The 54,754-nt window shown below is 59.4% G+C and carries 63 protein-coding genes and 1 pseudogene (1 of these 64 cut by a window edge); 53 read left to right on the forward strand and 11 right to left on the reverse strand.

Annotation, left to right across the window (positions count from 1 at the left end):
- The first annotated feature begins 568 nt into the window (after positions 1–568).
- A complete protein-coding gene (locus ACMWKK_RS14760) occupies positions 569–883 on the forward strand; it encodes a DUF736 domain-containing protein (RefSeq protein WP_041111066.1) in 315 nt (104 codons plus the stop codon).
- A gap of 351 nt (positions 884–1,234) precedes the next feature.
- Here ACMWKK_RS14760 and ACMWKK_RS14765 read toward each other — a convergent pair whose 3' ends face one another.
- Positions 1,235–1,528 carry a helix-turn-helix domain-containing protein gene (locus ACMWKK_RS14765; protein WP_041111064.1) on the reverse strand — a complete coding sequence of 98 codons (294 nt, stop codon included), beginning with the start codon at positions 1,526–1,528 and terminating at the stop codon, positions 1,235–1,237.
- A 215-nt stretch (positions 1,529–1,743) separates the two neighbouring features.
- On the opposite strand from ACMWKK_RS14765, the gene ACMWKK_RS14770 reads away from it, so the two are divergent.
- From ACMWKK_RS14770 to ACMWKK_RS14785, 4 genes and pseudogenes are all read left to right on the forward strand, one after another.
- The gene (locus ACMWKK_RS14770; protein ID WP_041111062.1) at positions 1,744–2,091 is read left to right on the forward strand and encodes a DUF2958 domain-containing protein; all 348 of its coding nucleotides are present in this window, start codon (positions 1,744–1,746) and stop codon (positions 2,089–2,091) included.
- Positions 2,092–2,400: 309 nt separating this feature from the next.
- Positions 2,401–3,173: pseudogene (locus tag ACMWKK_RS14775) on the forward strand (DUF2285 domain-containing protein).
- Positions 3,174–3,256: 83 nt separating this feature from the next.
- Entirely contained in the window at positions 3,257–3,538 is a 282-nt protein-coding gene (locus tag ACMWKK_RS14780) for a helix-turn-helix transcriptional regulator (protein WP_003107109.1), read from the forward strand.
- Positions 3,539–3,564: 26 nt separating this feature from the next.
- Positions 3,565–4,422, forward strand: coding sequence for a replication initiator protein A (locus ACMWKK_RS14785; RefSeq protein WP_041111057.1), 858 nt, complete (start codon positions 3,565–3,567; stop codon positions 4,420–4,422).
- Between the two features lie 162 nt (positions 4,423–4,584).
- Here ACMWKK_RS14785 and ACMWKK_RS14790 read toward each other — a convergent pair whose 3' ends face one another.
- Entirely contained in the window at positions 4,585–4,713 is a 129-nt protein-coding gene (locus ACMWKK_RS14790) for a hypothetical protein (RefSeq protein ID WP_257789741.1), read from the reverse strand.
- Between ACMWKK_RS14790 and parA the strand changes: the two genes are divergently transcribed.
- From parA to ACMWKK_RS14815, 5 genes are all read left to right on the forward strand, one after another.
- Complete coding sequence (parA, locus tag ACMWKK_RS14795) at positions 4,712–5,350, forward strand: ParA family partition ATPase (RefSeq protein WP_041111085.1); 639 nt, start codon at positions 4,712–4,714, stop codon at positions 5,348–5,350. The genes ACMWKK_RS14790 and parA overlap by 2 nt on opposite strands.
- Positions 5,347–5,610, forward strand: a complete 264-nt coding sequence (locus ACMWKK_RS14800) for a hypothetical protein (protein WP_041111083.1) — start codon at positions 5,347–5,349, stop codon at positions 5,608–5,610. Before parA ends, ACMWKK_RS14800 begins: the two co-directional genes overlap by 4 nt.
- Positions 5,607–6,152 carry a DUF2840 domain-containing protein gene (locus ACMWKK_RS14805; RefSeq protein ID WP_041111055.1) on the forward strand — a complete coding sequence of 182 codons (546 nt, stop codon included), beginning with the start codon at positions 5,607–5,609 and terminating at the stop codon, positions 6,150–6,152. Before ACMWKK_RS14800 ends, ACMWKK_RS14805 begins: the two co-directional genes overlap by 4 nt.
- Entirely contained in the window at positions 6,149–6,748 is a 600-nt protein-coding gene (locus tag ACMWKK_RS14810) for a S26 family signal peptidase (protein WP_041111053.1), read from the forward strand. The genes ACMWKK_RS14805 and ACMWKK_RS14810 overlap by 4 nt, the downstream gene beginning before the upstream one ends.
- A gap of 448 nt (positions 6,749–7,196) precedes the next feature.
- On the forward strand, positions 7,197–9,191 hold the full coding sequence (locus tag ACMWKK_RS14815; protein WP_022960609.1) for a relaxase/mobilization nuclease domain-containing protein: 1,995 nt from the start codon (positions 7,197–7,199) through the stop codon (positions 9,189–9,191).
- 83 nt (positions 9,192–9,274) lie between these two features.
- On the opposite strand, the gene ACMWKK_RS14820 is transcribed toward ACMWKK_RS14815, so the two are convergent.
- From ACMWKK_RS14820 to ACMWKK_RS14845, 6 genes are all read right to left on the reverse strand, one after another.
- Positions 9,275–9,793 (reverse strand): flavin reductase family protein, encoded by a 519-nt coding sequence (locus ACMWKK_RS14820; RefSeq protein ID WP_004350836.1) that lies wholly within the window; start codon positions 9,791–9,793, stop codon positions 9,275–9,277.
- 3 nt (positions 9,794–9,796) lie between these two features.
- The gene (locus tag ACMWKK_RS14825; protein ID WP_004350834.1) at positions 9,797–10,684 is read right to left on the reverse strand and encodes a sugar phosphate isomerase/epimerase family protein; all 888 of its coding nucleotides are present in this window, start codon (positions 10,682–10,684) and stop codon (positions 9,797–9,799) included.
- Positions 10,668–11,480, reverse strand: coding sequence for a TIGR03571 family LLM class oxidoreductase (locus ACMWKK_RS14830; protein WP_306303116.1), 813 nt, complete (start codon positions 11,478–11,480; stop codon positions 10,668–10,670). The genes ACMWKK_RS14825 and ACMWKK_RS14830 overlap by 17 nt, the downstream gene beginning before the upstream one ends.
- A 68-nt stretch (positions 11,481–11,548) precedes the next feature.
- The gene (locus ACMWKK_RS14835) at positions 11,549–12,826 is read right to left on the reverse strand and encodes an ISL3 family transposase (RefSeq protein ID WP_022960607.1); all 1,278 of its coding nucleotides are present in this window, start codon (positions 12,824–12,826) and stop codon (positions 11,549–11,551) included.
- 12 nt (positions 12,827–12,838) lie between these two features.
- Positions 12,839–13,873, reverse strand: coding sequence for a permease (locus ACMWKK_RS14840; protein ID WP_009586987.1), 1,035 nt, complete (start codon positions 13,871–13,873; stop codon positions 12,839–12,841).
- 63 nt (positions 13,874–13,936) lie between these two features.
- Positions 13,937–14,542, reverse strand: coding sequence for a TetR/AcrR family transcriptional regulator (locus tag ACMWKK_RS14845; RefSeq protein ID WP_023047514.1), 606 nt, complete (start codon positions 14,540–14,542; stop codon positions 13,937–13,939).
- A 141-nt stretch (positions 14,543–14,683) separates the two neighbouring features.
- Here ACMWKK_RS14845 and ACMWKK_RS14850 point away from each other — a divergent pair, with 141 nt between their 5' ends.
- The 22 genes from ACMWKK_RS14850 (at position 14,684) to ACMWKK_RS14955 (ending at position 36,488) form a co-directional block, all read left to right on the forward strand.
- Complete coding sequence (locus tag ACMWKK_RS14850; protein WP_406542851.1) at positions 14,684–15,886, forward strand: efflux RND transporter periplasmic adaptor subunit; 1,203 nt, start codon at positions 14,684–14,686, stop codon at positions 15,884–15,886.
- 19 nt (positions 15,887–15,905) lie between these two features.
- Positions 15,906–19,073: an efflux RND transporter permease subunit gene (locus ACMWKK_RS14855; protein ID WP_022960604.1), complete on the forward strand. Its 3,168-nt coding sequence runs from the start codon at positions 15,906–15,908 to the stop codon at positions 19,071–19,073.
- A gap of 64 nt (positions 19,074–19,137) precedes the next feature.
- Positions 19,138–20,667 (forward strand): efflux transporter outer membrane subunit, encoded by a 1,530-nt coding sequence (locus tag ACMWKK_RS14860; RefSeq protein WP_022960603.1) that lies wholly within the window; start codon positions 19,138–19,140, stop codon positions 20,665–20,667.
- Between the two features lie 14 nt (positions 20,668–20,681).
- A complete protein-coding gene (locus ACMWKK_RS14865) occupies positions 20,682–21,626 on the forward strand; it encodes a LysR family transcriptional regulator (protein ID WP_004350822.1) in 945 nt (314 codons plus the stop codon).
- Between the two features lie 2 nt (positions 21,627–21,628).
- Positions 21,629–21,883 carry an EexN family lipoprotein gene (locus ACMWKK_RS14870; protein ID WP_024718240.1) on the forward strand — a complete coding sequence of 85 codons (255 nt, stop codon included), beginning with the start codon at positions 21,629–21,631 and terminating at the stop codon, positions 21,881–21,883.
- A 236-nt stretch (positions 21,884–22,119) separates the two neighbouring features.
- Positions 22,120–24,117, forward strand: a complete 1,998-nt coding sequence (locus ACMWKK_RS14875) for a conjugal transfer protein TraG (RefSeq protein ID WP_008294936.1) — start codon at positions 22,120–22,122, stop codon at positions 24,115–24,117.
- Positions 24,114–24,602, forward strand: coding sequence for a ribbon-helix-helix protein, CopG family (locus ACMWKK_RS14880; RefSeq protein ID WP_008294937.1), 489 nt, complete (start codon positions 24,114–24,116; stop codon positions 24,600–24,602). Before ACMWKK_RS14875 ends, ACMWKK_RS14880 begins: the two co-directional genes overlap by 4 nt.
- On the forward strand, positions 24,599–25,669 hold the full coding sequence (gene trbB / locus ACMWKK_RS14885; protein ID WP_022960601.1) for a P-type conjugative transfer ATPase TrbB: 1,071 nt from the start codon (positions 24,599–24,601) through the stop codon (positions 25,667–25,669). The genes ACMWKK_RS14880 and trbB overlap by 4 nt, the downstream gene beginning before the upstream one ends.
- Positions 25,666–26,052 (forward strand): TrbC/VirB2 family protein, encoded by a 387-nt coding sequence (locus tag ACMWKK_RS14890; RefSeq protein ID WP_022960600.1) that lies wholly within the window; start codon positions 25,666–25,668, stop codon positions 26,050–26,052. The genes trbB and ACMWKK_RS14890 overlap by 4 nt, the downstream gene beginning before the upstream one ends.
- Positions 26,049–26,318 (forward strand): VirB3 family type IV secretion system protein, encoded by a 270-nt coding sequence (locus ACMWKK_RS14895; protein ID WP_003462917.1) that lies wholly within the window; start codon positions 26,049–26,051, stop codon positions 26,316–26,318. Before ACMWKK_RS14890 ends, ACMWKK_RS14895 begins: the two co-directional genes overlap by 4 nt.
- 12 nt (positions 26,319–26,330) lie before the next feature.
- Positions 26,331–28,781 (forward strand): conjugal transfer protein TrbE, encoded by a 2,451-nt coding sequence (gene trbE, locus ACMWKK_RS14900; protein WP_009398083.1) that lies wholly within the window; start codon positions 26,331–26,333, stop codon positions 28,779–28,781.
- Entirely contained in the window at positions 28,778–29,521 is a 744-nt protein-coding gene (gene trbJ / locus ACMWKK_RS14905) for a P-type conjugative transfer protein TrbJ (protein ID WP_009398081.1), read from the forward strand. The genes trbE and trbJ overlap by 4 nt, the downstream gene beginning before the upstream one ends.
- 12 nt (positions 29,522–29,533) lie before the next feature.
- A complete protein-coding gene (locus ACMWKK_RS14910; protein WP_009398080.1) occupies positions 29,534–29,848 on the forward strand; it encodes a hypothetical protein in 315 nt (104 codons plus the stop codon).
- Entirely contained in the window at positions 29,845–31,233 is a 1,389-nt protein-coding gene (trbL, locus tag ACMWKK_RS14915) for a P-type conjugative transfer protein TrbL (RefSeq protein WP_243351871.1), read from the forward strand. The genes ACMWKK_RS14910 and trbL overlap by 4 nt, the downstream gene beginning before the upstream one ends.
- 17 nt (positions 31,234–31,250) lie before the next feature.
- Positions 31,251–31,955 carry a conjugal transfer protein TrbF gene (gene trbF, locus ACMWKK_RS14920; RefSeq protein WP_243351870.1) on the forward strand — a complete coding sequence of 235 codons (705 nt, stop codon included), beginning with the start codon at positions 31,251–31,253 and terminating at the stop codon, positions 31,953–31,955.
- Positions 31,952–32,956, forward strand: coding sequence for a P-type conjugative transfer protein TrbG (gene trbG, locus ACMWKK_RS14925; protein ID WP_243351869.1), 1,005 nt, complete (start codon positions 31,952–31,954; stop codon positions 32,954–32,956). Before trbF ends, trbG begins: the two co-directional genes overlap by 4 nt.
- 2 nt (positions 32,957–32,958) lie before the next feature.
- Positions 32,959–34,236, forward strand: a complete 1,278-nt coding sequence (locus ACMWKK_RS14930) for a TrbI/VirB10 family protein (RefSeq protein ID WP_243351868.1) — start codon at positions 32,959–32,961, stop codon at positions 34,234–34,236.
- A complete protein-coding gene (locus tag ACMWKK_RS14935) occupies positions 34,233–34,478 on the forward strand; it encodes a DUF2274 domain-containing protein (protein WP_009398072.1) in 246 nt (81 codons plus the stop codon). Before ACMWKK_RS14930 ends, ACMWKK_RS14935 begins: the two co-directional genes overlap by 4 nt.
- 342 nt (positions 34,479–34,820) lie before the next feature.
- Complete coding sequence (locus tag ACMWKK_RS14940; protein WP_022648767.1) at positions 34,821–35,216, forward strand: phage holin family protein; 396 nt, start codon at positions 34,821–34,823, stop codon at positions 35,214–35,216.
- Positions 35,203–35,484, forward strand: a complete 282-nt coding sequence (locus tag ACMWKK_RS14945; RefSeq protein WP_022648766.1) for a phage holin family protein — start codon at positions 35,203–35,205, stop codon at positions 35,482–35,484. Before ACMWKK_RS14940 ends, ACMWKK_RS14945 begins: the two co-directional genes overlap by 14 nt.
- 96 nt (positions 35,485–35,580) lie before the next feature.
- Positions 35,581–36,021 (forward strand): lysozyme, encoded by a 441-nt coding sequence (locus tag ACMWKK_RS14950; RefSeq protein ID WP_406542837.1) that lies wholly within the window; start codon positions 35,581–35,583, stop codon positions 36,019–36,021.
- Entirely contained in the window at positions 36,018–36,488 is a 471-nt protein-coding gene (locus tag ACMWKK_RS14955) for a lysis protein (protein WP_077064562.1), read from the forward strand. The genes ACMWKK_RS14950 and ACMWKK_RS14955 overlap by 4 nt, the downstream gene beginning before the upstream one ends.
- Positions 36,489–36,515: 27 nt before the next feature.
- Here the strand turns inward: ACMWKK_RS14955 and ACMWKK_RS14960 are convergent, their stop codons facing one another.
- Entirely contained in the window at positions 36,516–36,698 is a 183-nt protein-coding gene (locus ACMWKK_RS14960) for a hypothetical protein (protein WP_406542838.1), read from the reverse strand.
- Positions 36,699–36,854: 156 nt separating this feature from the next.
- Positions 36,855–37,229 (reverse strand): hypothetical protein, encoded by a 375-nt coding sequence (locus ACMWKK_RS14965; RefSeq protein ID WP_406542839.1) that lies wholly within the window; start codon positions 37,227–37,229, stop codon positions 36,855–36,857.
- A gap of 165 nt (positions 37,230–37,394) precedes the next feature.
- Between ACMWKK_RS14965 and ACMWKK_RS14970 the strand changes: the two genes are divergently transcribed.
- Entirely contained in the window at positions 37,395–38,852 is a 1,458-nt protein-coding gene (locus ACMWKK_RS14970; RefSeq protein ID WP_406542840.1) for a glycosyltransferase family 2 protein, read from the forward strand.
- Between the two features lie 147 nt (positions 38,853–38,999).
- Here ACMWKK_RS14970 and ACMWKK_RS14975 read toward each other — a convergent pair whose 3' ends face one another.
- A complete protein-coding gene (locus ACMWKK_RS14975; RefSeq protein WP_131825688.1) occupies positions 39,000–39,218 on the reverse strand; it encodes a hypothetical protein in 219 nt (72 codons plus the stop codon).
- A gap of 165 nt (positions 39,219–39,383) precedes the next feature.
- Between ACMWKK_RS14975 and ACMWKK_RS14980 the strand changes: the two genes are divergently transcribed.
- From ACMWKK_RS14980 to ACMWKK_RS15075, 20 genes are all read left to right on the forward strand, one after another.
- A complete protein-coding gene (locus ACMWKK_RS14980) occupies positions 39,384–39,974 on the forward strand; it encodes a hypothetical protein (RefSeq protein WP_406542852.1) in 591 nt (196 codons plus the stop codon).
- Positions 39,974–40,324 (forward strand): HNH endonuclease, encoded by a 351-nt coding sequence (locus tag ACMWKK_RS14985; protein ID WP_406542841.1) that lies wholly within the window; start codon positions 39,974–39,976, stop codon positions 40,322–40,324. The genes ACMWKK_RS14980 and ACMWKK_RS14985 overlap by 1 nt, the downstream gene beginning before the upstream one ends.
- 157 nt (positions 40,325–40,481) lie before the next feature.
- Entirely contained in the window at positions 40,482–40,955 is a 474-nt protein-coding gene (locus tag ACMWKK_RS14990) for a phage terminase small subunit P27 family (RefSeq protein WP_077064161.1), read from the forward strand.
- Positions 40,955–42,691 (forward strand): terminase large subunit, encoded by a 1,737-nt coding sequence (locus ACMWKK_RS14995; protein WP_077064162.1) that lies wholly within the window; start codon positions 40,955–40,957, stop codon positions 42,689–42,691. The genes ACMWKK_RS14990 and ACMWKK_RS14995 overlap by 1 nt, the downstream gene beginning before the upstream one ends.
- Complete coding sequence (locus tag ACMWKK_RS15000; RefSeq protein WP_406542842.1) at positions 42,691–43,995, forward strand: phage portal protein; 1,305 nt, start codon at positions 42,691–42,693, stop codon at positions 43,993–43,995. The genes ACMWKK_RS14995 and ACMWKK_RS15000 overlap by 1 nt, the downstream gene beginning before the upstream one ends.
- A gap of 13 nt (positions 43,996–44,008) precedes the next feature.
- The gene (locus ACMWKK_RS15005) at positions 44,009–44,857 is read left to right on the forward strand and encodes a head maturation protease, ClpP-related (protein ID WP_077064164.1); all 849 of its coding nucleotides are present in this window, start codon (positions 44,009–44,011) and stop codon (positions 44,855–44,857) included.
- A 9-nt stretch (positions 44,858–44,866) separates the two neighbouring features.
- Positions 44,867–46,078: a phage major capsid protein gene (locus ACMWKK_RS15010; RefSeq protein ID WP_406542843.1), complete on the forward strand. Its 1,212-nt coding sequence runs from the start codon at positions 44,867–44,869 to the stop codon at positions 46,076–46,078.
- 41 nt (positions 46,079–46,119) lie between these two features.
- Positions 46,120–46,389 carry a hypothetical protein gene (locus ACMWKK_RS15015; RefSeq protein ID WP_167513839.1) on the forward strand — a complete coding sequence of 90 codons (270 nt, stop codon included), beginning with the start codon at positions 46,120–46,122 and terminating at the stop codon, positions 46,387–46,389.
- Positions 46,389–46,715: a head-tail connector protein gene (locus ACMWKK_RS15020; protein WP_077064166.1), complete on the forward strand. Its 327-nt coding sequence runs from the start codon at positions 46,389–46,391 to the stop codon at positions 46,713–46,715. Before ACMWKK_RS15015 ends, ACMWKK_RS15020 begins: the two co-directional genes overlap by 1 nt.
- Positions 46,712–47,056, forward strand: a complete 345-nt coding sequence (locus ACMWKK_RS15025; RefSeq protein ID WP_077064167.1) for a phage head closure protein — start codon at positions 46,712–46,714, stop codon at positions 47,054–47,056. Before ACMWKK_RS15020 ends, ACMWKK_RS15025 begins: the two co-directional genes overlap by 4 nt.
- Positions 47,037–47,426 (forward strand): hypothetical protein, encoded by a 390-nt coding sequence (locus ACMWKK_RS15030; protein ID WP_063666303.1) that lies wholly within the window; start codon positions 47,037–47,039, stop codon positions 47,424–47,426. Before ACMWKK_RS15025 ends, ACMWKK_RS15030 begins: the two co-directional genes overlap by 20 nt.
- Entirely contained in the window at positions 47,423–47,827 is a 405-nt protein-coding gene (locus tag ACMWKK_RS15035; protein WP_063923370.1) for an HK97-gp10 family putative phage morphogenesis protein, read from the forward strand. Before ACMWKK_RS15030 ends, ACMWKK_RS15035 begins: the two co-directional genes overlap by 4 nt.
- Positions 47,828–47,859: 32 nt before the next feature.
- Positions 47,860–48,312, forward strand: a complete 453-nt coding sequence (locus ACMWKK_RS15040) for a phage tail protein (protein ID WP_406542844.1) — start codon at positions 47,860–47,862, stop codon at positions 48,310–48,312.
- Positions 48,313–48,376: 64 nt separating this feature from the next.
- Positions 48,377–48,739: a phage tail protein gene (locus tag ACMWKK_RS15045; RefSeq protein ID WP_048959839.1), complete on the forward strand. Its 363-nt coding sequence runs from the start codon at positions 48,377–48,379 to the stop codon at positions 48,737–48,739.
- Positions 48,740–48,977: 238 nt separating this feature from the next.
- Positions 48,978–52,304, forward strand: a complete 3,327-nt coding sequence (locus ACMWKK_RS15050) for a phage tail tape measure protein (protein ID WP_406542845.1) — start codon at positions 48,978–48,980, stop codon at positions 52,302–52,304.
- Positions 52,304–52,642 (forward strand): phage tail protein, encoded by a 339-nt coding sequence (locus ACMWKK_RS15055; protein WP_048959837.1) that lies wholly within the window; start codon positions 52,304–52,306, stop codon positions 52,640–52,642. Before ACMWKK_RS15050 ends, ACMWKK_RS15055 begins: the two co-directional genes overlap by 1 nt.
- Positions 52,639–53,397, forward strand: a complete 759-nt coding sequence (locus ACMWKK_RS15060) for a phage minor tail protein L (RefSeq protein ID WP_077064169.1) — start codon at positions 52,639–52,641, stop codon at positions 53,395–53,397. Before ACMWKK_RS15055 ends, ACMWKK_RS15060 begins: the two co-directional genes overlap by 4 nt.
- Position 53,398: 1 nt before the next feature.
- Positions 53,399–54,109, forward strand: coding sequence for a C40 family peptidase (locus ACMWKK_RS15065; protein ID WP_077064170.1), 711 nt, complete (start codon positions 53,399–53,401; stop codon positions 54,107–54,109).
- Between the two features lie 29 nt (positions 54,110–54,138).
- Positions 54,139–54,552 carry a lipoprotein gene (locus ACMWKK_RS15070; RefSeq protein WP_047174732.1) on the forward strand — a complete coding sequence of 138 codons (414 nt, stop codon included), beginning with the start codon at positions 54,139–54,141 and terminating at the stop codon, positions 54,550–54,552.
- A gap of 58 nt (positions 54,553–54,610) precedes the next feature.
- Positions 54,611–54,754 carry the 5' portion of a tail assembly protein gene (locus ACMWKK_RS15075; RefSeq protein WP_406542846.1) on the forward strand. It continues 447 nt past the right edge of the window, so the window shows 144 of its 591 coding nt (coding positions 1–144); its start codon is at positions 54,611–54,613; the stop codon falls past the right edge of the window.

The following is a 54,754-nucleotide window of genomic DNA, read 5'->3' on the forward strand; positions in this document are numbered from 1 at the left end:
CCCCGGCCAGCACCCCGCCGCAATGGACGGGGCGCTGGCGAACACGCTGAGACTTGCTGCGGCAGGTTGTGCAGATGCGTGCCGTCCTCAACGCTGGCAGCTCCTGCTCACCACGTCACGAAGGGCGGTTCACGGACAACCCGTCCGGCATCGCTATGGAGCTTCCACACCACGCCTCAAAACCGGCGCCGCTAGGTGCGGCGGGGGCGTTCTCGCCAGTCGTCGAGCGGTTGACGTGGCCCGCGTCAGCGGGCGAATCGGCGAAGCCTTCATGCGGGGATGCCGAGCCGGCCACATCTCCTTTCGGAGCGGTTCGGCCCAAGGCGTCCTTGTCTCGTTGTGAATCCTGGTGGTGGCACGGCTGCGCCTCGGGCTTCATGGCTGCCACCGTGCGGCGAAAACAATTTCCCCTCTGCTGCGCAGATTCCTCGCGGGACAAATTCTTTTCGCCTCCCGGCTCTCCACTGCGTTGCGACCGCAAGCGGTGCAGCCAGCCCGTCCCCCGCCGGCCGGATCACAACAAGGACGCGATGGGCGCGAACCTTGTTCCACCAAAAGGAGTTTCATCATGGCCAACATCGGCAGCTTCACCGCAGACAAAGACGGCTTCACCGGCACGCTTCGCACCCTGACGCTCAACGTCAAGGTCAAGCTGGCTCCCAACGACAAGGGGGACAACGAGAAAGCCCCGGACTTCCGCCTCCAGGCGGCCGGCCACGACATCGGCGCGGCGTGGAAGAAGACCAGCGAGGCCGGGCGGGACTACATCTCCGTGACCCTCGACGATCCTTCGTTCCCGGCCACGGTCTATGCCCGCCTGATCGAAGGCGAGGACGGCACGCACGACCTGATCTGGTCGCGCAGCAAGCCCCAGGCGGCATGACCGCCGCAGCGCCCCGCCCATCGCGGCGGGGCGCTGTGCTGTTTGCTCGTCCCGAATGTGGCAGCGGCAGGTAGTGGCCCATAGCGGGCTGCCTCTCCATGCTGGGAAGCGGTGTCTGCGGTCGGGGCATGGCGTGTCGGCGCGATGCACCGCCGGGCTTTGCGGGCTGCGCCCCGTGCCGCCTTTGCCGTCACGGCCATTCGGCTCCAATCCCTCACGCCTTCGCGCCTGCGGCGCTGCGCGCTTCGCTTGCCTCCAAGGGATCGGCGCAAGACCCGTCCCCGCCGCGCTGCACTTGGCGCCCCTGAAACACCGCCGAACCGGCTTGTGCCGGATCGACCGGGCCGGCGCCTACGGCTGGGCCGCTGCTGCGAGCTGACTTTCGGCCTCGCTCATCAGCACCGCCGTGCTGCATTCGAGCGCGCTGGCAATCTTGAAGATGATCGCCAGCGTGGGTATGTGCTCGCCGCGCTCGATCTTGCCCATGTGGGAACGCTCGACGCCGGCCAGGTGCGCCAGCGATTCCTGCGCAATGCCACGCTCCATCCGCAGCGCACGCACCGCAGCGCCGAAGGCGTGAGCCAACTCGGCGTCATGGGTGGTGGTGCCGGCTGGTCGGCCGGGCTGGACGGATCGCTTCTGCATAGACAGAAGCGTCGATTCGCAGCACAATTAAAACCACGTTATCTTTAACTCATTCTTTGAAATCCCACTGTTTTGCGCTTCTACAGAAATCCGCATTTATGGGTTTCAACAAAGGCGCGAAGTAACGGAACCACAATCGTGTTTATGCACAAATCCGCCGATACGGCTTTGCGCTTTCACGCTTTGGCGGATTCGTGCAGCCGGAGGGGATCGCCATGAATCCACTCATCACCGAGGACGACCGCGCGCGCCTGCTGGCCCACGGCCAGGCCCGCACCGCTGGCGAAGCCATCGACCCGGTGCCCGTGGTGCGGCTGTTCATGCCGGACGCGCACGTGACTTGGCTGCTGGCCGCGCTCGATCCCGCCGACGGTGATACCGCCTGGGGCCTCATCGACTTGGGGATCGGTATGCCAGCGCAAGGCACCGTCAAGTTGTCCGAGCTGGCTGGCATCGTCGGGCCGCGCAAGCAGCCCGTGATGCGCGACCTCTATTTCCGCCCTACGCGCACGCTGTCGGAATACACCCGGCTGGCCGAGCGCGACTGGGCTATCCCGGACTGAATACGACCTACTGTGACTTTTTCAGTCTGGTGTCAGACCGGGCAGGTCTCAATCGGCATTCTTGCGGCGTAGCCACGCCAGTCTGATCCAAATAGACATGATGCCGGGCGCGGGCTGCGGCAGGCTGGCCTATACCGCGTCCCAAGGTCGGGACGCTGCCGCCGCAGCATTGAGACGAATACCGCAACGCATCGGAGCCAATCGGTCTTGACAGCCCCATCCACTTTTTTGACCCATGACATTCTGACGATGACGATGTAGCGCGGAGTTCTGCCGTGGCGGCGAGTCCTGTTCGCAGGAGGTTGCGTCATGGTCGATCCCCATCACGTCGCGCATTGGTATCCGACCGCTGCGTACCTGTATGTCCTATGGCTGGATGCGCTCGCGCTGGCCTGGGAGTACCTGCGCAGACATCCCGACTACCGGCTCGACTGGCTGCGCCGTCATCGCCGGCCACAGGTGGCACAGCAGGCAGCGCATCGCTGGGGCTTGCGCCTGCTGGAAGACCCGACCTTGGATGCGCGCGACGCGCATCCGGTCTGGCTGCCCGGCCATGCCGCCGTGGTGCAGCTCTATCCCGATGCCGACCCACCGCCCGATGCCACGGCTTTCGCGTTCTGGAGCCTTCCGGGTCATAAGCAACTGCTCCACGACGGCAAGGGGCTGACGCTGATCGCGCGCAGCCCAGACCATTGCCAGCGCTACGCACTGGCACCCGGCCTGGAAGATGGCAAGGCCGTGGTCTATGCCCGCCGCGGCGGCGCTGCCGTGCCTGCGCGCGGCCATGCGCCCGACGCGGCACTGGCTGCCGCCAAGCCCAGGCCAACACCTGCCGCGCTGCTGGAGTTGCACACCTTGCAGGCGCTTGACGCGACCCTGGCGGGTGCGTCCTTGCGCGAGGTGGGCGAAGGGTTGTTTGGCGTGGAAGCCGTGGCCGACTGGTACAGCGATGCGGGCTGCGCTCCAAGGTGCGCCGCCTGGCGCGTCGCGGCGATGCGCTGATGCGCGGCGGCTACCGCCAATTAGCACAGCTTCCGCCGCTTGAGAAGGGTCGTTCTGAAGACGACGCAAAACGACCCTGAGCAGGAAGGCCGCGTTTTCTGAGACTGCCTCCATCCGGTCGCGCTGTGTGGCCGGGCGCTTTCAACCGATGGAGGTTCACACCATGCGTCCCGCTCCCTTGCGGCCTGCCGCCACTGTCTCGACCGCTGCCGCGCAGCCCCAGCGTTATCTCACCAACGACGAAGCCGCCGAGTACCTGCGCCTGTCGCCGCGCACGCTGGAAAAGCAGCGCGTGATCGGTGGCGGCCCGCGCTTTCGCAAGTTCGGCAGGCGCGTCATGTACGCCGTGGCCGACCTCGATGCCTGGGCTGCCGACCGCAGCTTCGAGACGACCTCCGATCCCGAATACGCCGAGCACCACTCGGCCGACAGCCGTGCGCGCTGATCGGCGGCGCGCGGCAGGCCATCGCCATGTCCAGCCCTGCGCTGCCGTCCCGGCAGCGGCCGTTGCAAGAGCGCGAACAGCTCGACCTGTTCCGCGCCTTGCCGGGCGACATGGCGCCGCGCGACAGTCAGGACTTGATGGCCTATCCCTTCTTCTCGCTCGCCAAGTCCAAGCGGGTCAAACCCATCGACTTCCGCGCGGGCAACGTGACGATCCGCGTGGAAGGCACCGCCGAGCACGGCATCGCCACGATTTGGGATGCGGACATCCTCATTTGGGCGGCCTCGCAGATCGTGGAAGCGAAGGACGCGGGCCTGCGCCCGTCGCGGCTGATGCGGGTCACGCCCTACGAGATCCTGCGCTTCATCGGGCGCGGCAAGTCGCTGCGCGACTACCAGCGCCTCAAGGCCGCACTCGACCGGCTGCAATCGACCACGGTGGCCACGTCCATCCGCGAGACAACCGGGCGGCGTCTGCATCGGTTTTCGTGGATCAACGAATGGAAGGAACTGGCCGATGCCAGCGGCACGCCGCTGGGCATCGAACTGATCCTGCCGGACTGGTTCTATGCCGGCGTGCTCGACGCCGCCCTGGTGCTGACCATCGACCCGGCGTACTTCCGGCTGACCGGCGGCATCGAGCGGTGGCTGTACCGGCTCGTCCGCAAGCACGGCGGCAAGCAGGCATACGGCTGGCAGTTCGACTTCCGCTACCTGCACCAGAAATCCGGCAGCACCGCCAAGCCCTACGACTTCGCCTGCGACCTGCGCGCCCTGGTCGCGCGGCAGTCGCTGCCCGGCTACGTCCTGGGCATCGAGCGGATGCCGGACAACGGCATGGAGCTGCTGACGTTCCGGCCAGTGCCGCATACGGCACGGGGATAACTCCGGGAGAGCCTGTGAATGGTGTCGTGCTATCAGGCGTGCGGGGTATCGTGCTATCAGGCGTGGGACTATCGTGCTATCAGGCGTGCCGATCGGCCGCAAACCCGCGCCAGCATTGGGTTTGCGCGCCCTCTAACTTCCCTAACTTAATTTCTCTAACTTTTAGTAGGGCAACGCCGCTGCGGTGGACAACCACCACGCGGCCAGAAACGGCAGGTAATACCAGCCACCAGCCGACAGGTTTTGCAGACCGATCAAAGCAAGGCTTTCCAGCATGGAGGGCCACGCCATGATCGTCGCTCTGCTCAACCAGAAGGGCGGCGTCGGCAAGACCACGCTCGCCACACACATCGCCGGCGAACTGGCAATGCGTGGCCAGCACGTCATCCTGCTGGATGCCGACCCGCAGGGTTCATCGCTCGACTGGGCGCAGCGCAGAAGTCAGCAAGGCTTGCCACGGCTGTTCAGCGCCGTGGGCCTGGCACGCGAAACGCTGCATCAGGAAGCGCCAGAACTCGCCAGTCGGGCCGATCACGTCGTCATCGACGGGCCGCCGCGCATCGCCGCCTTGGCGCGTTCCGCGCTGCTGGCGGCCGAGCGCGTGCTGATCCCGGTGCAGCCCAGCCCCTATGACCTGTGGGCCAGCGCCGAGATGGTGGCGCTGATCCGAGAGGCGCAAGTCTTTCGGCCTGCGCTGCGCGCGGCCTTTGTCATCAATCGGCGCGTCAGCACCACCGTGATCGGGCGCGAGGCACGCCAGGCGCTCGCCGACCAGCCGCTACCTGCGCTGCGCGCGGAAGTGCATCAGCGCATTGTGTTCGCCGACAGCGTGGCCGCTGGCCGACTCGCCCGCGAAACGGCACCTGACAGCGCCGCCGCACGCGAAATCACCGCCCTGGTGGATGAACTGCTGCGGTGGCCGACATGACAGCGCAACCGTCACCACGCGCCAAGCGCGTCGGCATTGGCGCGCGTCCGCCCACGAATCCACACGCCGAGGCGTGGATTCGCCAGGGCGATGCCGATGCGCTGAACAAGGGCGACCTCTACACAGCCCGCCTGACCCTCGACATCACGCCCGCGCTGCGGGCGCGTATCAAGGTGTCGGCCTTCACGCAGGGCGTGACCGTGGCCGACTTGCTGCGCGGCCTGCTGGAGCGGGAGTTTCCCCCGGAGAAGATGCCATGAACGCATCCGCTTTACCTGCGGCGCACGCGGCCACGGCTGCGCCGCTGCGCGCGCCTTCGGTACTCGCTGGCCTCGTCGGCAGCGTGCCGCTGACGCGCGTTTCGCTGGCCTACATCGAACCGCAGTTCAAGCTCTACCTGCGCTTCGGCGAACCGGCACGCATGCTGCGGCTCGACCGCTGGCGGCGCTGCGCGGTGTTCCTGCCGGGCGCGATGTTCTGCCGCATTCGCTGGCAGGCCAACGACTACGGAACGATCCGCTGGCAGCTCATGGTGATGCAGGCTGGCACGCCGCTGGACGACGTGCAGCGCATCCCCGGCGTGCGGCCCGGCGCACGCCTGCTGCTGCACGCCGAAGGCGAGAACGCGGTGCGTGCCGTGCTCGAACGCATCGACGGCATCGGCGCGCAGGGCATCGCCGCCATCGACGTTTCGCCCGCGTACTGGCGCACGCTGGGCAACCGTCTGGCGGCCCGTCTGCCGCTGCCCGAATACACCGCCGAGCGGCACGCCGCTTGGCTGACCGGGAGGGCGCTGCCATGACGGTCCATTCCACTGTCGCACGCACGCCCGAAGCCGCGCCGCATCCTCGCTCGCGCCTGCGCGCTCGCATCGTGCTGGCTGGCCTGTCCGCCTGCGGCCTCGCTGCGCTGGCCTGGGCGGCGTTCGTGCAGCCGCTGCCGCGCCTGATCTACAACCCGTCCGACAGCGTGCCGGTCGGCTGGTATCGCGTGAAGCCGCTCGACCATCGGGCCACCTCGCTGCCACGTTCCTTGTCCGTGGGCAGCATCGTCTTGACCCTATTGCCTGCCGACGCTGCCGCGCTCGCTGCGCAGCGCGGCTACCTGCCGGCACACGTTCCGCTGCTCAAACGTGTGGGCGCGGTCGCGCCGCAACACGTCTGCATCGTCGCCGGTCAGGTACGCATCGACGGCGTGCCTACGGCCGCCGCGCTGCCTGCTGATCGGCTGGGCCGGCCGCTGCCATCCTGGCCGCATTGCCGCCCGCTGGCCGAGGGCGAGCTGTTCCTATTGAGCGTGACCAATCCGGCATCGTTCGACAGCCGCTATTTCGGGCCGGTCAGCGCATCCGTCCTGATCGGCGTCGCGCATCCGGTCTGGCTGGAGACACGCTCATGATGGCCGCCGATTCGCTGCACGTCACCGTGCATCTCATCGTGCCATCTGGCATGTCGTTCTGGATGCTGTTGCCATGTCGTCGCGCGTGCAGCGCGAACGCATCCGCGCCGCGCTTCGCGCAACATCCGGCGCAGCCGTCCAATGTGCAGGCGTCTTGCCTCGAACGCGCCCGGCCTGCGGCCATTGGCGCGCTCGCCGGCGCGCTAGCTGCAAGCAGCACAGCGCCGCCGGACCGCCGACACCCGGAGCGACAGCGAAGGGCAAAGGCGGAAGGCAAGACAAAAGGACGCGGCACCAGGCCGCGTAGAAAGCCTGTCTGCACATGGGGGTGGCGCGGCACGGAGCGGCTTCGCCACCGTGCCGCTTGGGGCGCGAGGCCCGCGCCAATGCAGGCATGTCCCCGTGCTTCGCACGACAGGACACGCCAGAGCTTGCAGGGAGCGCAGCCATGACCGCCCGCCGCGACGACGATTTCCGGGTGCGTCCGAGCGCCCCGAAGAACCGGGGCAAAGGCCAGGGCCAGAGCTTCGTTTCCAAGGTACTCAAGCAGGCGGGCAAGGCCAGCGGCGGCAAGTCCTCGATGCGCCATTCCGCAGCCGGCGGCAGCGGCGCACGCGCCGGCCAGCGGCCCGGCTCGCGCCTGGGGCGCGGCCATACGGCGGCGCGCTTCGCCGGGGCGAAGCTGACGTCCATGTCGCGGCGCGTGACCATCAAGACCCTACTGGTCAATCAACGCAACGCCAGCCCGCAGTCGCTCGCCAAGCACCTGCGCTACATCGAGCGCGACGGCGCCGGCCGCGATGGCGAACCGGGCCGGGCCTACGGGCCGCAGATTGACGATGCCGACCTCGATGCCTTCAAGGAGCGGGCCAACGACGACCGGCACCATTTCCGCTTCATCGTCTCGCCCGAGGACGGGGCCGAGCTGGACGACCTGCGCACCTACACCCGGCATCTTGTGAACCGCATGGAAGCCGATCTGGGGACGCGGCTGGATTGGGTGGCAGTCGATCACTGGAACACCGACAACCCGCACACCCACCTGATCGTGCGCGGGCGCGACGACACCGGCAAAGACCTCATCATCGCGGGCGACTACATCGCCCACGGCTTCCGCCATCGCGCCGCCGAACTGGCGACGGAATGGCTGGGGCCGCGCACCGAACTGGAGATCCAGCAGACCTTGCAGCGCGAGGTGGAACAGGAGCGGTGGACGAGCCTCGACCGCACATTGCAGCGTGAGGCCGGCGAGGATGGCCGGGTGCAGATCGAGCGCTTCAATGAGCCCCGCCTGCAACGCCAGCGGCTGCTGCTGATCGGCCGACTCCAACGCTTGCAGCGCCTGGGCCTGGCTGACGAGACGCAGCCCGGCACCTGGGCCGTGCATGCCGACGCGGAGAAGACCTTGCGCGCCTTGGGCGAGCGTGGTGACATCATCCGCACCATGCAGCGCGCCATGAGCGGCCAGCCGCGCGAGCAGGCGGTGTTTGAGCCCGGCGACGACGGCCGCACCATCGTCGGCCGCGTGGCCGGCAAGGGGCTGGCCGACGAGCTGCACGACCGCGGCTATCTGGTCATCGACGGCGTGGACGGCAAGGCCCACTACGTCGCTTTGAACGCCCGCGACGAGCTGGCGAACTATCCCACCGGAGCCGTGGTGGAGGTACGCGGTTCCAACGAGGTGCGGGCGGCCGACAAGAACATCGCCGCGCTGGCGAGCGATGGCCTGTACCGCGCCGATCATCACCTGGCGATCGAGCAAGGCCGAGCCAAGCCCGGCCGCGACCCGCAGGAGGTCGTCGCGGCCCATGTCCGCCGACTGGAAGCCCTGCGCCGGGCCGGCATCGTGGAACGTGTGGCTGATGGACTATGGAAGGTGCCGGACGACCTGGCCGAACGTGGCCGCCAGAACGACGCACAGCGCCTGGGCGGCGTGGCGGTGGAGCTGAAATCGCACTTGCCCATCGAGCGGCAGGCCCGCGTGATCGGCGCGACCTGGCTGGACCAGCAGTTGATCGGTGGCGGCAAGGGGCTGGGCGATCTGGGCTTTGGCGGCGAGACGAAGGAAGCCTTGCAGCAGCGCGCCGACTTCCTTGAAGAACAGGGGCTGGCCCAGCGGCGTGGGCAGCGGGTGATCCTCGCCCGGAACTTGCTGGGGACGCTGCGGAATCGGGAACTGGCAAAGGCCGCCAAGGATATTGCCGCCGAAATCGGCCTAGCGCATCGGCCCGTCACCGACGGGCAGCGCGTGGCTGGCATCTACCGGCGCAGCCTCATGCTCGCCAGCGGGCGCTACGCGATGCTAGACGACGGCATGGGGTTCAGTCTGGTGCCGTGGAAGCCGGTGATTGAACAGCGACTGGGGCAGCAACTTGCCGCGACGGTGAGCGGTGGCGGCGTGGCGTGGGAAATCGGACGGCAGCGGGGAATGGGCATTGGCTAATGCTCGAAGAGTCTCAGCCACATAACCCGGCAGGCTGTCTAGAGATATGCCGAGGCAGTTGTGAAATTCTTCGCTGCATATCTTCAACGGGTTGGATCTATGGCCCGGAAGCGGCCATCCAGATAGACGAGTGGATCGGCATATGCAGATGTGAGCACACGCTCGACACTGGCCAGCATTACCGAGTGGGTGCCGACTGCATGGTGTTCAATCAGCTCACAGAACAGCGAAGCCTGCGCCCCTTGCAGATAGGGCAACCCATTGACTTCATCAAATCGCCAGGCTTCATGATCGAAACGGTCGGTCCCCGTGGCGCTACGGCAGTGCACCGCAAGTACCTCCTGTTCTGCGCGGAGTACATTGATGCAGAATCGTCGAGCAGCCAGCAGCGGCCCATGGATACGGGTTTGCTGACCAATGCACACTAGAACCGTGGGCGGCTCCAGTGAGACTGATGTGAATGAACTGGCGATCATTACGTGTCCGTGGCCATCGGGAGCGATCGACGTGATTAGCGTCACCGTGGAGGCCACGCCGCGCATCGCCTGCCTCAATTGGGCAGCAATCAAAGGGTGTTGGGACATGTAGGTGTGCTCAATCATAGGTTACGGGTGCGTTTCACGCTTGGCCCAACCAGGGTGCTTTGTCAGCAAACCCAACATCTCGTCCATCGCGTCATAGGAGCGTTTGAGCGTGCTGTATGGATTCCCCCCGACCAATGTGCCGTCATAGCCGACGGGGCCGGTATAACCGAACGACTTGGCAAGTCCAAGAAGTGCGAAGTTGTCGAGTTCTCCTGCATCGAGCGCCTCGAAAGTGGCAATACGACTCCAGCCAAGTGGGCTGCGGGTTGCGCCGCTGAGAGTCAATTCCCGCATGAAGGGTGTTGACGCCATTAACGCTGGCGTCGGGTCTACTGCCTGATAGCCCTCCGTCGGGCTGCCTGCATTGGTTTCGTAGCCATACCAGTGATAGCTTGGAAACACGATGCCGAGATTCGGATGGTTCACGACCGAGCAGATCTGTGCCGCAATGGAGTAATGATCCATCCAGAAGCCCAGATGAAAATACAGCAGGATGTCAATTCCGCGCCGTGCGCAAATCTCAAGTGCCCGACCAAGGAAGTCCTGCAATACCTTGTCGTCCGGTGCCTTTCGATGATTTGAACCGTGGCCTGCCGTCCTGATTCCAAGATTGACAGCCTTCACGCCTTCCATCTCCTCAAGCATCCGCAAGAGTCCTGCGTTGATGGGATGCTGTGGGCCCTGATCCAGGTCGATCACCACATACACGCTAAAGACCTCCAAACCGAAACGATCTTTCACGGTGGATAGACGCTTTGCGGTTTCCCATCGGCTCCCTGACCAGACGGCATAGGTCAGGCCGTCATAACCGATGTCAGCCAGCATTTCGCATTGGACATCGAAGGCATAGGTACCAGCCGAAGAAGTAAAAGCGAGATCCCAGGCAAAAATTTTATGACCGTGCAGCATCCTGCGCCTCCTCCAAATGGGCAGTAGCGTGCGCCGGAAAGTGCGGTACGACATGCTCGCCAAGTTCCTGAACAATCTCATGCGCCGGACGTGTCGCGTATTTCAGGTTGAGGCCAATATGATTAACCCCAATATCGCGCAAGCGGCTGAAGTAGTCAGTAAAGAATCGGTGACCAGCCCGAAACCCGAGGAAGATGGGCGACGGGGGTTCATCGGGATTCTCCGACAGGTCAATATAGAAGGATTGCGTGAAGGGTTTGAATCTTGGTGTCAGCGACCGCCAATTCTTGATTGTCATGGCTTGCTGCGCGATATTTTGGGGATAGTAAAGCCAGCCATCCCCATGCTCGGCAATCCATTCGACCGACTGGCGTGAATGACCAGTCACCATCACGGGAATGTCTCTCAACGCCGGTTTCGGCAGCGTATCTGCACCCGACAAGTTCACTCGGGGCGTGGAGATTTCCGGGAAGTCCTCACGCCAGGCTTGACGCAACACAGTCAATGCTTCTTGGAACAACGTGGCTCGCGCATCCATTGTCTGACCGAAGGCCGGGAACTCTGTTGGCCGATCACCCGTGGCGATACCTAGCACCAGGCGCTGATTTGACAAGCGGTCGATCGAGGCTGCTGCTTTGGCCACAAGCAAGGGATGACGCAGAGTGGTGATGACGCTGCCAGTTGCGAGCGCGATGCGCGACGTCTGTGCCGTGACGTAGCCCATGAATGGCCACAGGTCATGGATGTGACCCACGTCGCCAAAAGACGGGACATTGAGAAATACGGGTATACGGATTTAATGGTTGGGGTATACGGATTTAATGGTTGATGGGGCACCTTCACCCCATCAATCTGATACCACCCTCAGATGGTTGATAGATCGACTCCGTAGTTGAGTTCCTCTGCGAAGTCCGGCAGTCCGTAACCGATGGTTTTCTTGTAGAAAGGAGAGACCTTCGCAGTCGGTGCCTTCTTCTTGTGCTTCGTGGTGTAGAGCATTCGTGCCCGCATCACCTCGAAGGAGTAACCGCGCCCTTCACGGTTCTTGTCCTTGGCCAGTCGGTTGATGGACTCCGTGTAAGCGTTGGTGACGGGCATGTCCGTCTCGAAGTAGGTCATGGTCTCTTCGCGCCAGTTTCCCACTGCCCTGACCAGATCGCTCCAGACTTCCTTTTGGCCCTTCGGGATGGTGGCTATCCACTCGTCCAGGGCGGCTTCTGCCTGGAGCCGTGTGGTGGCGTCCCAGATGCCGTAGAAGCGCTCCTTGTGCTCGTAGGCGGCCAGCAGTTGCGGGAACGCGCCTGTCCAGGTCTCCATGATGAGGCGCTCCCGGTCTGAGACTTCGTGAGCGCGTTTCAGCAGGATTTTCCGGTCTCCCTTGAGAGTCCGGCTCTGGGACGGTTTCGGCTCCTTTCTGAGGCCCTTGCGCACTCTCTCTAGGGCATCGTTGGCCATGCGCACCACATGGAACTTATCGACCACGATACGGGCCTGGGGCAGCACAGCCTTGACCGCTGCCCGGTAGGGGTTCCACATGTCCATGCTGACGATCTCGACCTTCTGCCGGTCTTTCAGCTTCATCAGGTAGTTGGTCACCACGTCCTGGCGGCGGGTGGCCAGCAGGTCGAGCAGGGTTCGCTCCTCAATGTTGGTCAGAATGCAGCGGTAGCGCTTGTTCAGGTATAGCTCGTCAATGCCCAGGATGCGGGGCGTCTCGAAGCGGTGCCAGCGCCCCAGGAACTCGGCGCGGGCGTTGAAGATGTCGCGCACCGTCTTCTCGTCCAGGCCGGTCTGTGCCGCCACAAAGGTGTAGGGGTGGTTGAAGGATTCCTTCTCCACGTACTCATGCAGCCGCAGTGTCATACGGAATCCGTCCACCATCTCCGGTAGCTGGGGCCTGAATGTTGTCTTGCAGGCCCGGCAGGTGTATCGGCGGCGGACCACCCAGAGAGTGACCCGCTTGCCGTGGATGGGCAGATCACGATAGGGAACGTCACGCTTGCCGAACCGCACGAACTCACCCTGCACGCCGCACCCCTCGCAGGCTACTGGTGTAGGTGCTTCAAGCCGAAAATGTATGTCTTCATTCTGCTCATCAGAATCCACCAACTGGTACCCAGGAAGGCTTAACGAATTAATCATCTCCCGCCTTGATCAGAAAAACAGGTAGGTGGCGTAACCGGCAATCATCGCCATAGCAAAAATGACTGCTAAAAACGCCGCTAAAAGCTTCAGCGTGAACAAAGAGCGCAACAGAATGAGCTCAGTCAGGCTGGCTCCGGCACTGCCGATGATAAACGCTAGCACCGTCCCGGCACCCACGCCTTTGGCCATCAGAGCCGCTGCCAGAGGTATGACGGCTTCAGCGCGAATATACAACGGCACGCCGATGACAGCGGCAACTGGAATGGCAAAGGGATTATCTGGGCCTGCATACTGCTCCAATAAGTCAGTGGGCATGAAACCATAGATCACGCTGCCAATCGCAATACCGATGAGCAGGTAAGGCAACACATCGATAAAGTCCGACCAAGCTTCCCGCCACACACCACTGTACTTCCCTTCTTTCTTAACCGTGACAGTGGGTTGACTGTCACAGCATTCGCTAGACGTAGAGACTGTTGTCTTCCTATCAGCCCCGCAAGAAGCCGTCTTCGGAGTGGTGTCGCAGCTGTTGGTGCCGCAACTCGATGCGGTCGATGTAGCACTGCACGGGCTTGCTGATGAACTACATCCACTGCTCTCTTGTGTCGCCGTCCGGCGCACATAACGCTCGAAGCCAAGCGTGTGAAGCAGCCATCCGGCACCTACCGCGACCACCAAAGCGGCGAGCACATAGATAGCAGTAAGTGTCCATCCAAACGTGGCAACCAGCAGGCCGACGACGATAGGATTCAGCAACGGAGATGAGAAAAGAAACACCATCATCGGCCCAAAACCGGCCCGTGCCCGAATCAACCCTTTCAACATGGGGATAGTCGAGCAACTACAGAAGGGCGTTATAGCTCCTAAACCAGCAGCAAGAAAATAGCCTCGCTTCCCACTGGAAGTCAGTAACGCTTCCACCTTGGATGGTGGGATGTGACGTTGAAGAACTCCGACCAGCAAGCTAATGCCAATGAATAAAACCGATAGCTCGATAGCGAGAAAGGCGAACATGCCTAGAGCGTCTTGGAGTTGAGATGACATTCAATATTACTCCTATATTTCTGGGTCAAAGAGTCCGGCCTGCCGGTCGGCACCTTTGGGTTGTTACGGCTGCGCGGGAGAGGTGTCCCGCCGCAAGCCCGCCACCAGTACAAGAAATCCCTGCACGGCTTTTTCGGAAGCGGCGCGTGGGTCGTCTGCGCTGGCGATCCACAGCGATGCGCCCAGCAGCGCCCCGTTTATCAGGCGGGCCGTCGCCAGGGGATCGACGGGGCGTATGACTGCCTCCTCGATCAACTTCTGGAGGCTGCGGCGCGTGTTCACGATGCACACGTTCTGGCAGAGCCACTGGGAGGGATCGCCCAGAACCGCTGGCCCGTCCAGCAGGACGATCCGCTGGACTTCGGGCTCGACGGCCATCTTGATGTAGCCAATGCACTCCTGAACGAAGCCGTCCCAGGTGGACTCCGCCTCCTCGACGATGACGGCCAGTCGGCCAGATATCTCTGCATCAATCTGGGCGATGACCGCCTCCAGCAGCCCTTTCTTTCCACCGAAGTGGTGATAGAGCGCTCCGCGCGTCAGTCCGGCTTGGGCCGTCAGCTCATCCATTGAACTGTCCGCATATCCCACGGTTGCGAACGCAGCGCGGGCGGCACTGATGAGCTTGGCCCGCGTTTCCTCAATCATCTCTGCACGCTTTTGTGCCATTAGGTCGTCCTCCGATTTTTCACATAAGAAGTGTATGTAAATGATTGACATACGTTGCGTATGAGTGGATGATAAATGGCATACGTCACGTATGTCAAATTTTATCAACCGGGTTTCGCCATCCCTTCGAGACTGAAAACAATGAGCACATTGCCTTACCTTGCGGTCCTGCCTTCCTGGCGCCGCGCCTTGCCGTTAGCTGCGGCGAGCTTGCTGGCGCTGTCCCTAGCTGGCTGCAATAGCGACGCCGCCGACGCGGTCGCCGCCCCTCCACCCACGGTCAGCGTGGCACCTGTGTCGGTGCGCAAGATCGTCCAATGGGATGAGTTCAATGGCCGCGTCGAGGCGGTGGAAGGCGTTGCGCTGCGGCCACGTGTGAGTGGCTACATCGACAGGGTCAATTACGAAGAGGGCCAGATCGTCAAACGTGGCGACGTGCTGTTCGAGATTGACGCTCGCAGTTACCGTGCTGCTCTGGCTCGCGCGGAAGCAGACTTGGCCCGCGCCCGCACGCAGGCCGCACTGGCACGTAGCGAAGCGGCCCGTGCTCAAAAGCTGGCTTCGTTGCAAGCAGCCTCCACCGAGGAGTTGGAGCAGCGCCACGCCGCCGCCGATCAGGCCCAAGCCAACGTGCAGTTCGCCCAAGCCGCAGTCGAGACCGCCAAGTTGGATCTGTCGTTCACCCAGGTACGTTCGCCCATCACAGGCCGCGCCGGACGTGCACTGGTCACGGCAGGCAACTTGGTGAGTGCTGACGGCCAGGCCAGCATCCTGACCACCGTAGTCTCGCTGAACCCGGTGCACGTGCATTTTGATGTCGACGAGCGTACCTATCTGCGCTACGCCCACATGGCTCGCAACGGAGAGCGCCCCGACCAGCGCAGCGAAAGTATCCCGGTGCAGGTGGGCCTGGTCGGCGAGAACGGCTATCCACACGCCGGAAACGTGGACTTCGTGGACAACCGTGTCGATGCGGCCACCGGCACCATCCGCGCACGCGCCACCCTGGTCAATCCCGACGGCCTGCTTACGCCGGGCCTCTATGCCCGAGTGCGCCTGCCGGGTAGCGGCAGTTTCGAGGCCATGCTGATCGACGACAAGGCCATCCTGACCGACCAGAGCCGCAAGTACGTGTATGTGATCGATGAGAACAACACCGCCCAGCGCCGCGACATCACGCTGGGACGCAAGGCCGAAGGCCTGCGCATCGTCGAGGAAGGTCTAAATCCCGGCGACCGCGTGATCGTCAACGGCATCCAGAAGGTTTCTGTCGGCATGCCAGTGACGGCCCAGGACATTGAAATGGCGCCTGCAGGCCGACAAATCGCCCAGGCGAGCGAATGAGCGCGGAGAGCCAGCCATCATGAACTTTGCCCGCTTTTTCGTGGACAGGCCGATTTTTGCGGCCGTGCTGTCCATCATCATTTTCGTGGTTGGGTTGATCGCGATCCCGCTCTTGCCCGTCAGCGAGTACCCGGAAGTCGTGCCACCCAGCGTACAGGTTCGCGCCACGTATCCTGGCGCAAATCCGCGCGAAATCGCCGACACGGTAGCCGCACCACTGGAGGCATCCATCACCGGCGTGGAAAACATGCTCTACATGAAGTCCGTGGCCGGTAGTGATGGCGTGTTGGTGCTGACCGTCACCTTCCGTCCTGGCACCGATCCCGACGACGCCCAGGTCAAGGTACAGAACCGTGTCGCCCAGGCAGAGCCGCGTCTTCCCGAAGCGGTGCGCCAGCAAGGTGTGGTGACCGTCAAACAGTCCCACAACGAAACGCTGGTCGTGCAGTTGCGCTCGCCGGGCGATCGCTATGACGCGCTGTACCTGCGCAACTATGCCGTGCTCCATGTACGCGACGAGTTGGCACGCATCCAGGGGGTGGGCGATGCCAAGATCTACGGCTCTGGCGACTACGCCATGCGCTTATGGCTGGACCCCGACAAAATTGCGGCGCTGGGTATGACCGCCGGCGATGTGGTCGAAGCCGTGCGCGAACAGAACGTCCAGGTCTCGGCCGGTCAACTAGGTGCGCCGCCCAACCCCTCGGGAAGCGACTTCCTCCTGTCCATCAATGCGCAGGGCCGGCTGGTGACGGAAGAAGAGTTCGGCGACGTCATCGTCAAGACCGGATCGCAGGGTCAGGTCACCCGGCTGCGAGATGTGGCGCGCGTGGAAATGGACGCATCCAGCTACTCGCTGATGTCGTTGCTCAACAACAAGCCTGCTGTCGCGATCTCTGTCCTTGAAGCCCCGGGCGCCAATGCCATCGAAATCTCGGATCAAGTCCGCGCGAAGATGGACGAGTTGGCCAAGCGCTTTCCCGAGGGAGTGGAATGGTCGGTGGAGTATGACTCAACTGTCTTCGTGCGTCAGTCGATCAAGGCGGTCGTCAACACTCTGCTGGAAGCCATCGGACTGGTGGTGCTGGTGGTGATCTTGTTCCTTCAGACTTGGCGTGCCTCCATCATCCCACTGCTAGCCGTGCCGGTGTCGGTGGTAGGCACCTTCGCCGTGCTGCTGATGCTGGGCTTTTCCATCAATACGCTCACGCTTTTTGGACTCGTGCTTGCCATCGGGATCGTGGTGGACGACGCGATCGTGGTGGTGGAAAACGTCGAGCGCAACATCGCCGAAGGGCTGGCGCCGCTGGCTGCGGCCCATCAGGCCATGCGCGAAGTCAGTGGCCCCATCGTCGCCATCTCGCTGGTGCTGTGCTCGGTATTCGTGCCTATGGCATTCCTGTCCGGCGTGACAGGGCAGTTCTACAAACAGTTCGCCGTCACCATTGCGATCTCCACGGTAATTTCGGCCATCAACTCGCTGACGCTGTCGCCTGCGCTGGCCGCGCGCCTGCTTCGCCCGCATGGTGCCGCGCCAGACCTGCCCACGCGGGTGCTGGATCGCAGTCTGGGCTGGATATTCCGGCCGTTCAACCGTTTCTTCCTGCGCAGCGCGGATGGCTATGGAAACAGCGTGTCGCGCATCCTCGGGCGGCGTGGTGCGGTGTTTCTCGTCTACATCGCGCTACTGGTGGCGACGGGAGCTGTGTTCAAGGCCGTCCCTGGCGGATTCATCCCCATGCAGGACAAGCTGTATCTCATCGGTGTCATCCAGCTACCCGAGGGTGCATCCCTGGAGCGCACGGAAGCGCTGGTCCGCCGTGTGAGCGACATCGCGCTCAAGACCGATGGCGTCTACAACGCCGTGCAGTTCCCGGGCATGAACGGCTTGCAGTCGACCAACACGTCCAATAGCGGCCTAGTGTATTTCGTACTCAAGCCCATCAATGAGCGCAAGCACACTGCAACCGAGATTGCGGAACAGTTGAACGAGCGCTTCGCTCAGGAGCAGGACGGTCTGGCCTTTGCCATCATGCCGCCCCCTGTCATGGGGCTGGGCGCGGGTTCCGGGTTCTCTCTTTACGTGCAGGATCGCAACCGTGAGGGCTATGCCGCATTGCAGACGGCGACCACCGAGCTGGCGACGGCCATCTCGCAAGAACCGGGATTCCAATATCCGATCAGTTCCTATCAGGCCAATGTGCCGCAGCTTGACGCCGTAGTGGACCGCACCAAGGCGAAGGCACAGGGCGTGGCCGTGACCGATCTTTTCGATACGCTGCAAGTGTACCTGGGTTCGGCGTATGTCAACGACTTCACGCGCTTTGGCCGCACCTTCCGGGTGATGGCTCAGGCGGACGCACCGTTCCGCAGTTCTGTCGAGGACGTGGTCAAACTGCGCACCCGCAACGCCAATGGCGACATGGTGCCCATCGGCAGCATGGTGGACGTGCGCAAGACATTCGGCCCCGATCCCGTCATCCGCTTCAACGGCTATCCATCTGCCGACCTGATTGGTGAGTCAGATCCGCGTCTGGTGTCGTCATCGCAGGCATTGCAGCAAGTGCAATCCATTGCAGACAAGGTGCTGCCGCCAGGCATGCAACTGGAGTGGACCGACCTCAGCTACCAGCAGGTCACGCAAAGCAATACCGCGCTGGTGGTGTTCCCGCTGGCGGTACTGTTGGTCTTCCTGGTGCTGGCGGCACTGTACGAAAGCTGGACGTTGCCGCTGGCCGTCATCCTGATCGTGCCCATGAGCCTGTTGTCGGCCATGACGGGCGTGTGGCTCGCGGGTGGTGACAGCAACATTTTCGTGCAGATTGGCTTGATAGTGCTGATTGGTCTGGCCTCCAAGAATGCCATTCTGATCGTGGAGTTCGCCCGTGAACTTGAGCGCAAGGGGCACAGCATCCTCGATGCCGCGCTGGAGGCATCACGCCTTCGTCTGCGCCCGATCATCATGACTTCCATCGCCTTCATCGCTGGCGTGGTGCCGCTGATGGTCGGTTCCGGCGCAGGCGCGGAGATTCGCCAGGTTATGGGAGTGACTGTGTTCGCCGGCATGCTCGGCGTGACCTTGTTCGGTTTATTCCTGACTCCTGTTTTCTACGTCGCGTTACGCAGGCTCGCGACGCGCAAGCCACGTCGCCAGGCAAATGTCGCCATGGAGGCCACCCATGTCTGACTCCACAAGGACTGATTCCGTCATGCTTCAAACGCCATCCCGCATCCGACCATGCCTACGTCGGATGCCACATCTGGTACTGCTCCCTTTGGTGGCGTTGACGCTGGCAGCTTGCGCAGTAGGGCCGAATTACAAGGCACCTGCCGCGCCCCAGGCAGTGACGTATGCCCGCCAAGACCCCGTTGCCGTGTCCCAGCTTGTACCGGAGGCCGATGCGCAATTCTGGCGGGAACTGGATGACCCGGTGCTGCACTCTTTGGTGGAGAATGCTCTTCACGCCAATCACGACATCCGCATAGCACTGTCGCGCTACGAGCAAGCCAGCGCACTGTCGCGCGAACGTCGCCAAGACTACTATCCGACGCTGGGCGCGTCCGGTGAAATCAGTACCCAGCGCGCCAGTGCTGCACAAGCACCGGATGCGTCCCGCTCCGACCGGGATAACGATCTGCATTCGGCTGGCCTATCCGTGATCTGGGAATTGGACTTCTTTGGCCGAGTGCGGCGCAGCGTGGAATCGCAGCGCGCCGAGACCGAGGCCAGCGCAGCCGACCTGGCGGGCGTACAAGTGGCTATGGTGGCCGAGTTGACCGACGCCTATTTCCGCTTGCGCGGCTTGCAAGTGCAATTACAGGTCGCGCGGGACAACGAAATCAACCAAGCCGATACGCTGCGGCTGATCGAGGTCTTGTTCGAGAACGGCCGGGGCACGTCGTTCGATGCCGACCGCGCCCGCACGCAATTGGCGCTGACACGCTCGCGCATTCCGCCGCTTGAAGCTGAGGCTGCTGTGGCCGCCCACCGCATTGCCGTGCTCACTGGCCGCACGCCTGCGGCGATGGCCGAAGTGCTGGATCACCCCGCAGCCTTGCCTGAGCTGCCCGCCCAGATCAACGCCGGTGCACCGGGCGATCTACTGCGTCGCCGTCCCGATGTGGCTGCGGCAGAACGTAGGCTGGCTGCGGCCACTGCGCGTATCGGCGTAGCCATGGCAGACCTGTTCCCTCGCTTTACGTTGGGAGGGCTGATCGGCACGCAGGCGTTGGGCTTTGGTTCGTTGTTCGAGCGTGATAGTGAAACGCGAATGATCTCGCTCGGTGTGGGTGGTTCCTTCCTAGACGTGGGCCGGGTGCGGTCGCGCATCGCGGCGGCCAATTCAGCCACTGCCGAAAACTTGGCGGTATACGAGCGCACGGTGCTGCGCGCCATGGAAGAAACCGAGAACGCGCTGGTACGCCTATCGCGCGCGCAGACCGAGTACGCCATGCTGGTACAGGCGACCGAGGCCAGCCGCCGGGCAGCCAAGACGGCTCGCCTGCAATTTGAGGGCGGCGCCATCCATGTTTTGGATGTGCTGGAGGCCGAACGTTCACGCTTGGAGTCCGAAGACTTGCTGGCACAAAGCGCCACCCGCAGGGCGACGGCGTTGGTGGCGGTCTACAAGACGCTGGCCGGCGGCTGGTCACACGCCTTGCCCGGACCGCAGGGCGAGGCAGTCGCGCAGCGCCACAAAAGCGGCGACAGGCCTGAACTGGATGAACTCGGTGAGATGAGCGGCTACAACGCTGCGACTCTCAAACGGCCTTTGTACTGACAACAGGAGGCGAAATGGAGATTCGACACTTACGCTGCTTTCTCGCTGTCGCCGAAGAACTACATTTCGCCCGCGCGGCGGAGAGGCTGCACATCGAGCAGTCACCGCTGTCGCGCACTATCAAGGAACTGGAGGAGAGCCTGGGCGAACAGTTGTTCATTCGTACCAGCCGCAGCACGCGGCTGACACGGGCGGGCAAGCTGTTTCTGGAGCATGTGCCGCGCATCTTCACCGCCTTGCAGCAGGCGCGCGATAGCGTGAATGCAGCCACCAACGGCTTCCACGGTCAGTTGCGTATCGCACTGTCCGACGGCATCACGCCCTCGCGCCTGCCGTCCTTGCTGGCGCTGTGTCGGCAGGAAGAACCCGAAGTCGAGATTCGCCTGTTCGAGGTACCCTTGTCGCAGCAGATCAAGGGACTGCATGACGACCTTTACGACGTGGGCTTTGCCCAGTCCGATGAAGTTGGAGAAGGCATCACTGCCGAAGCCGTTTGGAGCGATGCGCTGATGGTGGCGGTTCCTGCACGTCATCCGCTTTTGAAGCACAAGCGCATCCCGCTGGAAGAAGTGCTGCGCTATCCGCTGGTGTTGTGCGATCCGCACGTATGCGAAGGCCATGCTCGCCAAGTCGAGCGCGTACTGCGCCGGATAGATATGGAGCCGCTGATTGCCGAACGTGTGGCTTCGTGCGATTTGATGATGGCGTTAGTGTCGGCGGGCTTTGCGCTGGGCCTAGCCGGAGCGCCGCATATCGCAGGCAGCCGTGAGCCTGGGATTGTGGCTCGGCCGCTGGCGGGTCGCTCACCCATGCTGACCACTTATGTGCTGCACCGGGAAGGTGGATCCTCGGACGTGCTGTCACGCTTTATCGAGCGTGTGCAGGCCATCGAATCGCCGGACGGCATCAGAGCCACGCCCCCCCTTGAACCCGATTCCCAAGAGGAAGTCGAGTCATGACCATGAAGCAGATCGCCCCATTCCTGTTGGTCGCCGCGCTGTCCGCTTGCGGCCAGTCCGAAACACCGAAACAGGCAACCAATGTACCGACCGTGGAAGAGCTGGTCGCAGATCCTGCGCGCCTGAGGGAGCTGCGCCGCCAGTGCAAGACCGAACGCCCGACGATGGGAGACGTGCTGTGCAACCGGGTGGCCGAGGCGACGAACAAGCGCTTCTTTGGCTATGGAAACACGCCCTACACGCCGCCGAAGTTCTGATTGTTGGCTTTCTGCCGCGAATCTTGATTTTTCTTTCTCGACACGCCGCCGCGCGCTCACGCCTGCGGCGTTTTTACTGGTTTCGCCTCTGCATGACACCATGCTTTTTGCATCACCTTGCTGCCGATAACGGTCTTTGACCGGCACTGAACCGGCACCGATCCTGACGCCTGCGGCACGCCTTTGTGCCGCGTTTTCCACGGGGAATCAGCGCAGGAGAAATCGGAGGCCAGGGTATGCAAGCTCAGGGCGTGTTGTTCGGGCAGATCGCCGCCGTCTTCGGCATCGTGATCGCCGGTGTGTGGGGTGCCACGCAATGGACCGCCGCCGCCTTGGGCTACCAGCTACGCCTGGGCGCGCCCTGGTTCGACTTCCACGGCACGCCGGTCTATTACCCGTGGAAGCTGTTCGAGTGGTGGTTCTTCTTCGACGCCTACGCGCCGCAGGTGTTCGACACCGGCGGCATGATCGCGGCGAGCAGCGGCCTGCTGGCCGTGGTGGTCGCCATCGCCATGTCGGTGTGGCGCTCGCGCCAGGCGCGCAAAGTGACGACCTATGGCTCGGCCCGCTGGGCCGATGTCGCCGACATTCGCAAGGCCGGGCTGACGCAGCCCGCCGGCGTCTTTCTCGGCCAGCATGACGGCCACTACCTGCGGCACGAAGGGCCGGAACACGTCCTGACCTTTGCGCCCACGCGCTCGGGCAAGGGTGTGGGCCTGGTGGTGCCGACGCTGCTGTCCTGGCCGGCATCCGCCGTCATCCACGACATCAAGGGCGAGAACTGGCAGATCACCGCTGGCTGGCGCAGTCGATTTAGCCACTGCCTGCTGTTCAACCCGACCGATGCCAGTTCGGCGGCCTACAACCCGTTGCTGGAAGTGAGGCGCGGCGCGCACGAGGTGCGCGACGTGCAGAACATCGCCGATATCCTGGTCGATCCCGAAGGGGCGCTGGAGAAGCGCAACCACTGGGAGAAGACCAGTCATGCGCTGCTGGTCGGCGCGATCCTGCATGTGCTCTACGCGGGAGAGGACAAGACGCTGCGCGGCGTGGCGAACTTCCTCAGTGACCCGGCTTGCCCGTTCGAGCTGACGCTGCATCGGATGATGACCACGCGGCATCTTGGAGATGTACCGCATCCCGTTGTCGCGTCCGCCGCCCGCGAAGTGCTCAACAAGTCGGACAACGAGCGTTCCGGCGTGTTGAGCACCGCCATGTCGTTCCTCGGCCTGTACCGTGATCCGACCGTGGCCGCAGTCACGTCGCGCTGCGACTGGCGCATCGCCGATCTGATCGCGTCTGCATCCCCTGTGTCGTTGTATCTGGTGGTGCCGCCTTCGGACATCAGCCGCACCAAGCCGCTGATCCGGTTGATCCTCAACCAGATCGGGCGACGGCTCACCGAGTCGCTCGATGGCAGCGACGGCATTGAGCGCCGCCACAAGCTGTTGCTGATGCTCGACGAGTTCTCGGCTCTGGGGCGCCTGGACTTCTTCGAGACGGCGCTGGCCTTCATGGCCGGCTACGGCATCCGCAGTTTCCTGATCGCGCAGTCGCTCAACCAGATCGACAAGGCGTATGGGCAGAACCATTCGATTCTGGACAACTGCCATGTGCGCGTGACCTTCGCCACGAATGACGAACGCACGGCGAAACGGATCTCCGAAACGCTGGGCACGGCTACCGAACTGCGTGCGCAGCGGAACTACGCAGGCCATCGACTTGCGCCGTGGCTCGGCCACCTGATGGTGTCCCGCCAAGAGACGGCGCGGCCGCTACTGACGCCCGGCGAAGTCATGCAGCTTGCGCCAGACGAATCAGTGGTGATGGTGTCCAGCGTCGCGCCGATCAAGGCCAAGAAGTTGCGCTACTACGCTGATGCCAATTTCAAGCAGCGGGTACTGCCGCCGCCTGCGCTAACGGCAGGCCGCTATGCCGATGTGCCGCCTGCACGTCCCGATGACTGGAGCGGTTTGGCGATCCCGGCCGTGCCTGCGGCACAGGCCACGGCATCTGCCGATGACCTGGGTGGCTCCGACGACGGCGGCCCCCGCCGTCAGCCCGAGCTGTCCGAAACCGTCGCCTACGACCCCGAACCCGATTACACGCCCAGCGACTTGGCGCTGCTCGATGACGACGACATGCCCCCGCTGCTTCCCGGCCAGTTCGACCCCGCCCTGCAACGCACGGCGCGGCTGGCATCTCTCGACCCCAACGACGGAATCGACATATGAGCCAATACCGATTGAACCTGTTCATCCAGCACGAGCACGCCAAGCGTCTGGACGAGCTGGCCGCGAAGAAAGGCGTGTCAAAGTCCAGCATCGTCGCCGCTGCCTTGGCGTCCTGGCTGTCACCCGATGCCGGCGACCAGCGTGAGGCCGCCATCGCCAAACGACTGGATCGCCTGTCGCGGCAGGCCGAGCGCCTGGAGCGTGACCAGAACATCCAGATCGAGACGCTGGCGCTATTCGTCCGCTACTACCTGACCGTCAGCACGCCGGTGCCGGAGGCCCATCAGGATGCGGCTCGCGCGCAGGGCAAGGCGCGCTTCGAGCAGTTCGTCGAACAGTTAGGCCGCCACCTGCTGCGTGGCCGCAGCCTGGTACGGGACGTGGTGGAAGAACTGCATCCCCAGGATCGTGAGTTCGAGATGCGCATGGATGACGCGGCCGCGATGGCCGCCGCCCATGAACGCACTGCGGAGCGTGCGTCATGAGTGCCGTTCCTCAAATCCCGCCCGAACCGCGCTCATCCGCTGCAGCATCCCAGGATCGCCGCATCCAGATGCTGCGCACGGCGATGGGGCCGGTGATCGCCGCTGCGCTGGAAGACCCGGACGTGGTGGAAGTGATGCTCAACCCCGACCGGACATTGTGGGTGGATCGGCTGTCGTCTGGCCGTGCGCCGCTCGGCGTCGAACTGCCCGAAGCCGATGGCGAACGCATCATCCGCCTGGTCGCCGCCCATGTCGGTGCGGAGGTGCATCGCGGCCAACCGCTCTTGACCGCCGAACTGCCTGAAACCGGCGAACGCTTCGAGGGCATCCTGCCGCCCGCCGCACCCGGCCCGGCCTTTGCGCTGCGCAAGCGTGCCGTGAGCATCATCGGTCTGGATCGCTATGTGGCTGATGGCATCCTGACCACTGGGCAGGCCGAGTTTCTGCGTCATGCCGTGCGCGAGCGGCACAACATCCTGATCGCCGGAGGCACCAGCACCGGCAAGACCACGCTGGCCAATGCCTTGCTGGCCGAGATCGCCGCCACCGGCGACCGCGTGCTGGTGCTCGAAGACACCATCGAACTGCAATGCGCGGCCCGCGACCATGTGCCGCTGCGCACCCGCGCCGGCGTCGTGTCCATGACCGAGCTGGTGCGGGCCACGATGCGCCTGCGGCCCGACCGCGTGATCGTCGGCGAAGTGCGCGGCGGCGAAGCGCTGGATCTGGTGAAGGTCTGGGGCACCGGCCACCCCGGCGGCATCGCCACCATTCATGCCGGCTCCGCGTTGGGCGCGCTGCTGCGCCTGGAGCAACTGATCCTCGAAGTGGCGGTGAATCCGCCCCGCGCCCTGATCGCCGAGGCGGTCAATGTCGTGATCCACATCGCAGGCCGCGGCCGCAAGCGCCACGTCGAAACCATTTCCCGCGTCGTCGGTTTCGACGGCGCGGGCTACCGCCTGGCGGATGCGCTGGAAGCGACGCTTCCCGAGCTGCCGCCGGTTCCTCTTACAGCCGCTGCCGCTACGCCTTCCTCGATCCCTGAACAACCTGGAGAACTGCCATGACGCACGTTGATGCTTTCCGTCTTTCTGTAAACCCGCTTTCCCCGCTGCCCATGCTGGCGCGTTTGCATCGCCTGGCCCGACCCGCAGGACAAGGGTTGCTGCTCGCGGTGTTGATGCTGTTGCTGGCGGGCACGGCGCAGGCCGCCGGTTCCTCAATGCCGTGGGAAGGCCCGCTGCAATCCATTCTCGAATCCATCCAGGGGCCGGTAGCCCGCATCGTCGCGGTGATCATCATCATCGCCACCGGCCTGGCGTTGGCCTTCGGCGATACCAGTGGCGGCTTTCGCAAGCTGATCCAGATCGTCTTCGGCCTGTCCATCGCCTTCGCGGCTTCGAGCTTCTTCCTGTCGTTCTTCAGCTTCTCCGGCGGGGCCGTCGTATGAGCACGGCCACCGATCTTCCGGGCTTTGAAGTGCCGCTGCATCGCTCGCTGACCGAGCCGATCCTGCTGGGCGGTGCGCCGCGCACCGTGGCGATTGCCAACGGCACGCTGGCCGCCGCCGTCGGGCTGGGCCTGCAACTGTGGATTCCCGGCGTGGTGCTCTGGATCGCCGGCCATTCGCTGGCGGTCTGGGGCGCGCGCGTCGATCCGCAGTTCATGCAGGTCTTCGCCCGGCACATCAAGCACAAGCCGCTGCTGGACGCATAGGGGAGTGCCGACATGCTGAACCTTGCCGAATACCGCCAGCGGCCCGCACTGCTGGCCGACTGGCTGCCCTGGGCCGGGCTGATCGGGCCGGGCGTCGTCTTGAACAAGGATGGCTCGTTCCAGCGCACGGCACATTTTCGCGGGCCGGATCTGAACAGCGCCACGCAAGGCGAGCTGATCGCCACGTCGGCACGCTTGAACAACGCACTGCGCCGCCTGGGGTCGGGCTGGGCCTTGTTCATCGAAGCCGAGCGCTGCGCAGCGGCGGGCTATCCACGTTCCGATTTCCCCGAGCCGTTGTCCTGGCTGGTGGAGGAAGAACGCCGTGCAGCCTTCGAGGAATCCGGCCACCACTACGAGAGCGCCTATCACCTGACGCTGGCCTACCTGCCACCAGAAGAATCCCGCGCCCGTGCCGCCAAGATGCTCTATGAGAATGCGCCGGGCGATGGCGTGGACTGGCAGGGTCGGCTGGAAGCCTTCGTGGCGGAAACGGATCGCGTGTTCGACCTGCTCGACGGCGTGATGCCGGAGATTGCCTGGCTCGATGACAGCCAGACACTGACTTACCTGCACGCCACGGTGTCCACGCGGCGCTACCGCGTCGGCGTACCCGAGGTGCCATTCCACATCGACGCATTGCTGGCCGACTCCGCGCTGGTCGGTGGTCTGGCACCCATGCTGGGCGATCAGCACCTGCGCGTGGTGTCGGTGCGAGGCTTTCCGACCTCGACTTGGCCGGGGATTTTGGACGACCTCAACCGCTTGGGCTTCGGCTATCGTTGGGCAACCCGGTTCCTTTGCCTCGACAAAGCCGAAGCGGAAAAAGAGCTTGGACGCCTGCGTCGCCAGTGGTTCGCCAAGCGCAAGAATGTCGTCGCGCTGTTGCGTGAAACGATCTTCCAGCAGGAAAGCCCGCTGGTCGATACCGACGCCAACAACAAGGCCGCCGATGCAGACGCCGCCTTGCAAGAACTGGGCAGCGATCAGGTGGCCTTCGGCTACCTGACGGCTACCGTGACAGTGCTCGACACCGACCCTGCCGTGGCCGACGAGAAGCTGCGCATGGTAGAGCGCGTCATTCAGGGGCGCGGCTTCGTCACCATCCCCGAAACCTTGAACGCGGTGGATGCCTGGCTGTCGTCCATTCCCGGTAACGCCTACGCGAATGTGCGCCAGCCCATCGTCTCGACGCTGAACCTGACGCACATGATGCCGCTGTCCGCCGTGTGGGCCGGGCCGGAGAAGAACGCGCATCTGGATGGCCCGCCGCTGATCGTCACCCGCACCGATGGCGCGACGCCGTTCCGGCTGGTGACGCACATCGGCGATGTGGGCCACACGCTGGTCGCCGGGCCAACCGGCATGGGCAAGTCGGTGCTGCTCGCCACGCTGGCAATGCAGTTTCGCCGCTATCCCGGCTCGCGCATCTTCGCCTTCGACATGGGCCGCTCGATGCGCGCCACCATCCTCGGGCTGGGCGGCGAGCATTACGACCTCGGCAATGACGGGGCGATTGCTTTTCAGCCATTGGCCCGCATCGACCAGGAGGGCTACCGCACCTGGGCCGCCGAATGGGTGGAAGGCCGCCTGTTGCATGAAGGTGTCGTCATTGGCCCGGACGAGAAGGCTGCGATCTGGTCGGCACTAGGCAGCTTGGCCGGTGCGCCAGCGGAGCAACGCACGCTGACGGGCCTGTCGGTACTGCTGCAATCAAACGCACTGCGCCAGGCGCTCGCACCCTATGTGCTGGGTGGTGCCCACGGCAAGCTGCTGGACGCCGATGCCGACCGACTGGGCTCCGGCAGCGTGCAGGGCTTCGAGATGGAAGAGCTGATGCACAGCAAGGCGGCGGTGCTGGCCGTGCTGGGCTACCTGTTCGCCCGCTTCGATGAACGCTTCGACGGCGCACCCACGCTGCTGATACTCGATGAAGCCTGGCTGTTCCTCGATGACCCGGTGTTTGCCGCCCGCATCCGGCAATGGTTGAAGACGCTGCGAAAGAAGAACGTGAGCGTCATCTTTGCCACCCAGTCGCTGGCCGACATCAAGGATTCGAGCATTGCCCCGGCAGTGATCGAAAGCTGCGCCAGTCGGATTTTTCTCCCTAACCCGCAGGCCACCGAGCCGCAGATTCGCACGATCTACGAAGGCTTTGGGCTGAACGCGCGCCAGATCGAGATCGTGGCGACCGCGCAGCCCAAGCGTGACTACTACTACCAATCGCGCCTGGGCAATCGCCTGTTCGACCTCGACCTGGGGCCAGCCACGCTGGCCTTTGCCGGGGCTTCCATCCCGCAAGACCAACGCGACATGGATCGCGTGCTGCTGGACGCCGGCACACCGGGATTTGCCGGCGCGTGGCTGCGCCATCGCGGCCTCGATTGGGCCGCCGACCTGCTGCCGTCCTCACCGGCAGCAGCGTCCTTCCTCGCTTCTCAACGACCGGAGGTTTCACCATGAAGACCCAGCCCCGTTTGCTGTCCGCCTCGCTCGCCGCCGTGCTGTCGGTGTCGCTGCTGGCCGTTCAGCCCGCATCCGCGCTGACAGTGTTCGACCCGTCGAACTTCGTGCAGAACACGCTGACCGCCGTGCGCACGCTGGAGCAGATCAACAACCAGATCAACCAGCTTCAGAACGAAGCCCAGATGCTGATGAACCAGGCGCGTAATCTGGCGAATCTGGACTTCAACATCGTCAATCGCTTGCGCTCGACGCTCGCCACGACCGAGCGCTTGATCGCCGAGGCGCGCGGTCTGGCCTATGACGTGCAGAGCATGGATGCCACCTTCGCCCGGCTGTACCCGGAGCAGTACGCCGCGACCGTGAGCGGCGACCAGATGCTACGCGACGCGCAGGAGCGCTGGAAGAACACCTTGAATGGTCTGCATACCGCGATGCGGATGCAGGCCCAGGTGTCGCAGAACCTGGCCCAAGACGAAAGCGCACTGTCCGATCTGGTCAGCCAGAGTCAGTCAGCAACCGGCGCGCTGCAAGCCATGCAGGCGACCAACCAGCTTCTGGCCCTGCAGACCAAGCAGTCGATCCAGGCGCAGCAGCTCCAGATCACGCAGGAACGCGCCGCCGCGCTGGAACTGGCACGCCAAGCAGCGGCTGTCGAACGTGGCCGGGAAGTAACGCGCCGTTTCCTGGGTGATGGCACGCCCTACACGCCGCAGCGCGTGGATTTCTACGGCAACTGACGGGAGACGGCCATGCGATGCGCTTTCTTGCTGCTGCCCGTGCTGCTGGTCGCTTGCGGCCAGCAGCCGACCGAAGACCTAGCCGCTGCCCTGGCCGCCGATCCTGTGCGGTTCAAGGCATTGCATGCGCAGTGTGCCGCCGACAGGACGGCCGCAGACGAGGACGCCTGCCTGGCCGCGGCCGATGCTTTCCGGCTGCGCTTCTTCGCCGGTGAAACCGGGCCTGACGAGTTCCGCACGCTGGCCGATCTGCCGCCGATCCAGCCGAGCTTCGACACGCCCTCCAGTAACCAGGACGCCATGCCCTTCGAGGGGGACGTGCCATGAACGACGTGACAGTGATCGACCGATTTCTCGCTACCTTCTCGCGCTACATCGACTCGGGCTTCGGGCTGCTGCAGGGCGAAGTGGCATTCCTGACCGCCACGCTGATCGTCATCGACATGACGATTGCCGGGCTGTACTGGGCGATGAGCCACGCCACCGGCCAGGGCGATGACGTGATCGCCAAGTTGCTGCGCAAGGTGCTCTACGTCGGTGCCTTCGCGTACATCATCAACAACTTCAACTGGCTGGCCAGCATCGTCTTCCGCTCGTTCGCGGGCCTGGGCCTGACAGCCAGCGGCTCGACGATGAGCATGGGCGAATTCCTACAACCGGGGCGACTGGCGAAGACCGGCATCGACGCGGCGGCGCCGATCCTTGAGCAGATCAGCGACATGGCGGGCTTTCCCGAAGTGTTCGTCAACATGATGCCCATCGTGGTCATGTTCCTGGCTTGGACGGTGGTGATCCTGTGCTTCTTCGTGCTGGCGATCCAGCTTTTCATCACGCTGATCGAGTTCAAGCTGACCACGCTCGCGGGCTTCGTACTGGTGCCGTTCGCGCTGTGGAACAAGACCAGCTTCCTCGCCGAGAAAGTGTTGGGCAACGTGGTGTCTTCGGGCATCAAGGTGCTGGTGCTGGCGGTCATCGTCGGCATCGGCTCGGGCCTCTTCGCCGAGTTCCAGGTGCATCCGGCCGAGCCGTCCATCGACCATGCGGTGGTCGTCATGTTGGCCTCACTGACGCTGCTGGCGTTGGGGATCTTCGGGCCGGGCATCGCCACGGGCCTGGTATCCGGCGCACCGCAGTTGGGTGCCGGCACGATGGCGGGCGCTGCTGTGGGTGCCGCAGGTGCGGCGGTTGCCGTAGGTGCCGCCGCCACCGGCGTGGGCGGTGCGGTGATGGCCGGGGCGCGCATGGCACCGGCTGCCGCCAAGCTCGCCGGGGCTGGCGCACGGGCCACGACCTCGGCGGCTGGCAGCGCGAAGTCGGCTTTCCAGTCCGGTTCTGCCGCTGCGGGCGGCGGGGCCAAGGGTGCAGTGGCAGGGCTGGGCAGTGTTGCCAAGGGCGGCGCACAGACGGCAGGCCAACGCGCCGGTGCTGGCATCAAGGCAGCGGCAGCCAAGGCGGCCGCGCCATTCAAAGCAGGCTGGCAAGGCTCTGGTGCCGATGGCGGCTCAGGCGGCGGCACTGCTGGGCCAGCCGCCGCAGGCGATGCCGCTGGCAACACGGCCAACGCGCAGAAGCAGGAACAACCCGGCTGGGCCAAGCGCCTGCAACGCCGCCAACAACTCACCCAGGCCACCACCACTGCCGCGCACACGCTGCGCGGTGGTGACGGCGGCGGTTCGGGCCAAGGCCCGAGCCTGAGGGATTCCGATAGCTGACTTTCAAGGAGAACTCCATGCGATTCAAACGACCGCAGGTGCGCTATGCCGACACGCCGCAGCCTGCCACTCCGTATCAAGCCGCTGCCCAAGTGTGGGACGAGCGCATCGGCTCGGCCCGCGTGCAGGCCAAGAACTGGCGGTTGATGGCCTTCGGCTGCCTGGTACTCGCGCTGCTGATGGCCGGTGGCCTGGTGTGGCGATCGGCCCAGTCCATCGTTACGCCCTATGTCATCGAGGTCGATCAGTCCGGCCAGGTGCGCACCGTGGGCGAAGCGGCCACGCCGTACCGGCCCTCCGATGCGCAGACCGCGCACCACATCGCGCGCTTCGTGACGCTGGTGCGCTCGCTGTCCATCGACCCCATCGTCGTGCGCCAGAACTGGCTGGATGCCTACGACTACACCACCGACCGGGGCGCGGCGGTGCTCAACGACTACGCCCGCACCAATGACCCGTTCGCCCGCATCGGCAAAGAGTCGGTAACGGTGCAGATCACCAGCGTGGTTCGCGCCAGTGATGCGTCGTTCAACGTGCGCTGGACGGAACGCCGCTACGTCAATGGCGCGGCTGCCGGGCTGGAGCGATGGACGGCGGTGGTGTCCATCGTGCAGCAGACCCCGCGCACCGAAGAACGCCTGCGCCGCAACCCGCTGGGCATCTACGTCAATGGCCTGTCGTGGAGCCGTGAACTGGATTCTTCTGAAGGAGCCAAACCATGAATGCACGTTTCCGTAAGACCGCATTGCCGGTGATTCTGCTGGCATCGACTGTTCTGTTTGCGGGCTGCGCCACGCAGGGCAAACCGCCGCCGGCGATCTCGCTCGATGAGCCGGTGCAGGCTCAGCCATTGCCCGAGCCGCCCAAGCCCATCGAAGTCGTGACAGTGCCCGAGCCCTTGGCGCTGCCCGCACAGTTGAAGCCGCTGCAGGGCATTGATTCGGCCCCGACCACGCCGGAGCCTGCTGACGAGAAGGTGCGCGTCTCCCGCGCCAATGCAGAAGCACGCATCGCACCGACCCGCGAGGGCTACGTCAATGCGATCCAGGTCTGGCCGTTCACCGATGGCGCGCTGTACCAGGTCTATGCGTCTGTGGGCCGCGTGACGGTGATCGCGCTCCAGCCCGGCGAGGAACTGGTGACGGTCGCTGCGGGCGATACCGTGCGCTGGATCGTGGGCGATACCTCCAGCGGCAGCGGTGCCGATCTGCGCGTCAATGTGCTGGTCAAGCCTATCCGTTCCAGCTTGAAGACCAATCTGGTCATTACCACCAGCCGCAGGACGTACCTGCTGGAACTGACTTCGACCGACAAGGCATGGATGGCGTCGGTGTCCTGGGACTACCCGAAAGACCGAATGCTGGCCTTGCGGCGCCAAGCCCAAGCCGCCAACGCTGCCGCGCCGGTCGATGCAGGCTTGTCGCTGGATAACATCCGCTTTCGCTATGCAATCAGCGGCAGCAATCCATCGTGGAAACCGCTGCGCGCTTTTGATGATGGCGAGAAGGTCTATATCCAGTTCCCGGCAGGCATCGCCCAGGGCGAGCTGCCGCCGCTGTTCGTCATCGGCGCACAGGGCGACGGGCAACTGGTGAACTATCGCTTCCGCTCGCCGTACTACATCGTGGATCGCCTGTTCGGTGCAGCAGAACTGCGCCTGGGGGCCGACAAGGGCGATATGGTGCGCATCGAGCGCGCGGATGGCATCGTCGGGAGGAACTGAGCATGAGCCAGGACGACACTCCCGACCTTGCCACGCCGCAGGCGGACAAGATGGCACCCGAGGCGGTGGCGCTGCGCGCCCAACCGCGCCCGGTCACGCGTCTGAACCGACGCACGCTGGCCATCCTCGCTGGCGGCCTGTCGGTTGGCGTGATGGGCGCGCTGATCTGGTCACTGCAACCGCAGCAACGCGGCGCGGGCGAATCCACCGAACTGTACAACGTGGATCGTGTATCGCGCTCGGAAGGCCTCGACCAACTTCCTGCCGACTATTCCAAGTTGCCAGCGCTGCCGCCCGACGTGCCGGAGCTGGGGCCACCGCTACCGGGTGATCTGGGGCCGGCCATCGTCAATTCGCAGCAGCCGGTCGCCGCCACCTATGCCGCGCCCGGCTACGACCCCAACGATGCGCTGCACAAGGAAGCAGAAGCGGCGGCAGCTTCAACGGTGTTCTTCCGCACCGGCTCCCCGCAGGCCGCGCCCGTGGCGCAGTCGCAAGTCGCTGCCGCGCCGGGCTTCGCCGCCAATGCCGCTTTCGATCCACTGGCCGCTGGCCCGGCCTCGACGGCGGCCCAGCCTGCTGATCCGACTGCCGTGCAGAACCGGCAAGACCAGAAAGAGGCGTTCCTGACAGGCGGTTCTACGGAAACCCGTAACTCCGGCAACCTGCAAATGCCCACCTCGCCGTATCAGGTGATGGCCGGAACGGTCATTGCCGGGGCACTGGTCACGGGCATCAAGTCCGACTTGCCGGGCGACGTGATCGCCACGGTGACGGAACCGATCTACGACACGGCCACTGGCAAGTTCCTGCTGATCCCGCAGGGATCTCGCATACTGGGCAAGTACAACAGCCAGGTCAGCTACGGCCAGAGCCGCGTGCAGGTGGTGTGGAATCGCATCATCCTGCCGGACACGTCTTCGCTCACGCTCGACAACCTGATCGGCACCGACCCGGCGGGCTACGCCGGTCTGGAAGACGACGTGGACTGGCATTGGGATCGGATCTTTGCAGGTGCCGTGCTGACCACGCTGCTGGGTGTCGGTGCCGAACTGGCTGCACCTGAGAACCGCCAGGACGGCGATCGCGTCATCATCGCCGGGCGCGACAGCCTGCAGGACACCGTGAACCAGGTCGGCCAGGAAGTGACCCGGCGCAATCTCAACATCCAACCCACGCTGACCAGCCGCCCCGGCTTGCCGGTGCGCATCATCGTCAACCGCGATCTGGTGCTACGGCCTTATCAGCCGCTGTTCTTCAACAAGGGGACTTCTCGATGAGCACGACCAAGAAACTGCGGCTGGGGCCGCTACCCAAGACCGAAAGCGTCAAGCTGACCTTCGCTTGCCCGGCCAGCTTGAAAGCCGATCTCGACCGCTACGCCGCGCTGCATGCGCAGGCGTATGGCGAGGCGGTCGATGCCTCGACGCTGATCCCGCACATGCTGGAGGCGTTCATGGCGGGGGATCGGGGATTCAGGAAAGGAAACGGCAGCAAGGCCGTGCCACCGAAGCCAAGCTGAAGATGCACTGGAACCAGACTGACCATCCCTCGAACGCGCAGCCCAACGCTGCGCGTTCTTCGTTCTGGATAGGCTGCGAGGGAATCGGCTAAGATGACTGAACAAGCCTGCCAGCCATTGGCAATCTCCATCGCTGCAACGCGACTCGACTCTCTTTCTCCAGGCTCTTATGTGGCTCCCAGCCCACAATGCCGCATCCTCTGCGAACGGCATGAAACAGAGCTAACCTATTGCCCCGTATATGGTTTCAAGCTTCGCGTGATTTCAACAAAATGCTTGACGCCAGCAATTTTTTATTCCCCTCATAACTGAGAGGATTCACGGCAATAAGAGGGGGACTAGATGTCCGATCCTGTATCTGGCACTACGGTAGCGGCTGGTGGTCTGATGGGGGCCAGCATGTTCGGCCTGGCAACCGGCATAGATTACGGTGTGGTGTTTGGCGCATTCGCTGGTGCGGTATTCTACGTCGCTACGGCGGTTAATATCAGCCGCCTTAAGCTGGTGGGCTACTTCATCACCTCATTCATCTTCGGCGTTATCGGCGCTCCACTGCTTGGCTCTTACTTCTCCAAATGGACGGGGTATAGCGACAGGCCACTCGATGCGCTCGGCGCGGTAATCGTAGCCGCTATTGCTATTAAGCTGCTGACGTTCGTCAACAGTCAGGATTTGGGAAGCCTGTTTGGAATTCTCTCGCGTTTACGTGGTGGAGGGGCCAGCAATGGTAACAAGTGATCCAAGTGCGATGGCAAACGCAATTATCTCTGCTGTTATCGTTATTGCACTGATGTTCTACCAGCGCGGCGGGGCGAGACATCGCCCGCTGATATCGCTGATGGCTTATTTCACGGTGCTGGTATATGCCAGCGTCCCTTTCCGTTACCTGTTCGGCCTGTACCATGAATCACACTGGTTCGTGGTGCTGGTGAACGTCCTGATATGCGCCGCTGTTCTCTGGGCTCGGGGAAACGTAGCGCGCCTGGTTGATGCACTGAGGCACTAATGAACCAATCACAATTTCAAAAGGCGGTAAGTATCAGCCGAGCGATGGGCTTCGTGGCACTGACGTACTTCTGGGAACACATGACGGGGATGAAGAATGCAAACCAGTGATATAGGCCTTGCCCTAATCAAGCAGTTCGAAGGCTGCAAGCTCACCGCGTACCAGGACAGCGTCGGAGTGTGGACGATTGGCTATGGGTGGACTCAGCCTGTCGACGGCAAACCGATCCGCGCCGGGATGACGATTAAGCAGGAAACGGCAGAACGCCTGCTGAAGACAGGACTAGTCAGCTACGAAAGTGACGTGTCCCGCCTGGTTAAAGTCGATCTGACTCAGGGGCAATTCGATGCTCTGGTGTCTTTCACTTACAATCTCGGTGCCCGGTCTTTGTCAACATCTACGCTCCTGCGAAAACTCAACGCCAGTGATTACGCTGGCGCAGCTGATGAGTTCCTGCGCTGGAATAAAGCTGGTGGTAAAGTCCTGAATGGCCTGGCCCGTCGGCGCGAGGCGGAGCGCGCTCTGTTCCTTTCATGATTAGCGCGCTGGTTAAGCGTTACTGGATGCAATTGCTGGTAGTGGTCCTAATTGGTGTGTTGACGTTCTTCGTCAACCGATACCGAGACAATGCTATCACCTACAAAGACCAGCGCGATAAAGCCACCAAAGCTCTCAACCTGGCTAACTCCACGATCAAAGATATGCAGGTGCGCCAGCGAGATGTTGCTGCGCTGGATGCCAAATACACCGGAGAACTGGCTGATGCCAAAGCTACTATCGATCAGCTTAAGCGCGATGTTGCTTCTGGCAAGCGTCGGATGCAGCTCAACGCAAACTGTCCCGCGAACGGAACGACCAGCACCGGCGGCCTGGGCGATGCTACCGGCCCCCGACTTACTGACTCCGCTGAACGGGATTATTTCAACCTCAGAGAGCGAATCGTCACAGTGACGAAGCAGGTCGGCTATCTTCAGGAATACATTCGCACGCAGTGCCTGAAATAGTGAATACACCAATGCCTTAAGGATGTGCTAAAGAAAACCGCTTTTCTTCAGTTTTTTAGCCAATAAGTAATTAGTGATTGCTGCAAGAGAAATCCCAACAATCCACGGCACAGCTGAATCAAGCATTAGCGAGTTGTTCACGTTAATGCTGACGGTGATGCAGGCAAAGGTATTTGTTAAAACAAACCACGTAAAAAGAATCTGCTTCATTTGGTTATCTCCATGTGTTTCATCCCAGCAATATCCATCTACAAGCCAGCAAAAGCAAGTTGGCGCATAACAAAGCGTGGCAGACGAACTGTAAATAAGAATTATGCAGGGAAGTATCTCCCTGCATAAAAAGGCATCGCTGTTATTTTAAGTGCTTCACATGCTTGCAGAGATAGTTGTCAGTAAAGCTGCTATGGCTGGGTATATAGTAACGGCATTTGCAGTAAGTGTTGATACGGTTTCTAAACTCTCAAGAAAACTTGGGTTTTTTGTATCATTAAGAGATATTATTGCATTGCGCAATTTCGTACGCTGTTGATCATCTAACTCAAAGATTTCTATGTTGTCGTAAATTAATCTTTTGAGTTTGATTAATTCTTCTGAATCAGTATGAGCTGTTATATGTAAATCTTTAGAATGGAAGTTTTCAACGTTATCCACATAAAAAGCTGTTCCGTGACCATTTATGTGAGTTCCGTCTAGCTCAATGCCTTTGCTATTTTTAAATACTATTGCAGCTTTCTCTGTCATAAACCTCGCCCTCTCAGAAGAGTGTTTTTTGTTAACTACCTGATAATTCGAATGATTATATAGTTTATCAAAATGCATTTTTGCACTGGGTGAGTCAACGACATAACACATTCAACTAATCTTACACTCTTTATCAACTAAAACAGAATAACTAACGGAGAAATTATGCAGGTCACTATTGATGGTGTCCCGTATGCTCCCGCCTGCGCAATTTCATCGCGAATAGGCATTGCAATAACCTCGTACCAGCGCCCTGACGTTCTGAAACAAGCGCTCGTACAGCACATGAAACATCGGCCAGCCGGTGCGATGGTGGTTGTTATCGATGATGGTTCAAAACCTGCAGCGGTAGTGCCTGACGGCGTGCAGCTGCTTCGCCATGAAACATCACTCGGGATTGTAGCTTCGAAGAACGCCAGCCTGTCAGCCCTGATGGATGCCGGGTGCGAGCATCTTTTTCTGTGGGATGATGATGCCTGGCCCATCGCCGATAACTGGCATCTTCCCTACATCGAATCACCCGAGCCACACCTGGCTTACCAGTTCCTCGATCTTGCTGGCCAGAATAAGCTCAATGACCTTTCGGTGCTTTACCGTGACGATCAGCATGTGGCGTACACCGGGCAGCGCGGCGTGATGTTGTATTACCACCGCAGCGCCATCGAGAAGGTGGGTGGATTTGATCCGGTATACGGTCGCGGCATGTACGAACACAGCGACCTTGCCCTGCGCATTCATAACGCTGGATTGACTACGTGGGCTTATGCCGATGTGAAAGGCTCCGAAAAGCTGATCCATTCTCTCGATGAACATGAAGCGGTGGAACGTTCAGTACCGAGGCCCGACCGCCAGGCGCTGGTGGAACGTAATGTTAAGATCCACAACGAACGACGTGATACCGGCTTTACCGGTTACGTTGAATATCGGCGTCAGCGCGATGTGGTTATCACTACGTTACTGACCAGCCAGCCAGACCCGCAGCGCGGTAAGAAAATGGCGGCCGCACCTGACATGTTGACCAGGTGGGCTGCCTCGCTTCGAAATTGTGGCCGTATCGCACTGGTGGATGAACTACAGACGGCACCGGCAGACGTTGAGCTGTATCGCGTTCCTGACGTGAAGATGAATGTCTACTTCCGGCGCTGGCTTCACATCTGGCAGCATCTACGCGAACACCCTGAATACCGGTTCGTCTGGTGTACTGATGGTACCGATGTAGAAATGCTTCGCGCGCCGTGGGAAGAAATGGAGCCCGGAAAGGTATATGTCGGTTCTGAACCGAAAACCTACGCCGACACCTGGGCGAAACAGAATCATCCTGAGCGCATCTATCAGGAATTCATTGAAGCGCACCGCAATAATGTGATGCTTAATGCTGGTCTGCTGGGTGGCACCCGTGCTGATGTAATGGCGTTCGCTCACAGCATCATCCGTCTTTACTACCGGATCGAGAGCTATCGTTTTTGGAAGAAAGAACAGGCTGGCGCCACGGTGGGTGACATGCTGGCGTTCGGCATTGTTGCGCAGTCATTCGCTGAAAGGTTGGTCACTGGGCCATTGGTTCATACAGTCTTCAAAACTGATGGTATTGGAAAAGAAAACGCGTGGTGGCGTCATAAATGATGAGAGGTTTCTATGACTTTAGAGTATCGCATTGAACAACTGGAACAGAAGATGAAAGCTATTGAAGCCCGACACGCCTTGGAGGATGAAGAAATCGCTCGAGTAAAAGCGGCCATTTCACAGGCCGCAAAAAAAGGTATAGAGGATTTACTTATTGAGCAGCCGAAGTGATTCATTAAGAACATCTGCAACAGCGCTGTTTTGTCCAAATTTTTGGATGTTGTTATTGATTTCGCTCTCTATTGCAGCAATTTCGTTAGGGTGCATTTTCTGTACTAGTATTTTAATCAAATACTCTGCACCTCCCATGCGATATTGAAGTACCTGAATATCTTCTTTGATTTTGTCTATTTCATTTTGTGACACAAGCATTGTCCTTTTCAGAGGTAATCAACCATCCCTCTTTTTTTAAGTGCATCAGTGTCCAACCACTGATGGGCTGAACGTACACAATAAACAAGGCTAAAGCAAAGTAACATCCTGATATAAAGACAGTAGCCGCCTTCGTGCGGCTTTTTAATTGGAGATTCGCTGGTGGCTGAAGACATAAAGTTTGTGGTGGTCGGCCATCACACCCGCTTAGGACAAGCGCAACGTCTTGCCGCGTTGCTGAATGCTCATCTGCTTATTGATGACGGTGACCACGGTGCGAACTGGAATCATCACCGCGCGCTGCAATGGGCTGCTGAACAATCCTGTCGGGTAGTAGTGCTGGAGGACGATGCCCTGCCAGTCAGTGAGTTTATAGATCAGGTTGCTGTCTGGCTGGCGAGGTTCCCGTGTCACATGCTGAGTTTTTACCTCGGTACCGGGCGGCCTCCACAGTATCAAATGCAGATCGCTGAGCGGCTAATCGTGGCTGATAAGACACGCGCTGATTACATCACGCTGTCGAGACTCATTCATGGCGTTTGCTATAGCGTCCCGCCTGAGCATGTGCATCGCGTGCTATCCCGTTGGGATAACAGCAAGCCCGCCGATTACGCTGTGGGTGATGCTTGGGGCGGTTCAGTGGTCTATCCGTGTTACTCGCTGGTGGACCATGCTGACGGCGAACCGGTTGAGCGTCACCCTGACTCAGCGCCACGCACAGAACGCCGCCGGGCGTGGAGGTTAGCCTGATGCCTACGTTAATACCGAGAGCATGCCGCAAGCGTGGCTGCCCTGGCACAACCACAGACCGCTCAGGCTATTGTCCCAAGCACCTTAACGAAGGCTGGCAGCAGCATCAGCGAGGACAGAGTAGGCATCAGCGAGGTTATGGCAGCAAGTGGGACAGGCTGCGCCCAATCGTTCTCGACAGAGATAAACACCTTTGTCAGGAATGCCTGCGAAATGGAAGGTATACACCCGCTGAGACGGTGGACCACATCACCGCCAAAGCTAATGGGGGGACCGATGACCTGTCCAACCTCGAAAGCCTCTGCAAGCCTTGCCACAGGGCGAAGACAGCGGTCGAAAGACTCAAATGACATGAATTCTCATTTGAATCTACAGAGGGGGAGGGCGGGTTGAAAGTTCAGGAACGACGCGCCAAAGGACCGCCGCCTAACCTCTTTTCACATCGCCGCAGGTTAGAAATCTTTTTTATGGGGTCCCCCATTCGATGATTAATAGGAGTTTTCGATTATGTCTGGACCACCGAAAACCCCGACCCATCTACGTTTGGTGAGGGGTAACCCATCTAAACGCCCTATCAATGAGAACGAACCAAAACCCCCTTCAGGGGTACCCCCAACGCCGAAGCATTTCGACAAGCAGGGGAAATACTGGTTTAAACGGATGGCCGACGAGCTTGATGCTATCGGTGTGATGTCTCAGCTGGACGCCAGAGCCCTTGAGCTGCTGGTTGAGGCTTATACCGAATACAGGCATCACTGCGACACGCTTGAAGTTGAGGGCTACACCTACCGGACCGAAACGCAGAGCGGGGATGTGCTGATCAAGGCTCACCCCGCCGCCATCATGAAAGCTGATGCCTGGAAACGTCTGCGCGCCATGCTCGGTGAGTTTGGCATGACGCCAGCCAGCCGTTCTAAGGTGAATGCCAACGGTCCTGATGCGGTTGATCCGCTGACCGAGTTTATGAAAGCGAGGGATTAATGGCTAAGGTTGCAGAAGGCATCCGCTACGCCGAAAGGGTGGTGGCGGGGGAAATTATTGCCTGTGAATATGTGCGCCTTGCCTGTCAGCGTTTTCTTGACGATCTGGCAAACGGCGAAGAGCGCGGTATTTTCTTCAGTGAGCCGCGCGCGCAGCACATTCTGAATTTCTATAATTTTGTGCCTCACGTAAAAGGCGCGCTGGCAGGGCAGCCTATTGAGCTGATGGACTGGCACGTTTTCATCCTGATTAATATTTTTGGTTTCGTTATCCCGCTGGTTAACGAAGAAACGGGAGAAACCGTCTTGCGTAACGACGGCAGCGGTCGTCCAGTAATGGTTCGTCGCTTCCGTACAGCAGATGTTGAGGTGGCCCGTAAAAATGCCAAATCAACTCTTTGCTCCGGCGTGGGGCTTTATATGGCTGGTGCCGACGGCGAGGGCGGTGCGGAGGTTTATTCCGCTGCAACTACCCGTGACCAGGCGCGAATTGTTTTTGAAGACGCGAAGAATATGGTCAAGAAGGCGAAAGCCACTCTTGGGCGGATCTTCGAATTCAACAAGCTCGCTATCTACCAGGAGCAAACTGCCTCCAAGTTCGAGCCATTATCATCAGATGCGAACAACCTCGATGGTCTGAACATCCACTGCGCCATCGTCGACGAGCTGCATGCTCACAAAACCCGTGACGTCTGGGACGTTCTGGAGACGGCAACCGGCGCGCGTCTGCAATCGCTGCTTTTCGGTATCACCACCGCCGGTTTCAACAAAGAGGGCATCTGCTACGAATTGCGTGATTACGCCATCAAGGTGCTGCGTGGTCTGGTAAAAGACGATACGTTTTTTGCCATCATCTACACCTTAGATGAAGGTGACGATCCCTTTGATGAAAAAGTCTGGCAGAAGGCGAATCCGGGGCTGGGTATCTGTAAGCGCTGGGATGACCTGCGCCGCCTGGCTAAAAAAGCGAAAGAGCAGGTTTCGGCCAGGATTAACTTTTTCACCAAGCACATGAATATCTGGGTTACCGCTGAGTCGGCCTGGATGGACATGATGAAATGGGATAAATGCGAGTTTATCGCCCCGCTGCACGAGCTTAAAACCTATCCCTCCTGGGTGGGCGTTGACCTGTCAAACAAAATTGATATCTGTGCGGCCGCTAAAGTCTGGCGCGCACCGGATGGACATGTTCATGCGGATTTTAAATTCTGGCTACCGGAAGGACGCCTTGAGAAATGTTCACGCCAGATGGCAGAGCTTTATCGTAAATGGGCCGAGATGGATAAGCTGATCCTTACCGATGGGGATGTAATCGACCATGCTCAGATTAAGGAAGAGCTACAGGTGTGGGTTGCTGGCGAGAGTCTGAAAGAAATTGGCTTCGATCCGTGGAGTGCGACGCAGTTCAGCCTCGCTCTCGCAGAGGAAGGGCTGCCGCTGGTGGAAGTACCGCAGACGGTTCGCAATTTCTCTGAGGCCATGAAAGAGGTCGAGGCGCTGGTATACGGTGGCCGTTTCCATCACAGCGATCACCCGGTAATGAACTGGATGATGTCTAACGTAACCGTCAAACCCGACAGGAACGAAAACATTTTTCCGAACAAGTCCACACCAGAGGCCAAGATTGATGGCCCAGCGGCATTGTTTACTGCAATGAGCCGCGTTCTGGTTAACGGTGGCAACGACCAGCAGGATCTCTCCGGATTCTTCAATAATCCAATCATGGTAGGTTTCTGATGAAAAAAAACAAACAGCCAGGCAGGGTGAAAAGTGCCCTGCTTAACTGGCTCGGTCTGCCTATCAGCCTGACTACCGGCACGTTCTGGGAGGAATGGTTTGGTACCAGCAGCAGCGGAAAGGTGGTAACGGCCGATAAAGCCATCCAGCTATCGGCCGTGTGGGCATGCGTAAGACTGTTAAGCGAGTCCATTTCAACCCTTCCGCTGAAAATATACGTTCGACAGCCTGACGGTTCGCGTAAAGTGGCAACCAATCATCCGGCCTATTCGATACTTTGTCGCCGACCCAATTCAGAAATGACACCATCACGCTTTATGTTGATGGTGGTCGCCAGTATTTGTCTGCGCGGGAACGCCTTCATTGAGAAGAAATTCATCGCAAATCGCCTTGTATCGCTGGTGCCTTTGCTGCCGCAGAACATGGTGGTTAAACGTCTCACTACCGGGTCGCTGGAATACAAATACACCGAAAACGGTAGCGAACGCGTCATTTCCGTCAAAAATATCATGCACATTCGTGGATTCGGTCTGGATGGTGTTTGCGGCATGATGCCAATGAAAACAGGCCGCGATGTGATCGGGTCTGCAATGGCGGTAGAAGAGTCTGCGGCAAAAATATTCGAGCAAGGGTTACAAAGCTCTGGCTTCCTGACAGCGGAACAAGCATTAAATGATGAGCAGAGGGAAAGGCTCCGGGAGTACATGGCAAAGTTCACCGGTTCAAAGAACGCCGGAAAAATAATGGTGCTGGAGGGAGGGCTAAAGTACCAGGGCGTTACCATGAATCCTGAAGACGCCCAGATGCTGGAAAGCCGCTCTTTCAGTATTGAAGAAATCTGTCGCTGGTTTCGCGTGCCGCCTTTCATGGTTGGACACACCACAAAACAAAGCAGTTGGGCATCAAGCCTGGAAGGCATGAACCTGCAGTTCCTGACTCATACACTTCGACCACTGCTGGTGAATATTGAGCAGGAAATTGGCCGGTGCTTACTCGACAGTGACGATGAAGTGTTTGCAGAATTCTCTGTTGAAGGTCTACTGCGAGCGGATAGTGCCGGTCGCGCGGCATACTATACCAGCGCGCTTCAAAACGGCTGGATGTCCCGTAATGACGTTCGTCGTCTTGAGAACATGCCGCCGATTGAAGGGGGCGACATTTACACCGTTCAGCTCAACCTGACGCAACTGAAAAATCTCGAAAGCAGCAACCCTGCAGTTCAGGCCCTTGCCCTGCGAGAGCTGCATAACCACGTATTCCCCGACATTTCCTTTGAACAATCTCCGCTGAAACAGGCCGCTTAGGAGCACTTTCCTGATGAGCAAAAAACAACTTCCGGTAGCACCGGCGGGTCGCCCCTGCGCGCGCGTTACCTGTGAAACATTACCGTCTGCACTGGACCGCTGGGACGGTGGGATCAAAGCGGCAGGCACCGACGATAACAGCATTTCTGTTTTTGATGTTATCGGGCAGGACTACTGGGGCGAAGGGGTAACAGCTAAACGTATTGCCGGTGCGCTTAGGGCGATGAACGGCGCCGACGTCACGGTGAACATCAACTCACCGGGCGGAGACATGTTCGAAGGTCTGGCTATTTATAACCTGCTCCGCGAATACGAAGGCCGTGTAACGGTGAAGGTGCTGGGCATTGCCGCCAGCGCAGCCTCGATAATTGCGATGGCCGGGGATGATATTCAGATTGGCCGCGGTGCCTTTTTGATGATCCACAACTGCTGGGTATACGCGATGGGAAACCGCCATGACTTTGCTGAACTGGCACAGTCACTGGAGCCATTCGATACCGCAATGGCTGATATCTACGCGGCACGCTCCGGCCTTGATATGGCCGCTGTACAGAAGCTGATGGACGCGGAAAGCTATATCGGTGGCAGTGATGCTGTGGCGAAGGGACTGGCAGACAGCCTGCTTTCTGCTGATGCGGTCAGCGACGGCGACGAATCGCCTGCTGCCGCGCTTCGCAAACTTGATGCATTGCTGGCCAAGACCAACACACCGCGCTCTGAGCGCAGAAAACTCATTAAAGCCTTATCCGGTGGCATGCCTGGCGCTGTCACCACTCACGACGGTACGCCGGGCGCTGCCGAAGACATCAAACCCGAAACCATCAATTCACTTGAAAACGCCCTGGCGGCGCTAGTCAAATAAGGACCCTTTATGTCTGAAGTAAACGATATTCTGAAAAAAGTCACTGCCAGCATTGAAGAGGCAACCGGCAAGTTCAACGCGAAAGCAGAAGACGCGCTTAAGGAGGCGCAGAAATCCGGCAAGCTGTCAGAAGAAACAAAGGCAGCCGTTGATAAAATGGCTTCTGAGTTCAACGCCCTTCGCGAAGCAGAAAAAACGCTGAAGGCAGCAATGGGCGAACTGGAGCAACATGTCGCCCAGATGCCGCTGGCAAACGCGAAGCAGGTTGTTGAATCCATCGGTCAGCAGGTGATCTCCGCTGAAGCACTGAAAACATTCGCTGCAAGTGTTGAAGGAAATAAACGTGTCAGCGTTCCGGTAAAAGCCGCAATGATTTCCACAGATGTTCCAGGCAATATCGTCGCACCAGACCGTTTGCCTGGCATTGATGTTTCACCAAAACAGCGCCTTTTCATTCGTGATTTGATTGCGCCAGGCACTACTGCATCAAACACCATCTACTGGGTCCAGCAGACAGGCTTCACAAACAATGCCAAAGCGGTGGCGGAAAACACTACCAAACCGTACAGCGATATTGAGTTTGCAGAAAAAATCACACCAGTACGCACAATCGCACACCTGTTTAAAGCATCTAAACAGATTCTTGATGATTTTGCTCAGTTGCAGTCGCAGGTAGATGCAGAGATGCGCTTCGGCCTGAAATATGTAGAAGAGCAGGAGATTTTGTTTGGCGATGGCACTGGCGCGCATCTTGAAGGCATCATTCCTCAGGCTTCAGCGTTCAGCCCTGCATTCACCGTTGAACAGCAGAACGGGATTGACGATCTGCGTCTGGCAATGTTGCAGGCGCAGCTGGCGCGTTTCCCAGCATCCGGTCACGTGCTTCACTTCATCGATTGGGCGCGGATTGAGCTGACAAAGGACAGTCTGGGTCGTTACATCCTGGCTAACCCGGCGGGGCTGACTGGACCGACACTGTGGGGGCTACCGGTAGTTGCCACAGAAGCGGCAGCCTTCCAGGGTAAATTCCTGACCGGTGCTTTCAGTGCTGGCGCGCAAATCTTCGACCGCGAAGAAACGAATGTCGTTATTTCGACAGAGAACGCCGATGACTTCGAGAAAAACATGATCACCATTCGTTGTGAAGAGCGTCTGGCGCTTGCCGTCAAACGTCCTGAAGCGTTCGTGTATGGTTCGTTCAGCACTGGCGCAGGCAGTTGACAAACACTGCGGCCTCCGGGCCGCTTTTTACAGGTGGAATTATGAAATTAATCGCCCTAAAACCGATTTACTTCGCTGGTACTGTATTAATTGAAGGTAATCGACTGGAAACGCAGGAACAACATGGTCGCGAACTCATTAAAAAAGGTTACGCGAAGATCGACGAAACCGATAATCCTGAGCAGCCTGAGCAGCCTGAGCAGCCTGAGCAGCCTGAGCAGCCTGAGCAGCCTGAGCAGCCTGAGCAGCCTGAGCAGCCTGAGCAGCCTGAGCAGCCTGAGCCAAAAGTAGATAAAAAGGCGAAAAAATAATGCTCGATCTTGATGTGGTGAAACAGCACTGCCGCATTGATACCGATTTTTCCGGAGACGATGCCCTGCTGACTTTATACACCGGTGCGGCGGCGCGTTACGTCCAGACATGGACAAGGCGAACGCTCTATGAAAATCAAAGTTCCCCTGGCTACGCAGACGACCCGGACCCGATTCTTCTTAATGACGATGTGAAGGCGGCCATGTTACTGCTGATCGGACACTGGTACGCGAATCGTGAATCTGTCGTTATCGGTGAGACTGTGGCTCAGGTTCCTTTAGCTGTGGAATCTCTTCTTCAGCCTTACAGGATATATGGCCTATGAGTTCATTGCGTGCTGGCGAGCTTGATAAACGCATTGTACTTCAAAAACTCGAAAGTCAGCGAGGGCAACTGGGTGAGCCGCTTCCCGGGGAGCCAGCTGTGGTTGCTACTGTTTGGGCCAAGGCTGAGAATGTTTCTAACAGAAAAATCCGCACATTGGATCAACAACAGGTTGTTGAAACCTGGTTGTTCACTATCAGGGTGCGTTCAGACGTCCAGACTGACTGGAAAATAGCGTGGAATGAGGATGTCTATACCGTTCGCGCCGTTGACCGTAGCAAGTCGGATCGATGTGTAATAACGGCTGAACGGGATATACGACATGATAGAACAGGCAATTAAAATTTCGCTTGAGCGTCTTACCGGGATGGCTGTTTATCCTCTTCTGCTGCCAGACAGCGAGCAAAGCGGTATTACTTTCCAACGGATATCAGACCCGGAAATTGAAACCGGAATGGTGCGAACAGGACTTATTGCTGGCCGTTTTCAAATATCTCTGTACAAAGTGGATGATTATACCGGGCTGGTAAAACTGGATAAGGCTATCTGGTCTCACTGGAAAGGTATTGTCCACGGAGAGCTTGAAGGTTATCCGGTTCAGTACATTCAGCGTGGAAATATACTTCAGGACAAAACAACTCTTACCAGCAATAAGGTCCAGTACAGGCTTACCAGAGACTTCGTGCTTTATTTTTATGAGGAATCATCATGATCCGCATGGAAGTAAAAGGACTTCAGGAACTTGAACGTCAGCTGCTCGCCCTAGGTGAAAAGGTTGGTACTCAGGTTTTGCGGGATGCCGGGAAAGCTGCTCTTGAGCCTGTTCTGGAGGATATGAAAGCGCATGCTGGATATGACGAATCGGCAAAAGATGAGCACATGCGCGATTCTATAAAAATCCGCTCCTCTTCTTCGAAAGCTAAAGGAAATGCGGTTGTTTATCTCCGCGTTGGCCCGAGCAAAAAACACTTCATCAAAGCGCTGGCACAGGAGATGGGCACCGTGAAGCAGGTCGCCAGTCCCTTCATTCGTCCGGCGCTCGATTATCAGAAAGCAAAAGTTCTGCGCATCCTTGCGATAGAAATACGCGACCGCATTGAAAACCACCGGTAGCGCTCGCTGCCACCTTCAAAGAGAGAGAAATTATGGCTGATAAAACTTCGCCAGAGTACGCGATGCTGCCTGCTGGCACCATTGTTATGTGGGGTGCTGCGGGCAGCGACGTAGCAACAATGAAACCGCTCATCAACTGTAAAGCGCTGGGCGCTACAGGTCAGACTGGCAGTTTTGTGGACTGCACCACCCTGATTGATACCAGCAAACAGTTTATTTCCGACCTGCCTGAAGGCCCGGAAAAATCACTGGGCTTCATCGACGATCCGGCCAACCAGGACTTTGCCGATTTCCTCAACGCCGCAGAGAACCGTGAAACCGTACAGTTTTACGTTGAGCTGCCGAACGGGCGAACGGCAAACATGATCCTGGCCCTGTCTGGCTGGCAGATGAATGAAATCACCGCTCCGGCAAGTGAAGTCATTCAGATCACCGTTCAGGGTAAACAGAACAACATCGTCTGGGGTACGGCTGCAGGCAGCTGATCCATAACATTCTTCATTGGCCGCTTTCTGGCGGCCTTTAACTTTTTCATATTCAGGAAAAATTATGTCTACCATCGACGTCTCTGCTCTGAAATCAGCTCTGCTGAAACCTAAAAACGCAATTGTTACTGCCGAAATTTTTGGAACAACCGTTTATCTTCGCCGCATGACTGCAGGCGAACTCATTGATCATGAAGAAGCGCTGCGTGACAGCCAGATTGCCGAAGATGCCCGTAAAGCCTCAGAGCTTAGCGTGCAGCTGATTGTCGACTGCCTGGTTCAGCCTGACGGCAGCTCAATCGCAACGGAAGACAAGCCCACCGCAGCAGAACTGCTGCAGGCGCATGACAACGTGGCCCTGCTGGACGCTATTGCAACCGTCAAAAAACATGCCCTGGGCAAGCTTGAGGATGCGGAAAAAAACTAACCAGCTCGCCCTGGCTTGAGCTTATTTTCTGGCTGGCCGACCGCTGGGGCGAGCCCGATCCGTCAAAGATAGCTTCACTCCCGGTAGACACTCTCTACCACTGGCGCGCGTATTTCCTTCGTTCCGGTGCTATCAGCCGTCCTGGCGAGGAGAGTGGGCCACTTCCTGAAACCCCGCCTCCCGCTGTTGTCAGTAAAGTTGACGATCAGTGTGCGGCCGTAATGAGAGCCTTAATGTAATGGCTGACGTTGCCTCCCTTGCCGTCGGGCTGCATCTCAACGCAGCCAATTTTAAATCTCAGTTGATGGGTGCCTACGGTGATGCTGAGAACTCATCAAAGCGCTTCAACCGTAACGCACAGGAAGATGCTAAAAAGACAGATGAAGCTTATTCCCGGATGGGTAAAACCATTGCAGGTGTTGCTGGCCGCCTGGCAGGATTTGCCGGTGCCGGTTTATCACTTGGTGCCATCATTACTACCACGCGTGAATACGGGCAGGCCCTGTCCGATCTTTCTGCCATCACTGGTGCGACGGGAGCCCAGTTAAAGACGCTTGATGAAGCAGCTCAGGAAATGGGGCGAAGCACAGAATATAGTGCGAGCCAGGCGGTTGAAGCCCTGAAGTTGATGGCATCAGCTAAGCCTGAACTTCTTCAGACAGCAGATGGGCTTACGGCTGCGACAAAAAGCGCGCTTACACTTGCTCAGGCTGCAGGTTCAACATTGCCTGATGCAACCCGTACTCTGGCTCTTTCACTTAATCAGTTCGGAGCAGGTGCTCAGGAAGCTGACCGTTATATCAACGTGCTGGCAGCTGGTGCCAAGTTCGGGGCATCTGAAATTGCAGATACAGCCGCAGCCATCAAAAATGGCGGTGTGGCCGCTGCACAGGCAGGAGTCGGTTTTGAAACGCTGAACGCAGCGATTCAGGTTCTTGCAGAGCGTGAAATTAAAGGAGGTGAGGCAGGTACTGCGTTGAGAAACGTGATCCTGTCCCTTGAGAAAGGCACTGACAAAACACTGAAACCTTCAGTCGTAGGTCTCAGTGGCGCACTGGAGAACTTGTCGAAGAAAAATCTTTCTACCGCACAGGCTGTAAAACTTTTCGGTGTTGAGAATATCAATGCGGCCTCCGTGCTGGTGGACAATCGCAGCAAACTTGATGCATTAACACAGGCCCTCACCGGAACCCAGACTGCTCATGAACAGGCCGCTATTCGCGTGAATAACCTGAATGGCGACATCATGGGGCTGACCAGTGCGTTTGAAGGCATGATCATTAAGATAGGCCAAAGCAGTACCGGCCCACTGCGTTCAGGTATTCAGTCAGTAACCGATGGAATAAACCTGCTCACCGATAATTTCAATGCTGTTGCAAGCGTAGCCTTGTACACATTGATCCCCGTTCTCTCGACAAAACTAACTGCAGGTCTTCGCGAAAACGTAAGCGCCTGGCAACAAAATCAGGCAGCCGTAAAAGCTGCGGCTGCTGCCCAGGCTGACGGTGCACGCAAAACGCTTGAAGCAACTGCCGCCACACTTAAGCGAAATGATGCCGAGTTTGGGTACTACCGCCAGATGGAAAAGACCGCCAGGCAACAAGGCCTGAACGTTAATTACCAGGGCGAGTTTAACCGGTTAATTCGAGAAGAGACCGAGCAAACGAATCTGGCAACCCGGGCGAAAATGCAACTGGCTGCAGCAAATCGCCAGGTCTCAGTATCTGCGCGGGCTGCCTCGGTTGCAGTTGGGCTTGCCCGCGGGGCATTAGCACTGGTTGGTGGACCGTTCGGCGCTGCAATGCTGGCAGGTTCGGCGCTCCTGTATTTTCATCAGCAGGCGAAGGATGCCCGGCAGTCAGCAATTAACCTCAAGGATGCTGTAATTGAGACTACTGCTGCACTGATGCAGATGTCTGATAAACAGCTGGCAGTTAAGCAGATTGACCTGCAGGACCAGTATGAAAATCAGATCACCCAGCGTAACCAGCTGATCAAGGAGATTCAGGACGCAGACAGCAGGCTTGATAGCCTCGGTGGTTTTGACCCATTCCGACAGAAAAAAGGCGTAGAGGACAGCAAAAAACGCGCTGAAGCTGATCTCGAATCTGTGAATAAGGGGTTAGAAACAACACAGTCTAATCTTGAGAACGTCAGCAAGGCGCGATTTTTAGTCCAGACAGGGATTGCAGATCAAGCTAAATCGCTCGCTAATGACATCAAAACCATTACGGCTCAGACAGCGAAAGCCGGTGAAGGTGTTACCACGCCGTGGACTGGAGAAGATACTGAGAAAGCCAAAAAGGAAACGGTTAATCAGTACCTTCAGTTGCGCAGGGAAATCGAAGAAGCTCACGCAACCAGCCTTGGCAGAATCGACCTGCAGGAAAGGGCCAGCCGGGAAAAACTTATTGCCGCAGCTCGAAAAAATGGGGCAAGTGAGCAGGACCTGCAGCGCGCGCTGCTGATGAATACCGAGAACTACCAGAAGCAACGCACAGAACTTGTCGAGCAGTACTCACCCGCGCGCTCGGCAATCAATCAGGAAAAGGAAGCAAGTCAGGAGCTGAAGTCGCTTCTTGATGCCCGTCTGCTTACTGAAAAGGAGTATATGGCTGCGCGTGTCACCCTTTCACAGGAGACATCGCGAAAAATCCTACAGGCACAGGCTAATGCTATTTCAGCACCACGTCTTGAGCTTGCCGGGGACGTTGATCCACTTGCCCAGCAAAGGAATCAACTCGTACAGCAGCAAAGCCTGATCGAGACCTACTATCGCAATGGCGCTGTAAGCAAGCAGCAATACGAAATGCTTATGCAGAAGAGCAGTAAAGATTCTGCTGATGCACAGTATCAGACCGCGCTGGAATTATATCGCTCACAGAGTGACTTCAATAATCTGGCGATCGGCTTGGTTGAGGCTACCCGCGAGCGTACCACTAATGTCCTGACGGGGCTGCTGACCAACACGCAGACCTTTAAAGAGGGCATGATCAACCTCTTCTCCACGCTTACCCAGTCGATAATTCAAAACCTCGTCGATATGGCATCGCAGGCGCTGGTAACTAATACAATCCTGAGTTCGATTATGGGTGTTGGTTCGAGTGTGCTTGGCGGTGTAAGTGGAAGTACGGCAGGCAGCTCAGGGACAGCAATTGCCGATTACGGAAGCAATTTTCAGTTCAATGCTAAAGGCGGCGTTTATTCCTCCTCAGACTTAAGTGCCTACAGCGGTCAGGTTGTCGATAACCCTACTTTTTTCGCATTCGCGAAAGGGGCGGGAGTAATGGGGGAGGCGGGACCAGAAGCGATCATGCCATTGACTCGGGCAGCTGATGGTTCACTTGGGGTTCGCGCAGTGTCAGGGGGTAGCTCTGAAGGTGCTGCTCCTCAGGTATTCATCACTATCAATAGCGATGGCAGTACGGCATCGCAATCATCTGGTGGGCTGGAGAAATTCGGCAAAAGCGTAGGCAATTTTGTCAGAGATGAATACCGAAAGCTGATACAGGCTGATCTTCGTCCCGGAGGGGCAATCTGGAACAGTACAAACGGGAGGCGGTAATGGCGCTGGAAACTTTCAACTGGAGCCCTCGGGTAAATCCCTCTCAGGATGTCACCATGCGTACGCGTGAGGCGCAGTTCGGAGATGGTTATACCCAGACATCCGGCGACGGACTTAACCCACGCTCGCAAAGTTGGGATCTGACCTTCGTAGGTCTGGAACCCTATATCAAGTCTATTAAAGACTTTCTTGATCGCCATGAGGGAACAAGGGCGTTTGCATGGAAGCCGCCGCTTGAGGATTTGGGGCTTTATCGATGCAAACAGTACAAGCCCTCCCCAATGGGGGGAGGCAACTGGTCACTGACTGCTACATTCATCCAGGCATTTAAACCATGAGCTTAAACGCAGATTATCAGAAGCTGGAATCCGGAAACGATGTTCGTCTGATTGAAGTGGATGGTTCTTCCTTTGGGCTAACGGACGTTCTCCGCTTTCACAATTACAACATTCCCCACACAGAAGCGGAAATCATCGCCGCTGGTGGTGATGAGTCCAAGCTTCCGGCGAAACCAATCTGGTGGCAGGGAAATGAATACGCCGCCTGGCCGTATCAGCTGGAAGGTCTGGAGAAATCAACCAGTGGGAGCAATGCAACGCCTTCCCTGACGGTTGCGAACATCGAAAGCTCCATTTCTGCCCTGTGTCTTGCGTATGACGATCTGCTGCAGGCTAAAGTCACTATTCACGACACAAAAGAAAAATATCTCGATGCCAGAAATTTCACAGCCGGTAACCCTACAGCAGACCCAACTCAGGAAAAGTTGCAGGTCTGGTATATCGACGGGAAAACGGGCGAGCTTGCTGGTGAAACCGTTGAGTTTGTTCTGTCCAGCCCGATGGACCTGCAGGGGCAAATGATCCCGACGCGCCAGCTTCATTCCCTGTGTACCTGGTGCATCCGGAATAAATATCGCACCGGCGACGGCTGCGATTATGCCGGAACCCGATATTTCGATAAAAACAACAACCCGGTTAGCGATCCATCACTTGATGAATGCAACGGCACGCTGACGGCCTGCAAACTGCGTTTCGGCGAAGATAACGAGCTTTCGCATGGTGGTTTCCCCGGAACATCTTTGATCAGGAGCTGATATGCGTCAGAAAACCATCGATGCGATTATGGCGCATGCTGCAGCAGAATATCCTCGTGAGTGTTGCGGCGTGGTGGCGCAGAAAAGCCGAGTTGAACGTTACTTCCCGTGCCGGAATCTTGCCGCGGCGCCGGAGGAAAATTTTGTCCTTTGCCCCGAGGACTATGCAACCGCTGAGGACTGGGGAACGGTAATCGCCATCGCTCACAGTCACCCTGATGCCACGACGCAACCGAGCGAACTGGATAAAGCGCAATGCGATGCAACGCTTTTAACCTGGCACATCGTAAGCTGGCCGGAGGGAGATTTACGCACCATTCAGCCTCGCGGAGAATTGCCGCTGCTGGAGCGTCCGTTTGTGCTTGGCCACTTCGACTGCTGGGGGCTGGTAATGAGCTATTTCCGGCAAACGCATGGTATCGAGCTCAACGATTACCGTGTGGATTATCCCTGGTGGGAAAACGACTATCCGGACAACTTCTATCAGGATTGCTGGTACGAGTGCGGTTTCCGTGAATTTGACGGGCCACCGAAACCCGGCGATATGGTGATCATGCAGGTCCAGGCTGATAAGTGGAACCATGCGGGAATCCTGCTGGAGGGTAATATGCTGCTGCACCACCTGTACGGACATCTGAGCCAGCGCGTGCCGTATGGTGGCTACTGGCAAGAAAGGACGATGAAGATTCTACGTTACAAATCTCTGTGCTAACCTTTTGCAAAACCAAAGGGGATAGGGATATGAAAAGAATTTTAGTTTTTACCTCCATCTTAATGGTTGCTGGTTGTGCAACTAAGCCGGTGACAAATGAACAAGCACAGGATGTTCCTGCAAAACAGGTTATCAACAATACACTGTTAGTTAAAAAAGAAGGGACTGGTAAGGTAATAATCAAACGCGACTCTGGTTTTATGGGCAGCGCCTGCATGACCCGAGTTTATGTTGATGGCAAGGAGATCGCAGACTTAGACACAGCTCAAAAGGTAACGGTCTATCCCAAAATTGGAGATCATATCTTTAGCGCTTGGCCCAAAGGTATGTGTGGCGGAGGCATGAGCGAACAGTCGGGTAAGGTGACAGATACTGGAGTATTGATGTTTAGAGTTGGTTACGGAACCAACGGTGATTTTGGTATCTACCCTACAGCATTTTGAATACAACAATTATATATAACCTCGCTCAGGCGGGGTTTTTTATTTTTAAGAGGTTTATATGTCTGAAGTAATGACTCGAATTGAACTCGGCGGCGAACCCGGGAAAATATTTGGTAAAACTCATTGGCGACTTATCAGTAAAGTTTCTGAAGCAGGTGTAGCACTCGCAAAAACAATCTCCGGGTTTGAAAGTTATATGGTA

This window comes from Enterobacter sp. 01-M-03-SI-ECC (assembly GCF_047530215.1).
Lineage (GTDB): Bacteria > Pseudomonadota > Gammaproteobacteria > Enterobacterales > Enterobacteriaceae > Enterobacter > Enterobacter chengduensis.

Bases quoted from the DNA above. Each gene is read 5' to 3' on its own strand.
- trbL (WP_243351871.1), top strand. From the start codon at position 29,845: ATGAACGACGTGACAGTGATCGACCGATTTCTCGCTACCTTCTCGCGC.
- ACMWKK_RS14865 (WP_004350822.1), top strand. From the start codon at position 20,682: ATGGAGATTCGACACTTACGCTGCTTTCTCGCTGTCGCCGAAGAACTA.
- ACMWKK_RS14985 (WP_406542841.1), top strand. From the start codon at position 39,974: ATGCCTACGTTAATACCGAGAGCATGCCGCAAGCGTGGCTGCCCTGGC.
- ACMWKK_RS14790 (WP_257789741.1), bottom strand. From the start codon at position 4,713: ATGGCGTGGCCCTCCATGCTGGAAAGCCTTGCTTTGATCGGTCTGCAA.
- ACMWKK_RS14785 (WP_041111057.1), top strand. From the start codon at position 3,565: ATGTCCAGCCCTGCGCTGCCGTCCCGGCAGCGGCCGTTGCAAGAGCGC.
- ACMWKK_RS14780 (WP_003107109.1), top strand. From the start codon at position 3,257: ATGCGTCCCGCTCCCTTGCGGCCTGCCGCCACTGTCTCGACCGCTGCC.
- ACMWKK_RS14820 (WP_004350836.1), bottom strand. From the start codon at position 9,793: ATGATTGAGCACACCTACATGTCCCAACACCCTTTGATTGCTGCCCAA.
- ACMWKK_RS14850 (WP_406542851.1), top strand. From the start codon at position 14,684: ATGAGCACATTGCCTTACCTTGCGGTCCTGCCTTCCTGGCGCCGCGCC.
- ACMWKK_RS15070 (WP_047174732.1), top strand. From the start codon at position 54,139: ATGAAAAGAATTTTAGTTTTTACCTCCATCTTAATGGTTGCTGGTTGT.
- ACMWKK_RS15025 (WP_077064167.1), top strand. From the start codon at position 46,712: ATGAGTTCATTGCGTGCTGGCGAGCTTGATAAACGCATTGTACTTCAA.
- ACMWKK_RS15035 (WP_063923370.1), top strand. From the start codon at position 47,423: ATGATCCGCATGGAAGTAAAAGGACTTCAGGAACTTGAACGTCAGCTG.
- ACMWKK_RS14880 (WP_008294937.1), top strand. From the start codon at position 24,114: ATGAGCCAATACCGATTGAACCTGTTCATCCAGCACGAGCACGCCAAG.
- ACMWKK_RS15005 (WP_077064164.1), top strand. From the start codon at position 44,009: ATGAGCAAAAAACAACTTCCGGTAGCACCGGCGGGTCGCCCCTGCGCG.
- ACMWKK_RS14815 (WP_022960609.1), top strand. From the start codon at position 7,197: ATGACCGCCCGCCGCGACGACGATTTCCGGGTGCGTCCGAGCGCCCCG.
- ACMWKK_RS14930 (WP_243351868.1), top strand. From the start codon at position 32,959: ATGAGCCAGGACGACACTCCCGACCTTGCCACGCCGCAGGCGGACAAG.
- ACMWKK_RS14845 (WP_023047514.1), bottom strand. From the start codon at position 14,542: ATGGCACAAAAGCGTGCAGAGATGATTGAGGAAACGCGGGCCAAGCTC.
- ACMWKK_RS14855 (WP_022960604.1), top strand. From the start codon at position 15,906: ATGAACTTTGCCCGCTTTTTCGTGGACAGGCCGATTTTTGCGGCCGTG.
- ACMWKK_RS15010 (WP_406542843.1), top strand. From the start codon at position 44,867: ATGTCTGAAGTAAACGATATTCTGAAAAAAGTCACTGCCAGCATTGAA.
- ACMWKK_RS14805 (WP_041111055.1), top strand. From the start codon at position 5,607: ATGAACGCATCCGCTTTACCTGCGGCGCACGCGGCCACGGCTGCGCCG.
- trbJ (WP_009398081.1), top strand. From the start codon at position 28,778: ATGAAGACCCAGCCCCGTTTGCTGTCCGCCTCGCTCGCCGCCGTGCTG.
- ACMWKK_RS14810 (WP_041111053.1), top strand. From the start codon at position 6,149: ATGACGGTCCATTCCACTGTCGCACGCACGCCCGAAGCCGCGCCGCAT.
- ACMWKK_RS15060 (WP_077064169.1), top strand. From the start codon at position 52,639: ATGAGCTTAAACGCAGATTATCAGAAGCTGGAATCCGGAAACGATGTT.
- parA (WP_041111085.1), top strand. From the start codon at position 4,712: ATGATCGTCGCTCTGCTCAACCAGAAGGGCGGCGTCGGCAAGACCACG.
- ACMWKK_RS15015 (WP_167513839.1), top strand. From the start codon at position 46,120: ATGAAATTAATCGCCCTAAAACCGATTTACTTCGCTGGTACTGTATTA.
- ACMWKK_RS15045 (WP_048959839.1), top strand. From the start codon at position 48,377: ATGTCTACCATCGACGTCTCTGCTCTGAAATCAGCTCTGCTGAAACCT.
- ACMWKK_RS14825 (WP_004350834.1), bottom strand. From the start codon at position 10,684: ATGCTGCACGGTCATAAAATTTTTGCCTGGGATCTCGCTTTTACTTCT.
- ACMWKK_RS15050 (WP_406542845.1), top strand. From the start codon at position 48,978: ATGGCTGACGTTGCCTCCCTTGCCGTCGGGCTGCATCTCAACGCAGCC.
- ACMWKK_RS14870 (WP_024718240.1), top strand. From the start codon at position 21,629: ATGAAGCAGATCGCCCCATTCCTGTTGGTCGCCGCGCTGTCCGCTTGC.
- trbF (WP_243351870.1), top strand. From the start codon at position 31,251: ATGCGATTCAAACGACCGCAGGTGCGCTATGCCGACACGCCGCAGCCT.
- ACMWKK_RS14860 (WP_022960603.1), top strand. From the start codon at position 19,138: ATGCCACATCTGGTACTGCTCCCTTTGGTGGCGTTGACGCTGGCAGCT.
- ACMWKK_RS14875 (WP_008294936.1), top strand. From the start codon at position 22,120: ATGCAAGCTCAGGGCGTGTTGTTCGGGCAGATCGCCGCCGTCTTCGGC.
- ACMWKK_RS14945 (WP_022648766.1), top strand. From the start codon at position 35,203: ATGGTAACAAGTGATCCAAGTGCGATGGCAAACGCAATTATCTCTGCT.
- ACMWKK_RS14995 (WP_077064162.1), top strand. From the start codon at position 40,955: ATGGCTAAGGTTGCAGAAGGCATCCGCTACGCCGAAAGGGTGGTGGCG.
- ACMWKK_RS14840 (WP_009586987.1), bottom strand. From the start codon at position 13,873: ATGTCATCTCAACTCCAAGACGCTCTAGGCATGTTCGCCTTTCTCGCT.
- ACMWKK_RS14890 (WP_022960600.1), top strand. From the start codon at position 25,666: ATGACGCACGTTGATGCTTTCCGTCTTTCTGTAAACCCGCTTTCCCCG.
- trbG (WP_243351869.1), top strand. From the start codon at position 31,952: ATGAATGCACGTTTCCGTAAGACCGCATTGCCGGTGATTCTGCTGGCA.
- ACMWKK_RS14770 (WP_041111062.1), top strand. From the start codon at position 1,744: ATGAATCCACTCATCACCGAGGACGACCGCGCGCGCCTGCTGGCCCAC.
- ACMWKK_RS14835 (WP_022960607.1), bottom strand. From the start codon at position 12,826: ATGATTAATTCGTTAAGCCTTCCTGGGTACCAGTTGGTGGATTCTGAT.
- ACMWKK_RS14940 (WP_022648767.1), top strand. From the start codon at position 34,821: ATGTCCGATCCTGTATCTGGCACTACGGTAGCGGCTGGTGGTCTGATG.
- ACMWKK_RS14910 (WP_009398080.1), top strand. From the start codon at position 29,534: ATGCGATGCGCTTTCTTGCTGCTGCCCGTGCTGCTGGTCGCTTGCGGC.
- ACMWKK_RS15040 (WP_406542844.1), top strand. From the start codon at position 47,860: ATGGCTGATAAAACTTCGCCAGAGTACGCGATGCTGCCTGCTGGCACC.
- ACMWKK_RS14760 (WP_041111066.1), top strand. From the start codon at position 569: ATGGCCAACATCGGCAGCTTCACCGCAGACAAAGACGGCTTCACCGGC.
- ACMWKK_RS15020 (WP_077064166.1), top strand. From the start codon at position 46,389: ATGCTCGATCTTGATGTGGTGAAACAGCACTGCCGCATTGATACCGAT.
- ACMWKK_RS14990 (WP_077064161.1), top strand. From the start codon at position 40,482: ATGTCTGGACCACCGAAAACCCCGACCCATCTACGTTTGGTGAGGGGT.
- ACMWKK_RS15065 (WP_077064170.1), top strand. From the start codon at position 53,399: ATGCGTCAGAAAACCATCGATGCGATTATGGCGCATGCTGCAGCAGAA.
- ACMWKK_RS14970 (WP_406542840.1), top strand. From the start codon at position 37,395: ATGCAGGTCACTATTGATGGTGTCCCGTATGCTCCCGCCTGCGCAATT.
- ACMWKK_RS14800 (WP_041111083.1), top strand. From the start codon at position 5,347: ATGACAGCGCAACCGTCACCACGCGCCAAGCGCGTCGGCATTGGCGCG.
- ACMWKK_RS14895 (WP_003462917.1), top strand. From the start codon at position 26,049: ATGAGCACGGCCACCGATCTTCCGGGCTTTGAAGTGCCGCTGCATCGC.
- ACMWKK_RS14935 (WP_009398072.1), top strand. From the start codon at position 34,233: ATGAGCACGACCAAGAAACTGCGGCTGGGGCCGCTACCCAAGACCGAA.
- trbE (WP_009398083.1), top strand. From the start codon at position 26,331: ATGCTGAACCTTGCCGAATACCGCCAGCGGCCCGCACTGCTGGCCGAC.
- ACMWKK_RS15000 (WP_406542842.1), top strand. From the start codon at position 42,691: ATGAAAAAAAACAAACAGCCAGGCAGGGTGAAAAGTGCCCTGCTTAAC.
- ACMWKK_RS14960 (WP_406542838.1), bottom strand. From the start codon at position 36,698: ATGAAGCAGATTCTTTTTACGTGGTTTGTTTTAACAAATACCTTTGCC.
- ACMWKK_RS15055 (WP_048959837.1), top strand. From the start codon at position 52,304: ATGGCGCTGGAAACTTTCAACTGGAGCCCTCGGGTAAATCCCTCTCAG.
- trbB (WP_022960601.1), top strand. From the start codon at position 24,599: ATGAGTGCCGTTCCTCAAATCCCGCCCGAACCGCGCTCATCCGCTGCA.
- ACMWKK_RS14955 (WP_077064562.1), top strand. From the start codon at position 36,018: ATGATTAGCGCGCTGGTTAAGCGTTACTGGATGCAATTGCTGGTAGTG.
- ACMWKK_RS14950 (WP_406542837.1), top strand. From the start codon at position 35,581: ATGCAAACCAGTGATATAGGCCTTGCCCTAATCAAGCAGTTCGAAGGC.
- ACMWKK_RS14965 (WP_406542839.1), bottom strand. From the start codon at position 37,229: ATGACAGAGAAAGCTGCAATAGTATTTAAAAATAGCAAAGGCATTGAG.
- ACMWKK_RS14765 (WP_041111064.1), bottom strand. From the start codon at position 1,528: ATGCAGAAGCGATCCGTCCAGCCCGGCCGACCAGCCGGCACCACCACC.
- ACMWKK_RS15030 (WP_063666303.1), top strand. From the start codon at position 47,037: ATGATAGAACAGGCAATTAAAATTTCGCTTGAGCGTCTTACCGGGATG.